General features: G+C 66.9%; 48 protein-coding genes and 1 tRNA gene (2 of these 49 only partly in view). 11 read left to right on the forward strand and 38 right to left on the reverse strand.

Annotated features, from left to right (window positions below):
• The 25 genes from GGR45_RS10595 to GGR45_RS10715 form a co-directional block, all read right to left on the reverse strand.
• Nucleotides 1–979, reverse strand: the 5' portion of a protein-coding gene (locus tag GGR45_RS10595) for an aminotransferase class V-fold PLP-dependent enzyme (RefSeq protein ID WP_175312554.1). The gene continues 227 nt to the left of window position 1, outside the view; only the first 979 of its 1,206 coding nucleotides appear in the window; it begins with the start codon at nt 977–979; its stop codon lies beyond the left edge, outside the window.
• Nucleotides 976–2,055 carry a SufB/SufD family protein gene (locus GGR45_RS10600; RefSeq protein ID WP_175312553.1) on the reverse strand — a complete coding sequence of 360 codons (1,080 nt, stop codon included), beginning with the start codon at nt 2,053–2,055 and terminating at the stop codon, nt 976–978. The genes GGR45_RS10595 and GGR45_RS10600 overlap by 4 nt, the downstream gene beginning before the upstream one ends.
• Complete coding sequence (gene sufC / locus GGR45_RS10605; RefSeq protein ID WP_175312552.1) at nt 2,052–2,804, reverse strand: Fe-S cluster assembly ATPase SufC; 753 nt, start codon at nt 2,802–2,804, stop codon at nt 2,052–2,054. The genes GGR45_RS10600 and sufC overlap by 4 nt, the downstream gene beginning before the upstream one ends.
• 12 nt (nt 2,805–2,816) lie before the next feature.
• Nucleotides 2,817–3,107 (reverse strand): hypothetical protein, encoded by a 291-nt coding sequence (locus GGR45_RS10610; protein ID WP_175312551.1) that lies wholly within the window; start codon nt 3,105–3,107, stop codon nt 2,817–2,819.
• The gene (gene sufB, locus GGR45_RS10615; protein ID WP_175312550.1) at nt 3,104–4,567 is read right to left on the reverse strand and encodes a Fe-S cluster assembly protein SufB; all 1,464 of its coding nucleotides are present in this window, start codon (nt 4,565–4,567) and stop codon (nt 3,104–3,106) included. Before sufB ends, GGR45_RS10610 begins: the two co-directional genes overlap by 4 nt.
• Nucleotides 4,567–5,022 carry an SUF system Fe-S cluster assembly regulator gene (locus GGR45_RS10620; protein WP_175312549.1) on the reverse strand — a complete coding sequence of 152 codons (456 nt, stop codon included), beginning with the start codon at nt 5,020–5,022 and terminating at the stop codon, nt 4,567–4,569. The genes sufB and GGR45_RS10620 overlap by 1 nt, the downstream gene beginning before the upstream one ends.
• Before the next feature lie 311 nt (nt 5,023–5,333).
• Nucleotides 5,334–6,380, reverse strand: coding sequence for a Glu/Leu/Phe/Val dehydrogenase family protein (locus GGR45_RS10625; RefSeq protein ID WP_175312548.1), 1,047 nt, complete (start codon nt 6,378–6,380; stop codon nt 5,334–5,336).
• Between the two features lie 132 nt (nt 6,381–6,512).
• Nucleotides 6,513–6,589: transfer RNA gene (locus GGR45_RS10630), tRNA-His, on the reverse strand.
• 48 nt (nt 6,590–6,637) lie between these two features.
• Entirely contained in the window at nt 6,638–7,360 is a 723-nt protein-coding gene (locus tag GGR45_RS10635) for a type II secretion system protein N (RefSeq protein WP_175312547.1), read from the reverse strand.
• Entirely contained in the window at nt 7,360–7,833 is a 474-nt protein-coding gene (gspM, locus tag GGR45_RS10640; RefSeq protein ID WP_175312546.1) for a type II secretion system protein GspM, read from the reverse strand. The genes GGR45_RS10635 and gspM overlap by 1 nt, the downstream gene beginning before the upstream one ends.
• Nucleotides 7,830–8,912 (reverse strand): type II secretion system protein GspL, encoded by a 1,083-nt coding sequence (gene gspL, locus GGR45_RS10645; RefSeq protein ID WP_175312545.1) that lies wholly within the window; start codon nt 8,910–8,912, stop codon nt 7,830–7,832. Before gspL ends, gspM begins: the two co-directional genes overlap by 4 nt.
• The gene (gene gspK / locus GGR45_RS10650; RefSeq protein ID WP_175312544.1) at nt 8,912–9,901 is read right to left on the reverse strand and encodes a type II secretion system minor pseudopilin GspK; all 990 of its coding nucleotides are present in this window, start codon (nt 9,899–9,901) and stop codon (nt 8,912–8,914) included. The genes gspL and gspK overlap by 1 nt, the downstream gene beginning before the upstream one ends.
• A complete protein-coding gene (gspJ, locus tag GGR45_RS10655; protein ID WP_175312543.1) occupies nt 9,894–10,529 on the reverse strand; it encodes a type II secretion system minor pseudopilin GspJ in 636 nt (211 codons plus the stop codon). Before gspJ ends, gspK begins: the two co-directional genes overlap by 8 nt.
• Nucleotides 10,530–10,669: 140 nt before the next feature.
• Nucleotides 10,670–11,122 (reverse strand): type II secretion system minor pseudopilin GspI, encoded by a 453-nt coding sequence (gene gspI / locus GGR45_RS10660; protein WP_285138883.1) that lies wholly within the window; start codon nt 11,120–11,122, stop codon nt 10,670–10,672.
• 61 nt (nt 11,123–11,183) lie between these two features.
• Nucleotides 11,184–11,684, reverse strand: coding sequence for a GspH/FimT family pseudopilin (locus GGR45_RS10665; RefSeq protein ID WP_425505875.1), 501 nt, complete (start codon nt 11,682–11,684; stop codon nt 11,184–11,186).
• An 86-nt stretch (nt 11,685–11,770) separates the two neighbouring features.
• Complete coding sequence (gspG, locus tag GGR45_RS10670; RefSeq protein ID WP_175312541.1) at nt 11,771–12,226, reverse strand: type II secretion system major pseudopilin GspG; 456 nt, start codon at nt 12,224–12,226, stop codon at nt 11,771–11,773.
• A gap of 16 nt (nt 12,227–12,242) precedes the next feature.
• The gene (gspF, locus tag GGR45_RS10675) at nt 12,243–13,466 is read right to left on the reverse strand and encodes a type II secretion system inner membrane protein GspF (protein ID WP_175312611.1); all 1,224 of its coding nucleotides are present in this window, start codon (nt 13,464–13,466) and stop codon (nt 12,243–12,245) included.
• Nucleotides 13,467–13,856: 390 nt separating this feature from the next.
• Nucleotides 13,857–15,332, reverse strand: coding sequence for a type II secretion system ATPase GspE (gspE, locus tag GGR45_RS10680; RefSeq protein WP_415640677.1), 1,476 nt, complete (start codon nt 15,330–15,332; stop codon nt 13,857–13,859).
• A gap of 121 nt (nt 15,333–15,453) precedes the next feature.
• On the reverse strand, nt 15,454–17,673 hold the full coding sequence (gspD, locus tag GGR45_RS10685; protein WP_175312540.1) for a type II secretion system secretin GspD: 2,220 nt from the start codon (nt 17,671–17,673) through the stop codon (nt 15,454–15,456).
• Nucleotides 17,670–18,512, reverse strand: a complete 843-nt coding sequence (locus GGR45_RS10690) for a type II secretion system protein N (RefSeq protein ID WP_175312539.1) — start codon at nt 18,510–18,512, stop codon at nt 17,670–17,672. The genes gspD and GGR45_RS10690 overlap by 4 nt, the downstream gene beginning before the upstream one ends.
• A 299-nt stretch (nt 18,513–18,811) precedes the next feature.
• Nucleotides 18,812–21,652 carry a TonB-dependent receptor domain-containing protein gene (locus GGR45_RS10695; RefSeq protein ID WP_175312538.1) on the reverse strand — a complete coding sequence of 947 codons (2,841 nt, stop codon included), beginning with the start codon at nt 21,650–21,652 and terminating at the stop codon, nt 18,812–18,814.
• Nucleotides 21,653–21,763: 111 nt separating this feature from the next.
• On the reverse strand, nt 21,764–23,410 hold the full coding sequence (locus tag GGR45_RS10700; protein ID WP_175312537.1) for a hypothetical protein: 1,647 nt from the start codon (nt 23,408–23,410) through the stop codon (nt 21,764–21,766).
• 357 nt (nt 23,411–23,767) lie between these two features.
• Nucleotides 23,768–23,929: a hypothetical protein gene (locus GGR45_RS10705; RefSeq protein ID WP_175312536.1), complete on the reverse strand. Its 162-nt coding sequence runs from the start codon at nt 23,927–23,929 to the stop codon at nt 23,768–23,770.
• Between the two features lie 56 nt (nt 23,930–23,985).
• Nucleotides 23,986–25,038, reverse strand: coding sequence for a zinc-dependent alcohol dehydrogenase (locus GGR45_RS19915; protein ID WP_175312535.1), 1,053 nt, complete (start codon nt 25,036–25,038; stop codon nt 23,986–23,988).
• Nucleotides 25,035–26,054: a patatin-like phospholipase family protein gene (locus GGR45_RS10715; RefSeq protein ID WP_175312534.1), complete on the reverse strand. Its 1,020-nt coding sequence runs from the start codon at nt 26,052–26,054 to the stop codon at nt 25,035–25,037. The genes GGR45_RS19915 and GGR45_RS10715 overlap by 4 nt, the downstream gene beginning before the upstream one ends.
• Before the next feature lie 186 nt (nt 26,055–26,240).
• Here GGR45_RS10715 and GGR45_RS10720 point away from each other — a divergent pair, with 186 nt between their 5' ends.
• The 5 genes from GGR45_RS10720 to GGR45_RS10740 all read left to right on the forward strand — a co-directional run bounded on the left by GGR45_RS10720 (nt 26,241) and on the right by GGR45_RS10740 (nt 34,476).
• Nucleotides 26,241–27,749: an MFS transporter gene (locus GGR45_RS10720; protein ID WP_175312533.1), complete on the forward strand. Its 1,509-nt coding sequence runs from the start codon at nt 26,241–26,243 to the stop codon at nt 27,747–27,749.
• A 98-nt stretch (nt 27,750–27,847) separates the two neighbouring features.
• Nucleotides 27,848–30,070, forward strand: coding sequence for a hypothetical protein (locus GGR45_RS10725; protein ID WP_175312532.1), 2,223 nt, complete (start codon nt 27,848–27,850; stop codon nt 30,068–30,070).
• 2 nt (nt 30,071–30,072) lie between these two features.
• A complete protein-coding gene (locus GGR45_RS10730; protein WP_175312531.1) occupies nt 30,073–30,810 on the forward strand; it encodes an SDR family oxidoreductase in 738 nt (245 codons plus the stop codon).
• Between the two features lie 401 nt (nt 30,811–31,211).
• Nucleotides 31,212–34,151 (forward strand): PAS domain-containing protein, encoded by a 2,940-nt coding sequence (locus tag GGR45_RS10735; protein ID WP_175312530.1) that lies wholly within the window; start codon nt 31,212–31,214, stop codon nt 34,149–34,151.
• Nucleotides 34,114–34,476, forward strand: a complete 363-nt coding sequence (locus GGR45_RS10740) for a response regulator (RefSeq protein ID WP_246358164.1) — start codon at nt 34,114–34,116, stop codon at nt 34,474–34,476. Before GGR45_RS10735 ends, GGR45_RS10740 begins: the two co-directional genes overlap by 38 nt.
• Nucleotides 34,477–34,728: 252 nt before the next feature.
• Here the strand turns inward: GGR45_RS10740 and GGR45_RS10745 are convergent, their stop codons facing one another.
• Complete coding sequence (locus GGR45_RS10745) at nt 34,729–35,844, reverse strand: hypothetical protein (protein ID WP_175312529.1); 1,116 nt, start codon at nt 35,842–35,844, stop codon at nt 34,729–34,731.
• 156 nt (nt 35,845–36,000) lie between these two features.
• Here GGR45_RS10745 and GGR45_RS10750 point away from each other — a divergent pair, with 156 nt between their 5' ends.
• A complete protein-coding gene (locus tag GGR45_RS10750; RefSeq protein WP_175312528.1) occupies nt 36,001–36,957 on the forward strand; it encodes a ferritin-like domain-containing protein in 957 nt (318 codons plus the stop codon).
• On the opposite strand, the gene GGR45_RS10755 is transcribed toward GGR45_RS10750, so the two are convergent.
• Genes GGR45_RS10755 through GGR45_RS10775 form a run of 5 tightly spaced genes read right to left on the reverse strand, consistent with a single transcriptional unit; the run spans nt 36,897 to nt 42,420 of the window.
• On the reverse strand, nt 36,897–37,493 hold the full coding sequence (locus GGR45_RS10755) for a 4'-phosphopantetheinyl transferase superfamily protein (protein WP_175312527.1): 597 nt from the start codon (nt 37,491–37,493) through the stop codon (nt 36,897–36,899). The two genes, GGR45_RS10750 and GGR45_RS10755, sit on opposite strands and share 61 nt — an antisense overlap.
• Nucleotides 37,477–38,250 (reverse strand): Crp/Fnr family transcriptional regulator, encoded by a 774-nt coding sequence (locus GGR45_RS10760; protein WP_175312526.1) that lies wholly within the window; start codon nt 38,248–38,250, stop codon nt 37,477–37,479. The genes GGR45_RS10755 and GGR45_RS10760 overlap by 17 nt, the downstream gene beginning before the upstream one ends.
• Nucleotides 38,251–38,252: 2 nt before the next feature.
• Nucleotides 38,253–40,475: a GumC family protein gene (locus GGR45_RS10765; RefSeq protein WP_175312525.1), complete on the reverse strand. Its 2,223-nt coding sequence runs from the start codon at nt 40,473–40,475 to the stop codon at nt 38,253–38,255.
• Nucleotides 40,476–40,492: 17 nt separating this feature from the next.
• A complete protein-coding gene (locus tag GGR45_RS10770) occupies nt 40,493–41,821 on the reverse strand; it encodes an outer membrane beta-barrel protein (protein ID WP_175312524.1) in 1,329 nt (442 codons plus the stop codon).
• Entirely contained in the window at nt 41,818–42,420 is a 603-nt protein-coding gene (locus GGR45_RS10775; protein WP_246358165.1) for a polysaccharide biosynthesis/export family protein, read from the reverse strand. The genes GGR45_RS10770 and GGR45_RS10775 overlap by 4 nt, the downstream gene beginning before the upstream one ends.
• Before the next feature lie 342 nt (nt 42,421–42,762).
• On the opposite strand from GGR45_RS10775, the gene GGR45_RS10780 reads away from it, so the two are divergent.
• Nucleotides 42,763–43,401: a sugar transferase gene (locus GGR45_RS10780; protein WP_175312523.1), complete on the forward strand. Its 639-nt coding sequence runs from the start codon at nt 42,763–42,765 to the stop codon at nt 43,399–43,401.
• Here GGR45_RS10780 and GGR45_RS10785 read toward each other — a convergent pair.
• The 4 genes from GGR45_RS10785 to GGR45_RS10800 are packed head-to-tail and all read right to left on the reverse strand — an operon-like array spanning nt 43,398 to nt 48,256.
• Nucleotides 43,398–44,582 (reverse strand): glycosyltransferase family 4 protein, encoded by a 1,185-nt coding sequence (locus GGR45_RS10785; RefSeq protein WP_175312522.1) that lies wholly within the window; start codon nt 44,580–44,582, stop codon nt 43,398–43,400. The two genes, GGR45_RS10780 and GGR45_RS10785, sit on opposite strands and share 4 nt — an antisense overlap.
• Complete coding sequence (locus GGR45_RS10790; protein ID WP_175312521.1) at nt 44,579–45,754, reverse strand: glycosyltransferase family 4 protein; 1,176 nt, start codon at nt 45,752–45,754, stop codon at nt 44,579–44,581. Before GGR45_RS10790 ends, GGR45_RS10785 begins: the two co-directional genes overlap by 4 nt.
• A gap of 4 nt (nt 45,755–45,758) precedes the next feature.
• Entirely contained in the window at nt 45,759–46,757 is a 999-nt protein-coding gene (locus GGR45_RS10795; RefSeq protein ID WP_175312520.1) for an endo-1,3-alpha-glucanase family glycosylhydrolase, read from the reverse strand.
• Entirely contained in the window at nt 46,754–48,256 is a 1,503-nt protein-coding gene (locus GGR45_RS10800) for a DUF6418 domain-containing protein (RefSeq protein WP_183988978.1), read from the reverse strand. Before GGR45_RS10800 ends, GGR45_RS10795 begins: the two co-directional genes overlap by 4 nt.
• A 98-nt stretch (nt 48,257–48,354) precedes the next feature.
• Here GGR45_RS10800 and GGR45_RS10805 point away from each other — a divergent pair, with 98 nt between their 5' ends.
• A complete protein-coding gene (locus GGR45_RS10805; RefSeq protein WP_175312518.1) occupies nt 48,355–49,797 on the forward strand; it encodes an oligosaccharide flippase family protein in 1,443 nt (480 codons plus the stop codon).
• On the opposite strand, the gene GGR45_RS10810 is transcribed toward GGR45_RS10805, so the two are convergent.
• Nucleotides 49,784–50,479 (reverse strand): small ribosomal subunit Rsm22 family protein, encoded by a 696-nt coding sequence (locus GGR45_RS10810; RefSeq protein WP_175312517.1) that lies wholly within the window; start codon nt 50,477–50,479, stop codon nt 49,784–49,786. The two genes, GGR45_RS10805 and GGR45_RS10810, sit on opposite strands and share 14 nt — an antisense overlap.
• Before the next feature lie 3 nt (nt 50,480–50,482).
• The gene (locus GGR45_RS10815) at nt 50,483–51,667 is read right to left on the reverse strand and encodes an acyltransferase family protein (RefSeq protein ID WP_175312516.1); all 1,185 of its coding nucleotides are present in this window, start codon (nt 51,665–51,667) and stop codon (nt 50,483–50,485) included.
• Between the two features lie 106 nt (nt 51,668–51,773).
• Between GGR45_RS10815 and GGR45_RS10820 the strand changes: the two genes are divergently transcribed.
• On the forward strand, nt 51,774–52,898 hold the full coding sequence (locus tag GGR45_RS10820) for a glycosyltransferase (protein ID WP_175312515.1): 1,125 nt from the start codon (nt 51,774–51,776) through the stop codon (nt 52,896–52,898).
• Nucleotides 52,891–54,153: a glycosyltransferase gene (locus GGR45_RS10825; protein ID WP_175312514.1), complete on the forward strand. Its 1,263-nt coding sequence runs from the start codon at nt 52,891–52,893 to the stop codon at nt 54,151–54,153. The genes GGR45_RS10820 and GGR45_RS10825 overlap by 8 nt, the downstream gene beginning before the upstream one ends.
• Here the strand turns inward: GGR45_RS10825 and GGR45_RS10830 are convergent.
• Nucleotides 54,113–55,294 carry a glycosyltransferase family 4 protein gene (locus tag GGR45_RS10830; RefSeq protein WP_175312513.1) on the reverse strand — a complete coding sequence of 394 codons (1,182 nt, stop codon included), beginning with the start codon at nt 55,292–55,294 and terminating at the stop codon, nt 54,113–54,115. The genes GGR45_RS10825 and GGR45_RS10830 overlap by 41 nt on opposite strands.
• Before the next feature lie 82 nt (nt 55,295–55,376).
• Here GGR45_RS10830 and GGR45_RS10835 point away from each other — a divergent pair, with 82 nt between their 5' ends.
• On the forward strand, nt 55,377–57,671 hold the 5' portion of the coding sequence (locus tag GGR45_RS10835) for a non-ribosomal peptide synthetase (protein ID WP_175312512.1). Its footprint extends 315 nt past the window's final position; only the first 2,295 of its 2,610 coding nucleotides appear in the window; the start codon lies at nt 55,377–55,379; its stop codon lies beyond the right edge, outside the window.

Here is a 57,671-nt window from a genome sequence, read left to right on the forward strand (position 1 = left end):
CCGAGTCTTCCGGCCCCAGCAGCCGCACCGTGTTGATCGCCGACAGCCCCTCGCGCGCCTGCGCCACCAGCGCCGCCTCATGCGCATGGATCGCGTCCAACCCGATGGCCGACACATAGTCGATCGCGGCGTGCAGCCCCAACGCACCGACAATATGCGGCGTCCCCGCCTCGAACCGGCCGGGCGGCGGGGCATAGGTCGTCTTCTCGAAGCTCACCCGGTCGATCATCGATCCGCCCCCCTGATAGGGCGGCATGGCGTCGAGCAGCTCGGGCCGCGCCCACAGCACGCCGATGCCGGTCGGGCCATAGAGCTTGTGGCCAGAGAAGACATAGAAGTCGCAGTCCAGCGCCTTCACATCGACCGCGATGCGCGGCACCGCCTGGCACCCGTCGAGCAGGATCTTCGCACCGACCTCATGCGCCAGGTCGGCCGCGCGCCGCCCGTCGAGCACCGAGCCCAGCACGTTCGACACATGGCCCAGCGACACCAGCTTGTGCGCGGGCGTCAACATCCGCGCCATCGCGTCCAGATCGATGCGGTGGTCCGCCGTCAGCGGCAGCACGTCGATCGCGACGCCCAGCCGCTCGGCGACCATCTGCCACGGCACGATGTTGGAGTGGTGCTCCAGCATTGAGAGCAGGATGCGATCGCCTGCTTTCAACTGGGTCGCGGCCCAGCATTGCGCGACGAGGTTGATCCCCTCGGTCGCGCCACGCGTGAAGACGATCTCGTTCGCCGACCCCGCACCGATGAACCGCGCCGTAGCCTCGCGCGCCTTCTCATAGGCGACGGTCATGTCGGCCGAACGCTGATAGACGCCGCGATGCACCGTGGCATAGCTGGTGTCATAGGCGCGCGTGATCGCGTCGATCACGGCTTGCGGCTTCTGCGCGGTCGCGGCGGTGTCGAGATAGGCCCAGCCGTCCGGGATCGCCGGAAAATCCGCCACCCGGTCGAGAGGCGCGGCGCTCGTCAAAGCGCCGCCTCCAGCCAGGCGTCGGCATCCGCCGCAAAGGCTTCGCGCACCACCTCGTTGCCGATCCGGTCGATCGCATCCGCCACGAAGGCGCGGGTCAGCAGCGCCTGCGCGCGCGGCTTCGGAATGCCACGGCTCTGCATGTAGAACAGCGCCTTGGCATCCAGCTCGCCCACCGTTGCGCCATGTGCACACTTCACGTCGTCGGCGAAAATTTCCAGCTCGGGCTTCAGATTCACCGTCGCCGTCCGCTGGAGCAACAGACCGCGCAAGCTCTGTTCGCCATCGGTCTTCTGCGCATCACGCGCCACTTCGACGCGCGCGGCGAGACTCGCCTGGCTGCGATCGGCGGCGACCGCGCGCCACAGCTGATGGCTCTGGCCGTTCAGCGCGGCATGGCGCAAGGCCACGGCGCACTCCTGCTTCAATTCACCCTTGGTCAGCAGCGCGCCGCCGAACTCGGCATAGGCGCCGTCGCCGGTCTGGGTGATCCCGCCGTCGATCCGCGCGCCCATGTTCCCGGCGGCCAGGAAGGTCGCGGTCAGGCTCGCGCCCTCGCCCAGCTCGGCTTCCTCGCGCAGCGACACGAAGCCGTCGTCCTGCAACAGACGCACCGCGCGCATCAGCCGCGCCGACGCCGCCAGCTTTACTCGGGTCAGCCGGTTGGTCCAGCCGCGCCCGACATAGGTCTCATAGACCTGCGCCGCCGAATCCTCGGCCAGCACGATCTCGGCGGGCAGATGATTGGCCGCACCGCTGGCGACATGGACGATCTGCACCGGATCGGCGACGGCGTCGCGGTCCAGCCGCAGCGACCAGCCACGGCCCAGCGCCTGGCGCCCGAGCGGGTGGTCGCTCGCGTCGATCTGAGTCAGCTGGACCGGACCGAGATGGCTGGCGCTTTCATCCAGCACGCCGTCCACGAACAACAACCGTGCGCCCGGCAGATCGAGAAAGCGATCCGCCCCCGCGACCGGCACCGCCCGCTCGCTCTCCGCCGCGCGCCGCAGCGCGTCGATATCGGCCCAGCGCCACGCCTCTTCGCGCGTCGAAGGGAGTTCCAGCGTGGTCGTCACGCCGCCGCTCCCTCGACGCCCGCATAGCCTTCCCGCTCCAGTTCGAGCGCGAGTTCGGGGCCGCCCGAGCGCACGATGCGGCCATCCGCCAGCACATGCACCCGGTCGGGCTGCACATAGTCGAGCAGCCGCTGATAGTGGGTGATCAGCAACACCGCCTTGTCGGGGGCGCGCATGATCCGGTTGATGCCGTCGCCGACGATGCGCAACGCGTCGATGTCGAGGCCCGAGTCCGTTTCATCAAGGATCGCGAACTTGGGGTTCAGGATGCCCATCTGGACCATCTCGTTGCGCTTCTTTTCGCCGCCCGAGAAGCCGACATTGACCGGACGCTTGAGCATGTCTTGGTTCAGCCCCAGCCCATCGGCCTGCGCGCGGGCGAGCTTCAGGAACTCGGCCCCCGACAGCGGCTTTTCGTCGCGCTGCCCGCGCTGCGCGTTCAGGCTCTCGCGCAGGAACTGGACGTTGGACACGCCGGGGATTTCGACCGGATACTGGAAGCCCAGGAACAGGCCCGCCGCAGCGCGCTCGTTCGGCTCCAGCTCGAGCAGGTCGACGCCATCGAACGTCACCGAACCCTCGGTCACTTCATACCCCGGACGCCCGCCCAGCACATAGCCTAGCGTCGACTTGCCCGCGCCGTTCGGTCCCATGATCGCATGGACTTCGCCCGCGTTGACCTCGAGCGTCAGGCCCTTGAGGATCGGCTTGCCGTCAATCTCGGCGTGGAGGTTTTCAATTTTCAGCATCGCATCCAACATCTAAATTTGATCATGACCGCGCAAATCGCGAACTACGTCGACAACCTTCAAACCTATCAGGGCACCTACGACCCCGAAGAGCAAAAACAATGGAGTCAAGAGCACAGCCATCAACCCCAACCCACCCGCGCCAATATAGAAGAACAAAATTGACCCGACGGGCGCAATAAATACGGCGATCATTAAAACTACTACACGCGGCAGTCTTATTGTAATATCCAGAAAAACTGCTAAAATCAGCGCAATTACCACCGCAGGAACAAACAGCGGCAAAAGCAGGATGTACGTCACCCAACGCTTCCTTCCAGCGAAATCCCCAACAGCTTCTGCGCCTCGACCGCGAATTCCATCGGCAACTGCTGCAAGACTTCACGCGCAAAACCGTTGACGATCAGCGCGACCGCCGCTTCCTGGTCCAGCCCGCGGCTCATCGCGTAGAAGAGCTGGTCCTCGCTGATCTTGCTGGTCGTCGCCTCATGCTCGATCTGCGCGCTTGGGTTTTTCACCTCGATATAGGGCACGGTGTGCGCGCCGCACTGGTCGCCCAGGAGCAGGCTGTCGCATTGGGTGAAGTTGCGGACATTCTCGGCGGTCGCGGCCACACGGACCAGTCCGCGATAGGTGTTGTCCGAGCGCCCGGCCGAAATCCCCTTCGACACGATGGTCGAGCGGGTATTCTTGCCGAGATGGATCATCTTGGTGCCGGTATCGGCCTGCTGGCGGTTGTTGGTGACCGCGACCGAGTAGAACTCGCCCACCGAGCCATCGCCCGCCAGCACGCAGCTTGGGTATTTCCACGTCACCGCCGAGCCGGTTTCGACCTGGGTCCACGACACCTTGCTGTTCTTGCCCTGGCACAGCGCGCGCTTGGTGACGAAGTTGTAGATGCCGCCGACGCCATTCTCGTCGCCCGGATACCAGTTCTGGACGGTCGAATATTTGATCTCGGCATCGTCCAGCGCGACCAGCTCGACCACCGCGGCGTGCAACTGGTTCTCGTCGCGCATCGGCGCGGTGCAGCCTTCGAGATAGGAGACATAGGCCCCCTTGTCCGCGACGATCAGCGTACGCTCGAACTGGCCCGTATTCTCCGCGTTGATGCGGAAATAGGTCGACAGCTCCATCGGGCAGCGAACGCCCTCGGGAATGTAGACGAAGGTGCCATCCGAGAAGACCGCCGAGTTGAGCGTCGCGAAGTAATTGTCACGCTGCGGCACGACCTTGCCCAGCCACTTGCGGACCAGATCGGGATATTCCTTGATCGCCTCGGAGATCGAACGGAAGATCACCCCCGCCGCTTCCAGCTCCTTGCGGAAGGTGGTCGCGACCGAGACGCTGTCGAACACCGCGTCGACCGCGACCTTGCGCGCGCCCTCGACGCCCGCCAGCACTTCCTGCTCGGCGATCGGGATGCCCAGCTTTTCATAGGTCCGACGGATTTCGGGATCGAGCTCGTCCAGCGACGCGATCGTCTTCTTCTGCTTGGGCTCCGCGTAGTAATACGCGTCCTGATAGTCGATCGGCGGGATATTCAGCTTGGCCCAGTCGGGCGTCTCCAGCGTCTGCCACAGGCGGAATGCCTTGAGCCGCCAGTCGAGCATCCATTCGGGCTCGCCCTTCTTGGCCGAGATATAGCGGACCGTATCTTCGCTCAGCCCCTTGGGCGCGAAGTCCTGCTCGATGTCGGTGGCGAAGCCCCACTCATACTTCTTGTTGGCGGCGGCGAGCGCCTCTGCATTCTTCGTGGCCATCAGGCGAATACCCCCGGACGCGAGGACGCGCCCATCACTTGCGATTTAACAGGATCGGCGGCGAGCGTCGCGAGCGTCACCCCGGAAAAGGCGGCGCGTACCGCCTGATTGACGACATGCCAATGCGGTCGGACGCGACATTGCATTTCCAGGCCGCATTCATGCGCAGCGCCATCGACACAGGCGGTCAACGCGATCGGGCCGTCCACCGCCTCGACGATATCGGCCAGGCTGATCGTGTCAGCGTCACGGGCGAGGCGGATGCCGCCGCCGGTCCCGCGTGTGCTCTCGATCAGGCCAGCGCCCGCCAGACGACTGACCAGCTTCTGCGCGGTCGGCAAAGGCACGCCTGTCTGCCCGGCCAGCAAGGTCGCATTACTCCGCCCGCCCGCACCTTCGCGCGCGGCGGCGGTCATCATCACGACCGCATAATCGGCTAGGCTGGAAAGGCGCATGATCTCCAATCGGACGAATTTGATCCGATTGGCAAATGGGCGCGGGGGGCCGGTTCGTCAACCGCGAATGCGCATGGGATTTTCGATGGGTGTGAGTGAGGGGGCGATGCTCTCCCACTTCTTACTTCTTAAGCCCCTCCCGCAGGCGGGTTTCAGGTCGGTCATGCCCCCGGCATGACCTAAACGATGCGGGGCATCGTTTACCTGAAACTGGGTTTGGGGAGGGCATGGTGTCTCACCGAGCCTGTCGCCCGTGGCCTTGCCCATCCCCTCCCGTCTACGGGAGGGGCGTGGGACTCAGCAGCGTTGAGTCAGCGCCCGATCAGCCCCTGCGCGATCTCGTCCGCCACGTCCGACGCGGGATGGCCGGTTTCGGCCGAGCGCTGCCACACCTGCTCCAAACGCTCGGGGATCTTGGCGATGCGCGCCATGACCTCGGCTTCGTCGCCCTGACCCAGATATTCCAGGCCGACATTGATGATGCCGCCCGCATTGATGACGTAATCGGGCGCATAGAGGATGCCCGCTTCCGCCACACGCGCGCCGTCCTCGCGGGTGGCGAGCTGATTATTGGCGCCGCCCGCGACGACCTTGGCCTTCAGCCGCTGGATCGAATCGGCGTTCAGCACCGCGCCCAGCGCATTGGGGCTGACCAGATCGACATCGGAGAACAGGATCTCGTCGGCCGAGGCGACGCTCGCGCCCAGTTCCGCCGCCATCGCTTCCGCCCGCGCCTGGTTCACATCGGCGATGGTCAGTACCGCGCCATCCTTGGCGAGCAGCTTGGCCAGCCCGCCGCCGACCGAGCCGACGCCCTGGATCGCGACGCGCACGCCCTTCATATCGGTCGCACCCAAGCCGCGCTTGGCGGCCGCCTTGACGCCCAGATAGACACCGTGCGCGGTGTAGGGGCCGGGGTCGCCGCCGGCCGCACCGCTCGCCACCGGCAGGCCGGAGACATAGCGGGTCTGGGTCGCAATGACCTTCATCCGCTCCTCGGACATGCCGACATCCTCGGCCGTCACGTACCGGCCGCCGAGCGACTCGACCGCGCGGCCGAACGCCTCCAACTGCGCGGTGGTGATGACGTCACCCGGCTTCGCCGCGAGCACCACGCCCTTGCCGCCGCCGAGCGCCAGACCCGCCATCGCGTTCTTGTAGCTCATGCCGCGCGACAGGCGCAGCGCGTCGGTGATCGCCAGCGCGGGCGTGCCGTAGTTCCAGAAGCGCGCGCCACCCGCCGCCGGGCCGAGATGCGTCGAGTGCACGGCGATGACCGCCTGCAGACCCGAAGCGGGATCGGTGAACAGATGCACGCCTTCATGCGCGTCGAAATCGGGAAAGCCCCAGTTCGTCATGCTCGTCCTTCGGTCCGACAGATGCGGAACCGGACCGAGTCTGCCGACCCGGCCACCCCATCGATGATGGATAGCGGGAGGACACGGGCGTGAAAAGGGCCGGTGCCGTGGCCAGGAAATGGCCGGAAATAATGGGGCGACCGACGGGACTTGAACCCGCAACTTCCGGCATCACAAGCCGGCGCTCTAACCAATTGAACTACGGTCGCCGCGAAGGCTTGCGCCCCTAAACGGGATCACCCGCACTCGTCAAGCGGTCAAAAGCGCCCTTCCGCCGAAAGTCGGTATCCGCCGCCCGTCGCCGCCACAAAGCCCAGCTGCTCCAGCTTCGCCGCCGCCGCCGGATCGCTTGGGCTCAGGACCAGGTCGGCGGTGTATCGGCCATCCGGTCGGATGCGCAGATTGACCGCCTCCGTGCCCCCCTGCCCCGTCATCGGCAGCAGGAGCGCGCCCGCCTCGCACCGCGCGGTGCCCATCATGCTGGGGGGCAGTGGCAGCCCCCCCGCCTCGCCCACCACGGTCGCACGGACACGGCCCCCTGCTTCCTCGCACACGCCGTCACGAAAACGAACGGTCACGTCCTCCAGCGCCAAGGTGGTGACGGGAAGCGGCGCGAAGAGTGTGGCGGCGGGCAGGCTGGCGGTGACGCTTTCCATCCCTATTGCATGGCGGCTGACCGACGCCGCCCCCACAATCGGCCGGCCATCGGCACCCGCTCCCTCGAATGCCAGCCGCGCCCGCCCGACGAGCAAGGCGAGTGGCGACAGCGAAACGCGCAGATCGCCGAGCGCGACGTCTCCGAACCGCGCCTCGATCATGCTGCCACCCCAGATGGTGCCGCCGACCCGCCGGGCGCTCAATCCCTCGTCGGCCAGCCCGGTCATGCCCAGCACCAACCGCATCGGCAGGAAGACGATCAGCGCGACGACCAGCATCGCGAGGAACAGCACCGATGGCCGCGTGGTCAACCGCAACCGCATCACGATACCCGCGTCCGCATGAGGAGCGCCACGCCCACCGTCCGGTCGCCATTGTCGGTCAGCGTCGCCTGTTCGACCAGCACCCCGCCCCGCTCCAGCCGCGCCAGCCACGGCGTCAGCGCGGCGGGGCGGGCCGAGGCGATCTGCGCGCGCACCCGGCCGGGGCCGTCCTCGGTCAGCGCGGACAGGGTAAAGCCCGCCTGCTCCGCCGACAGCCGCACCGTATCGGCCAGCGTCCCCGAAAGGGCGGGCGGACGACGGCGACGCTGGTTCAGCTCGGCGGCGATGGCTTGCGCCTGGCCCAGCCGGATCACCGCATCGGCGTGCCGCTCGCGCGCGCTCGACAGGCCGTCACCCAGCGGGCGCAGGATACCGCCCCACAGGATCGTCACGACCAGCAGCGCCCCCATGACGAGCAGGAGCCGCTTTTCGCGGGCCGAGCGCCCATCGAACCAGAGTTTGAGCGCCTTCATCGTGCGCGCACCGTGAATTCTCCCGTAATCCGTCCGTTCGCCGCGACGAAGGTACTGGGCTGGACGGCAAAGCCCTCCGTCTCGATCGCACGCTTCAGATCGGTGGCCAGCGCCTCGCGGTCGACCGCCACGCCCAGCCGGATGTCGCCGTTCGGCTGGAAATCCATTGCGGTCAGCTCGGTACCCGGCACGGCGCGCACCGCCGCAAAGACCGCCGCCGCCGTCCGGCTGAACCCCTGACCCGGGCCGCGGAGCGCCGACAGCCGCTCGGTCAGTTGCCGATCCGCATCGACCAACGTCTCGCCGCGCGGCAGGGCGGTCCGGGCGACCTGTTCGATCTTCGCTTCGGTCGCGTCGGCGGCGAAGCTGTATTTGGTCCATCGCACGAACTCGATCGCCAGCGTGGCGACGACGATGGCAAGACCCAGCCAGCTCAGCCGTCGCACCAGCCGCCAGTCGATCGCAAAGCCCCGCCGCCGCGCGAACGGCCCCTGCCGCAGGTCGAGGGCGGGGGCGGCGACGGCGGCGCCCAACACCGCCTCGATGCCGTCGGCGTCCAACTCGGCGAGCGGCTCGTCGCCCGCAACGATCTCGGTAAAGCCCGGCTCGTCGGCAAAGCCCGACGCGCGTCCGCGCACCACGCCCTGCCCCGCCAGATCACCCCGAACATAGCCCGTATCGGGACGCGGCAGAAGGAGCGGCGCAGGCACGACCGCGACAGGGTCTACCCCCGCCGCGCCCAGCCGGGTGAGCCACCCCGCCATCGCGCCGCGATTGACGATGCCGATGGCACGGCTCCCGGCCTCATCTTCGCCGACCGCGACATGCAGTTCGTCCATCGGCGCGGCGCTGACCTCGGCGGCGAGCAGGCGCGCGGCGGCGGCCGCCTGGGCGGTGGACCGGGCGGGTATCTCGGCCCAGTGCAGCGACACCGCATCGGCCGGGGCGATCGCGATGACCTCGCCATCCCCATGCGGCAGGCCCTCACCCGCCGCCGCGACGCGGCTATCCTCGATCCGCATCCAGCGATAATCGCCCCCGTCGCCCGGCGGCAGGAACAGGAGGTTGGTCGCACTCATCACTCTTCCCCCCAAACCCGCGCCACCAGTCGCGGCGGCTGTCGCGTGGCATCCACCAGCGCACGTTCCTGAATCCGGACGCTGCCCAAGCCGACATCGATGCGCAAGTTGAACCAGCGAGTCGTCGTCGCCACGCCGCCGCCACCGCTCGCCCCCGGTATCTGCGCCCAAAAGGCGCTGGCGTCCGCATAGCCTTGCGGCGGGCGGCGCAAAAGGGCTTGCCCGATGGCGGCAGGCGAAATCGTGTCGATCTGCGCCATGGCGACCAGGGGCGCCTGTTCGGGTTCCAGCGTGTTGATGTTGACGATGGTCGGCTTCGCCTCGGGCAGGGTGCAGAGCCAGGGGCGCAGTTGCGCAAAGATCTCGGGTGTGACTCCGCTGACCATGCGCAATTCGCTGACATCGGCCATCAACGCGCCGCCGGTGCGATAGGGGGGATCACGGGCCAGATAGACGGGGTCCTCCGCCCCGCCGCCCTGCGGGTTCTGATCGCTGTCGATCCAGTCGGAGGCGGCGGTCGCGACCTGCTGCGCGACCTGACCGGGGATGCCCAGCAACCGCATCAGCTTGGCGAAATGCGCGGCCTCGACCGCGTTGCCGATCAGCACCCCCTGCTGACCGGGCAAGCCTTGCGCAAGCCCATTGAGATTGAAGCAATTGCCCCCGTCCGTCACCCGCGCGACCGCGCTGCCCCCGCCCGCGACATCGCCCAGCGGCAGGGCGAAGGGCCGGTCGCTCCACCCGCCCAGCAGCGACACCTTACCCTGGGAACGCTCCAGCAGATCGCCAATGCGGATGATCGCCAAAGCCTCGGCCGCATAGGCAAAGCCGCGCGCCTGCTCGATCGCCACGGCATTGCCGCCCAGCCGGGTCGACAGGCGCAGCTTTTCCAGCGCGGTCGCGGCCAGCACGGCGATGACGGCGACCAGGATCAGCACGGTCAACAGCGCCGCACCGCGCTCCCCCGCTGGCGGCCTGGGTCTAGCCATTGGGCGTCGGTGTCGGGCTGGGCGTGGGGCCGGGTTGGGGCATGACGGTCGTGTCGACATAGCCGGTGCCGACCAGAAACAACTGGCGAAAGATCATGCCGTCATCACGCACGATCGTCACCTCGGCGGCCTGCGGCAAGGCGACGCCCGGCTGCCCCTGCCACTGGTCGAGCCACGCCCCGTTGAAGCGATAGCGCAGGTGCAGTTCACGCACATGGTCCATCAGCGCAGCAGGCTCCATGGCGGCGGCCCCGTCGAGCAGCGGCCAGGCGACCCGCTCCAGCACGTCACCGTTCAGGCGATAGGCGACCTTTTGCACCGAAGGCCGCGCGGCATTGTCGAGATTGCTCCAGCCACCGCGCACCAATCGCATCGCATCCGGCCCCGCGACCATGGCGGGCGTCAGCACGCCACCCTCGTCGCGCGTCGGCCGGTCGACCGCCTGCGCGAGATCGGCCGACAGGATCGCGGTCGTCCGGCTGACGGCCGAGATCGCATCGAGCTTCTGCCCCGTTACGGCTTGCGCGCGGACACTCAACGAAAGGATCGCGACAGCCGCAGCGGCGAGCATCGCAAAGATGAGCAGCGCCACCATGACTTCGACCAGGGTGAAGCCGCCCTGCCCCATTCCCCTCTTTGTTCCCCCGCGCAGGCGGGGGTCCAGTTCTTGTCCGGTCGGCGATGACGGATCGCATTTACTCGCGCGACCCGCCCTACAATGGACCGCCCCCCCGCCTGCACGGGGGAACAAGGGAGTACCCAGGTTTTTCACGACGCCGCGACCCCGACCGGCGGCGCGGCCATGGGCGGGCGCACCATCGTCATCCGCCCGGCGATGCTGCCCCCCGCATTCGCCACTGCCACGTCGATCCGCACCACCCGCGCATCGCCCGTACCACTGACGATCCGGGTCCAGGTCCAGCTGCGCCCGCCATTCACCTCCGTGCCCGTCGTGCGGCCGAGCGCCGGGGCCTGCGGATCGGTGACGGCGGCAATGGCGACGTTGCGCGCGACCATCTGCGCGACCAGCGTCTCGTCCAGGATCGCAGCGCCCCGGATCGTGGCACTCTCCAGCCGGACGAGCGCCATTGCCGCGAGACTGAATACGGCGAGTGCCACCATGATCTCGATCAGGGTGAAGCCATCCTCCCCGGCACGGGGAGGGGGACCATCCGCAGGATGGTGGAGGGGGAGCGTCGAAAGGGAAGCCCGAGGAGGCACGCCTCCTCCGTCAGGGCTTCGCTCTGCCACCTCCCCTTGCAGGGGAGGAATGGGGGACGCTTCACCCATCGACGCGCACCGTGCCGTCCGCGCCGATCCGCACGATGCTGCTTGCGCGGTCGCGGGTCAGGCGCAGCTCGACGGGGCGGTCGGCCAGGCCGGTCACGTCGAAGGTGATCCGCACCCGCCCGCTCGCGTCGGGGATCGTCGCCTGGGTGCCATCCTCCCATTGCGCCACGCGTAGAGGCTTGGCGGTCATCGGGCTCCATGCGCCGTCTGCACGCCGGTCGAACCCATAGCCGCCGCGCGTGACCCAGATGCTGACCGGCGACGCCTCGACCACCGCGACGTCATGCGCGGCGCGGACCCGCGCGGCGAACCGCAAAGCCTCATCGGTCACGCGGCCGCGACGGTCGGGCAGCGACCAGACGGCGATGGCGGAGGCCAGGCCGATGACGGTGATGACCACCATCAGTTCGACCAAGGTGAAGCCGTTTGCCCGTACACTTCGACTTCGCTCCGTGCCAACGACGGACGGGATCAGGCCCCCCGCCCCGTTCAGCCTGAGCGAAGTCGAAGGCCACGCCTCGACTTCACCAGGCAGGCCGCGCCCGCCGCCGTTCCCGGCATCCAGGCGGGCATACGAGCTCACTTATCCCAGTTGCCGATATCCGCGTTGATCCCCTCGCCGCCTTCCTTGCCATCGGCGCCATAGGTCCAGACATCCGCCTCGCCATGCTGGCCGGGGGACGCATAGAGATAGGGGCGGCCCCAGGGATCGTCGGGCAGCTTCTTGAGATACCCACCCTTTTGATAGCGCGACGGATCGGCCAGTCCGGCGGGCATCGAGACCAGCGCCGGAAGCCCCTGCGCCGTGGTCGGGAAGGTCAGGTTCTGGAGCTTGTACAGCTCCAGCCCGCCTTCGATCTGCGCGATGTCGGCCTTGGCCTTCTGCACCCGCGCAGTATCGCCAGAGGGCAGCACGTTCAGCGCGACGATCGTCGCCAGCAGACCGATGATGACGATGACGACCATCAATTCGACCAGCGTGAAGCCGCCCTCGCCGCGTTTGCGACGGATCGACCTTGGGGTTTGGGTACGCATAACCTGTCCTCTCGACTTATTGACCCGCCAGCGTGTTGAGCTGGAGGATGGGCAGCAGGATGGATAGCACGATCGTCGCGACCACGCCGCCCATCACGACGATGATCGCGGGCTCCAGCAGCGACAGCGCGGTGGCGGTGAAGCGGTCGAACTCGCGCTCGAGATAATCGGCGGCGCGCTCCAGCATCTCGTCCAGCCGCCCCGCCGCCTCGCCGCTCGCCGCCAGATAGGTGAGCAGGGGCGGGAAGACTCCGGCGCGCCGCATCGCCGCCGACAGGCTCCCGCCGCCCCGGATCGCATCCACGATCGCGTCGGAGGCCACACGCAGGCGACGGTTGTGGATGGTTCCCGCCGTCAGCGTCAGCCCCTCAAGCAGCGGCAACCGGCTCGCCACCATCGTCCCCAGCGTCCGCGCCATCCGCGCGGCATGCAGGTCGCGCAACAACCGGCCAAGCAGCGGCAGCTTGAGGAGCCAGGTGTCGAAGGACAGCCGGATCGCCGGCACCTTCAACGCGCGCCAGAAACCGACGCCCGCGATGGCGGCGATCCCGGCCATCAGCCACCACCAGCCGACCAGGAGGTCGGACACCCCGATCACCATACGGGTCAGGAAGGGCAGTTCCTGCCCGACCGTATCGAACTGCTCGACCACCTGCGGCACGACGAACATCATCAGCGCGGTGACGACGCCCATCGCAACGACCGCCAGGATGGTGGGATAGGCGAGTGCGGTGATCAGCTTGCCGCGAATCTCCGCTTGTCGCTCCAGCAGTGCGGCGAGCCGTTCGAGGATCGTCGGCAACGTCCCCGAACTCTCCCCCGCCGCGACCATCGCGCGGTAAAGCGGCGGGAAGCTCTTGGGCTCGCGCGCCATGGCGTCCGCCAAGCGTCGGCCTTCGGTGACGCCCTGATGCACCGTCGCGACGATCGCGCGCACCCGCTCCTGCTCGGTCTGGCGGGTGATGGTGCGCAAGCTCTCCTCCAGCGGCGAGACGCGGTTGAGCGTGGCGAGCTGGCGGGTGAACAGCGTCAGCTGCTTGACCGACATGCGCGCACGGCCGAGCTTCAGCCCGAAGAGCGGGCGGCGTTCGGCCGTGTCGCCGCTGCCCGGCTTGACCGAGACGACATAGAGCCGCTGCTTCTCCAGCGCCGCGCGCGCGGCATCGGCGGTTTCGGCCGGGATGAAGCCGCGCTTTTCGGCGCCCTTGGTATCGATGGCGACATAGTCGAACCCGGCCATGTCAGCGGGCGCTCCCATGGGCCTGTTCCCCCGCGAAGGCGGGGGTCCAGTGACTGCGAGGCGTGTCGGATCGCCATTCTCTCTCACGCGAAGCCGCGAAGCCGCGAAGAAGAAAGTCATGCTCGCGCAGAGGCGCAGAGGACGCAGAGGTGTCTCGTGCGCGGCAGCGCATTGCTTTTGCAATCGGCCGAAAAATACGGGCCGCTGGCGCGGCTAGGACGACGCCTCTGCGCTCTCTGCGCCTCCGCGCGAATCCATTCTTTCTCCGCGTCTCCGCGTCTCCGCGTGAACCGATGACATGCTCACCCCCAGCGTCGGCCCCGATACGACCAAGGCACTGGCCCCCCGCCTTCGCGAGGGAAGGGGAAATGAGGAGCGTGCGCACCCCCCTCACCCCGCGTCGTAGTCGCGGCGGGACACGCGGATGGCTTCCTCTGCCGTGGTCACGCCGTCCAGCACCAGTGCCCGCGCCGCCGCCGCGAGCGGTTGCTGCCGGGCGAAAGCGTGCGCCGCGATCGCCTGTTCGTCGCCGCCTTCGTTGACCAGCCGCCGGATCGTGTCGTCGACGCGCACCGCCTCATACACCCCGGTCCGGCCCTTATAGCCGGAGCCGTTGCACTGCGGGCATCCGACCGCCTCGTACACCGTCGCCTTGTTCTCGATACCGAGCAGCGGGGCGACGGTCTGCTTGGCCTTTACCGGCCGCTTGCACGCCGGGCACAGCCGCCGCACCAGCCGCTGCGCAATGACGGCGCGCAAGGTGGAGGCGAGCAGGAACGGCTCGACCTTCATATCGCGCATCCGGGTGATCGCACCGACCGCATCGTTGGTGTGGACGGTCGACAGCACCAAATGCCCTGTCAGCGAGGCCTGCACCGCAATCTCGGCGGTTTCGCGGTCGCGGATTTCGCCGACCATCACCACATCGGGGTCCTGGCGCAGGATCGCGCGCAGGCCCGCTGCAAAGGTCAGCCCGACCTTGGCATTGACCTGGGTCTGACCCACGCCCTCGACCGCATATTCGACCGGATCCTCGACGGTCAGGATGTTGCGGCTGCCATCGTTCAGCAGGCGCAGCGCCGCATAGAGGCTGGTCGTCTTGCCCGAGCCGGTCGGCCCGGTGACGAGGATGATGCCGTTGGGTTCGCTGAGCGCCTCGCGCAGCAGCGCGTACATGGCCGGGTTCATGCCCAGCGCGTCGAGGTCGATGCCGGCATTCTCCTTGTCGAGAATACGCAGCACCACCCGTTCCCCGGCCCGGCTGGGCAGGGTCGAGACACGCACGTCGAGCAGCTTGCCACCCAGCGTCAGCGCCATGCGCCCGTCCTGCGGCACGCGCCGCTCGGCGATGTCGAGCCGGGCCATGACCTTGATCCGGCTGACCACGACCGGCGCGACATGCGGCGGCATCCTGAGCGTTTCGCGCAGCACGCCGTCGATACGCATCCTGACGACGAGGCCGGTTTCGTACGGTTCGATATGAATGTCCGACACGCCGTTGCGCGCGGCGTCGGCAATGATGCCGTTGATGAGCCGGATGGCGGGCGCATCGTCGGCGGTGTCGAGCAGATCCTCGGCGGTCGGGATGCCGTCGGCCAGCATGTCCAGCTCGTCGCCCATGCCCACTGCCGCGATCGCCGTCGCCTGACCGTCCATGGCATAGGCGTCGGACAGCAACCGATCGAAGGCGGGGGCCTCGACACGGGTGACGGCGAAGGGGCGGCCGATATGGCGGCGCAGTTCGATCAGCGCGCGCGGGTCCGCGCCCTCGCGCAGTGCGATAGTCAAGGGGTCCGCAGTCTGGACGACCGTGCCGAACTTGCGTGCGAAGCCGTAGGGAATGGTCAGGGGGGCGACCAGTTCCAGCGTTTCGTCGGGCGTGGGGAGCGGGAGAGCGGAGTGCCCTCCCCCATCCCCTCCCGCTTGCGGGAGGGGGGTGCCCAGCGGCAGGGGGACGGTGTCCCCCGTGGTTATGGGGTGCTCGTCGTCAGTCACGGCGCTTGATCGGTTGGACCGACTTGGCGACGGGGACGGCGATGCGCGGATCCTCGATATTGCCGGGCATCGGCGCGTGCGGGATGGGCGGCGCGGCGTTCATGTAATCGCGCACCAACTCGTCGATCGACGGCTCGACGCCGGGCTGCGCATAGCCCTGAAGCTGGCGGAGATAGCCATAACGCTGTTCGGTGACGCGGCGGCTGTCCTCGGGCGTGCGCAGGATGGTCGGGCGGATGAAGACCATCAGGTTCGTCTTGGATCGGCTGCGCGCCTTGGACCGGAACAGCGCGCCCAGCCCGGGAATGTCGCCCAGCAGCGGGATCTTCTCGATCGTCCGCCGCTCATTGTCATCGAGCAATCCCCCGATGACCGTGATCTGGCCGTCGTCCGGCGTGAAGACATTCTCGAACGCGCGTTTGTTGAGGATCAACTCGCTATTGTTGCTCGACACCGGCCCGGCAATCGAGCTGACCTCCAGCCGGACATAGAGTTTGAGCGAGCCGCCCGCATTGACCTGTGGCTTCACGTCCAGCTGGATACCGACATTCTGGCGCTGCACGGTACGGAAGGCATTGTCGAAATTGTTCGACAGCGCCTGGCCCGTCGTGACCGGAATTTCCTGCCCGACCAAGCTGTGCGCCTGCTGGTTGTCCAGCGTGATGATGTGCGGGACCTGAAGCAGGTTGGACGTGGTGTCGCTCTTCACCGCGTTGATGATCGCGCCGAACACCGTGTCGCCGATCTGCCCGCCCCAGCCGGCAAAACCGCCGGTCGTGCCCAGGATCGACTGTACCGCCGACTGGGTCAGCTGGTTGAACGAGGCGTTGGGGACATTGGTCTCGGTGCGAGTCCCGTCCGGGGCGGTGACGATCGTCTTGGTGCCGCCGATCGTCTGCGCCCCCACCGCGCCCGCGATCTGGAGGATGTTGGGCGCGGTATTGCCATAGGTCGACGCCGCGAACGCCCCGCCCGACAGGCTGCCCAGCAGGAACTGCGCGCCGAGCCGCCGCGCGGTCTGATCGGAGACCTCGGCGACGATCGCCTCGATCAGCACCTGTTCGCGGCGCACGTCGAGCTGGCGGATCACCTCGCCGATCTGGCGCTGGATATCGGCCGGTCCGGCGATGACGATGGCGTTGGCGCCGACGAAGCGTGTGACGACCGCCGCCGTCCGCCCCCCTTGCGTGCTGATGGCCGGCGGCTGGCCGTTCTGGCCACCCGCGCCCGGGGCGTTCGCCGCCTGAGGCTGGGCAACCGGCTGGATACGCTGCGCGATCGAGGTTCCTGCCGCCGATCCCGTCTGATTGTTGGTCTGGCTGAAGCTGCCGCGCGACAGCGTCGTTTCCTGGACCGGGTCGGGCGTCTGGCCGACGAGCTGCTGGAGCACGGGCAGCAACTGCTCGGCATCGGCGTTTTCCAGGAAGACGACGCGGATTTCGGTACCGCTCTTGGCCTTGTTGTCCAAGTCGATCGCGATCTGGGCGAAGCGCGCGACGCTCGATGGATCGCCGCGCAGCGCGATCGAGTTGGAGCTGTCGATCGCGACGACCGACACGCCGGTCGTCCCTTGCGCAGGCGCGCCGCCCTGCGCCCCGCCGCCGCCCGCCAGCGTCTGGAGCGCGGTCGCGATCTCGCGCGCGCCCGCATTCTTCAGCGCGATGACGCGGGTCGAGGCATTGTCGGCGTCGATCCGGCGCACGACCTCGCGGATCCGTCGGATATTGTCGGCGAAGTCCACGACGACCAGGCTGTTGCCCGCGCGGTTGGCCGTCACCGACCCTTGTGCGCTGACCAGCGGGCGTACGGTCTCCAGCGCACTGTTCGCGTCGATCGCGCGCAGGCGGATGATCTCGGTGACATAGGAATTGCGGTTTGCGCCGCCCAGACCGATCCGGCTGGGCTGCGACGCCGCATTGTCGATCGGCTGCACGCGGAACGCCCCGCCCGCACTCGGCACCGCGACCAGTCCATTGGAGCGCAGGGTCGACAGGAAAATCTCGAAATATTCCGACTTGGACAGCGGCCGGTCGGTGACGACCGTCACCTTGCCGTTGACCCTGCTGTCGATGATGAAGGTCCGCCCCGTCACTTTCGCCGCATCGGCGATGAAGGCGCGGATATCGGCATCGCGGACGTTGAGCGTGGTCTGCGCCTGCGCGCCCGCCGCCAGGGCGAGCGCCAGAACCGAACCGAGGACGAGCTTCTTCATGGCCGTGGTGCCGCAATCTGAAGGGAGAGCGGCAGCGTCTGATCGCCCCGCTCGACCGTGATGGAAAGAGAACCGCCCTGTGCGAAATCCGCCGTCAGCCGGTCAAGGTCGCCCGGCCCCGTCACCGGGCGTCCGCTGATGGCGGTGACGACATCGCCCTCACGCAGGCCCGCCGCGCGGAACGCCACGCCCGAGCCCATAGGCCGGACGACCAGCCCCGAGACGCGGCCGCCGTCGAGCCGGGGGATGAAGCCGATATCGCTGCGCAACTGCGCGATGCCGACACCGCCTTGCGGCGGCACCGATCCGGGGACCTGCACGGACGGCGCGCCAGGCGCCGGTGCCCCTGCGGTGGCGGGCGGGGCATCCGACTGGTCGAGATAGAGATCCTCGGTCGCACCGCCGCGATCGATGGTGATGTGGTCGAACGCCACCGCCTTCAGCGTGACGCCCGGCTGGATTTCCTCGCCGACCGAAACCGATCGCTGCACCCCGTCCGGCCCGGCCAGGATCGCCGATCCGCGCCCCGACGCTTCGTCGAGCCGCGTGCCGTAAAGGGTCAGTTGAAGCGTGGTCACGGCGGCGGGTGCGGCCTGTTGCCCCTGCAAACGGAAAAAGGGATCGAACCCCTCCAGGATCGCCGCCGGCGAGCCCGCGACAGCGGGCGCGAGCGGGCGCCACTCGCCCAGCGGCGAGACGGGGGTGACGATCACCCATAGCAGCCGCGCGCCCTGGACGGCGAGAACCGCCATCAGCGCCAGCTCGGCCACCGAATAGACATTCACGACCGGCAGGCGCCGCAACCAGCGACGTCCGCGCGCGTCGAGCCTCAACCGCATGAAACTCACCCCGTCCGCATTTTCGGGCCTTAGGCATGGCATGTTACAGCCCTGCGTCAAACCCCCGAAACATGTTTGTCATGTCGGTTTCACATGGACCGCCGGATACGGGATTGACCAATGATGCATGGATGGCGGGCGATCGCCCCTCGCTCGGCTTGAACGGAAATGGAGTTCGGTGCGTCATTGCGAAGCGTGCGCCGTGCCGTCCACACTCCGCCCAGGCTGAGCGAAAGCCAAAAAGGAAAAGGGCCGCCACCGGATCACCGGACGGCGGCCCTTTCCTGACCCCACTGGAATCAGAAGGTCGTGCTGATCCCCAACGAGAAGACCCGACCCTGATTATACCGGTTCAGATAGACGAACCGGCCGTTCCCGAAATCCTGCCGTTCGTTATACCGCGTGCGCGTCAGGTTGCGGGCCTCGGCCTTCAGCTCGAACTTGCCGCCCGCCAGCTCGAAGCCCTGACGTGCCACCAGGTCGAGGCGGATGCCCGGCACCTCGATGATGTCGGGCTGGAAGCCGGTGCCCGACAGGTTGGACGGACCGCGATTGGTCACGCGATTGCTGGCATAGTTGAACAGCAAGGTGATCTGCGACAGCGCGGCGGTGTCCTCGACGCCGAGTTGCAGATTGACCAGATGGTCCGACTGGCCGGTCAGCGACGCGCCGTCGCGGAACAGCAGCCGCGCCGGACCGAAGCCCGAGGCGCAGCCCGCCAAGCCCGGCGACCCTTGCGCCGCCGCCGGGTTGGGCACGCAGCTGGCGTCCGCGTTGATCTGCGACTTGGTGTAGGTGTAGTTCGCAATCGCGACGAGGCGGCGCGTGGCGAAGAAATCACCGCCCAGACCCGCCAGCGGCACATATTTCTGCAACTCGACTTCGGCACCATAAAGCGTCGCCGAGGGCAGATAGGTGAAGCCCGTCTGCAACCGGTCATCCGCGCCGGTATAAAAGCCGACCTGCTCGATCGGGTTCTTGATCCGCTTGTAGAAGCCCGCCAGCGTGAAGCGCTGGTCGCGCGCATAGAACCATTCGTAGCGCGCCTCCAGATTCCACAGCTCGCTGTCACGCAGGTTGGGATTACCGAAGAACAGGCGATCCGAGTCTGGATCGCGGAACTGCTGCGGAGCGAGTTCGCGGAACTGCGGGCGCGAGATGGTCTTGGCCCCGCTCGCGCGCAGCTGCATGTCGGCGGCGAAGTTCCAGGTCAGCGTACCTGCGGGGAGGAAGTAGTTGTTCTTCAGCCGCGTGGTGGCGCTCTGCACCGGCGTCACCGTCTCGATCGCCGTTTCGTAGCGCAAACCGGCTACCGCGCGCAGGCCGGCTGCCACTTCGGCCTCCGCCTGCACATAACCGGCATGGACGTTCAGCTTGGCGTCGTAGGCATAGGCGCCCGCCTGGGTCGAGAATTGCAGCTGGAGCGTACACGCCCCCTGCCCGCGCAACGGACAGGCATTGTTGATGACGTCCGGGCTCAGCAGATAATCGGGCCGATAGAGATTGTAGGGGAAGCCCGGCGCGGTGCCCGCGCCGTCGCTGGTCTGGTAGTTGAACTGGATACGGCTCGAATAGCGGTCGGTGCCCTGGTAGAAATAGCCGGTGCTCAGCGTGATCGGGCGCTCGCCGTCGATCTTGTAGGAAAGGTCCGCCTGGCCGGTCCACAGATTCTCGTTCAACTCCGAGAAGATGATCGAAGCGAAGGGCGTGAAGCGCTGCGTCACCTGATAGGCACCGTTGCACTGGAACCCGCCCGCACCGTTCGCGCCGTCATAGCTGATGGGCAGGCCATTGCTGGTCCGGGCCGAACACAGATAGTCGAACTGGCGCTCATAGGGCGCATTGCGCTTGGAGTTGGCAAAGGCGCCGCGCGCATCGAACTTCAGGGCGTCGGTCAGCTTGAACTCGCCGACCAGCTGGCTCTCGATCAGCTGGCGCTCGAACCAGTTGGTATTCTGCTGGAAGCGCAGGCCGCTGGCGTTGTTATAGACTTCCGCCGCCGATCCCCGACCCTGCTTCAGCGTGTCGTGGATATAGACGTTGGTCCAGCGCACCGTATTGTCGCCGAACTCATAGCCCAGCCCGACCAGCGCATTGGCGACGATGCGGTTGTCGGTCAGCAGCGTGCGGTAATCGTTGCGCAGCGTACCGTCGGGCGACACCGAGTCCTGCTGGATCGCCGAGCGGGTGCGGAAGGTGTTGGACAGGCTGAGCGAGGAGATCACGCCCAGACGGTCGCTGCCGATGTCGAACACCGAACCGGCGGACAGCTCGCCCGACAGATTGGCGGGCAGATGATTGTTGCGCTGCAGCAGCGTGGTCGAGGCGTTGGACAGCTGCCCCACCTGCGCGGCGGGAACCAGCCCCGAACCCTTGCCCGCCTGGACGTCGCGCACGAACTGCGGCACGCCGCGCGTACCGTCGTCAAAGCCCAGCCAGTCGGCATCGCCGCCCGCATAGGTATAGCCCAGCTCGCTGGTCGTCGTGTCGTCGGCCGCGACCGTAAAGCCGCCCGAGATGAAGTTCTTCGCCGGAATGGCCTTGGTCGTCAGGTTGATGACGCCGCCACCGAACTCGCCCGGATAATTGACCGAATAGGTCTTTTGCACCAGCGCCGAGCCGACGATGGTGGTCGGGAAGATGTCGAGCGGGACCGACCGGCGCAGCGGCTCGGGGCTGGGCAGCGGCGAGCCGTTGAGCAGCGACGAGGAATAACGATCGCCCAGACCGCGGACATAGACGAAGCCGCCGCCAACGACCGACAGGCCGGTGACGCGGGTCAGCGCCCCCGCGATATCGCCTTCGCCCGTGCGCGCGATGTCGGCGGCGGACAGGACCGAGACGATCTGCGGCGTGGCGCGGATCGTGTTGGGGATGTTGCGGCCGACCACGACGATCTCGTTGCCCGCCGTGGCGTCGACACCGGGCGCGGAGATTTCGACCGGCTCGTCTGCCGACTGGCCGTCCTGCCCGGTCGGGGTCTGGCTCTGCGGGGTCGCCTGCCCGTCCGGGCTGGTCGCGGTGGTGCTGGTTTGCGCCGGAGCAGGCGTCGCCCCGCCCGTGGCTTGCGCGAGCAGGGCCGGCGCGACGAGCTGGGAGGTCAGCAGAAGGAGAGAGGCATAAGCGAGGCGTCGCTGCATGGCCGGGTCATCCCGTATCAGATTTTATGGAGGAAAGCCGGGGCGGCGATGATCGCCACCCCGGCCTGCCGAGAGCGCCCGACAAGGTCCGGGCGCATGGTCAGCGGGACCTTAGCGGCCGTTGCAGCTGAAATAGATCGAGGTGAAGACCGGCGGCCCCACGTCCTGCAGATCGGCGTTGGCGCCCCGGATCGTGGTGCGATCCGCGCCCGAACCGGCACCTGCAACCAGATTGACGCAGGCCACGTTCTGCTGGGTCGCCTTAACGATGCCGTTGATGAAGGTCATGTCGGCACCGCCGCGCAGACGGATCGCAGCGGGTGCGAGCGCGGTCTGGACGAAAGTGAAGTTGGCATAGCGGCCGAAGGTGCGCGGCAGCAGGTCCTCGGCGTTGTTCGAGTCGATCTCGGTCGAGAAGCTGTCCGCGGTCGCGCCGATAGCGCGCTGCGCCGCGATCAGGAACTGCATGAAGCCGCGATAGCCATTGTCGATGTCGAAGCCGTCATCGTCCGCGCCGGTGATCGCGATATACTTCAGGTTCGACGTGCCGCCGAAGATCTCGATGCCGTCATCGGCCGAATTGTGGCTCTGGATATGATCCAGAACGGTGCCCGAACCCGTACCGCCCAGCGTCAGGCCCTGCAGTTCGTTACCGTCCGAGATGGCGATGCCCGAGTAGCGGATCTGGACATAGGACAGCTGACCCGACGAGTCGGCCTGGTTCGCACCGCCATAGAAACGGCCGGTCACACCCTCGATCGCCAGCTGGCAGCTGGTCGAGGAACCAGCGGCGTTGTTCGGGCCGGTGCCGGTGGCGCAGACCGCGGTCGGCGCGCGGCCGAGCAGGATGATGCCGCCCCACTGGCCCTGGGTCGCGTCGGACACGCCGTTGCTGACCAGATTCTGCTGCGAGGTGAAGACGATCGGCGCATCGCGGGTGCCCACGGCCGAGATCTTCGAACCGCGATTGACCAGCAGCAGGTCATTGGTCGCCTCCGACGAGTCGGCCGCGATCACCACGCCCGGCGCGATGGTCAGCGTGACGCCGGCGCCGCCGGTCGAACCCAGATCGGTGCCCACTTCGGTCTGACCACGCAGGCGATACACGACGCCTGCGATCTTCGGCAGCGTCACATTCTGGGTGGTCGTGATCGTGTTGTCGATGCGGCAGAAGCGATAGGACGGCGCCGACGCACCGCTCGGCGTGACCGTGCCGTCATCGATCGTGCCGGTCGGGCAGACCGAGGTGGCGGCGGCATAGGTGCCGATCGACGGCACCGCGCTGCACCGCGCGCCCGAACCACCGAATTCGGCCGAGGTCGAGTTGCAGGTCCAGCCCTGGAAGGCGGTGTCCGAGGGGCCGTTCAGCGCGCCGACATAGTTGGTCGAGGTGAAGAAGCCGTTGATGATCGACGGATCGGCGGCGGTGGTCAACGACGTGCTGCTGGCCGGATAGATGCCATTCAGCGCCGCGCCGGTGCCATTGACGTTGTTGTTGCTGCCCGCATTGACGATCGCCAGCTGTTCGTCGGCAGTGATCGATACGCCGTTGACGGTGGTGACTGCTGCGAACTGCGCGGCGGTGATGTTCGCGGTCGGCGTAGCCGTGGGCGACGGGGCCGGCGTCGGCTGGGGCTGCACGATCACCACGCTGCCCGCCCCCGGCGAAGCGACGCTGTCGGCACCGCCGCACGCACTGAGGGCCGCGCAGGCCGAGCTGGTCATGAGAATGAGGCCGAAGCGCTTGAAGCTGCCCATCGCCGAAAAACTCCCGATCTTATCGTTGCTAAGCCGGGCGAAAGCCGCCCGGTGACCGACTCAAGACAAGTCCCCCTGTCGATCCCGGTCCGGGCGTTAGGCGCGTCTCATGACGCCAAGATGCATTTTGGGAGAAACTTCCGTGACAGTGATGCGTCGATTTTGTGACAATCGCGCCCGGCATTTCGGGTCAACGCGCTGCCAGCGGCTTTATTTTGCCCGTCGCGCAGGAAGGCGCAGCTTTTGCGGCCAAAGCACGTTAGGGGGCCTGCGAGGTCGAGCTTCCGCACGTCCTCGGCGCCCCGTTCAGGCATGTGTCACTACGGATTGAACGGGGCGTCCCTCTCCCCTCTGTATTCAGGTCAGCGAGGATTTGCGCTTCGGGGCGTCCTGCCCCTCGGTGCTGGACCGACCGCGATCGAGCGTGTCGCTGGGGCGGCGGGCATCGCCGTCGCGTTGGTGCTCGGTCGACAGATTGGGGTCGCGGGTTTCGGTCGTCCGCTTGATCGGGTCGGTCATGGTCATTCTCCTGAGAAGGCCAATGCGCGGCGGGTCGGGAGCGTTCCGGCCGGACGTCACACCTCCAGCCCGACGAAGATCGCCTGGGTCCGGCGACGATCCTGCGCGGTCTCGAACGCCTCGTTGATCCGGTCGAGCGGGAAACGGTGGGTGATGAGTTGCTGCGTCTTCAACACGCCCCGGGTCAGCAGGTCGAGCACTTCCAGCTGCTCGGCATGGATGTCGTGAAAGGCGAAGCTGGCGCTGGGGATCAGGGTGATTTCCGACATCTGGATACGTTGCCATTCCAGCGGGATCGCAATCGGTCCGTCATCAAAGCCGCCGACGATGACGACCTTACCGCCCCTGCGCACCAGCCGCGTCGCAAGCGGCAGCGTGTCGGGCATCGACGTGCCGCCGGCGCATTCGAACACGATATCGGCGCCACGATCATCGCTCATCGCACGGATCGCCGCTTCGATGTCTTCCTCGTCCGCATGGACTATGCGGTCCGCGCCCAGCCGCTCCGCCAGCGCCAGCGCATGGGGCAGCTTGTCGACAATCATCACCTTCGCACCGCTCGCCTTGGCCAGCATCAGCTGACCGAGCCCGATCGGCCCCGCCCCGATGATCGCGACCCGCGCGCCGATGGTCAGGCCGGAGAGATGCTGTGCATGAAGCGCCACCGCATAGGTATCGAGCAGCGAGGCATCGTCATAGCCCACGCTGTCGGGAAGCGGATGGAACTTGTGCTGCGGCCCGACGACATATTCGGCATAGGCGCGCGCGACGCTGGCGCGCCGGGTAGGATAGAGGTCGGGGCAGCGATTATACTGCTGAACCCGGCACCATTCGCAATGGCCGCAGCCCAGCACCGATTCGATCAGCACCCGGTCGCCCACCGCGACCCGATCGACCGCCGGACCGACCTCGACCACCTCACCGGCCAGTTCGTGGCCCATGATGCAGCAATGCAGTTCTTCCTCGGCCTTTTCCCAGTGGCGCAGATCGGTTCCACATATCCCCGCCATCCGAACCCGCGCCTTGACCCAGTCGTCGGCGGCAAGCTGCGGCTCCTCCACCTCGGTAATTTCGAAGCGTCCATCGGCGGTCTTGCGCGCGGCTTTCACGGGCGTTCTCCCTGGGGAATGGCGACGAGGTTCAGTCCGGCCCGGCCAAGCGGAATCGTGCCGTCACGAAGACCGGACAACAGCGCGTCCCCATCACGCACGCCCGCATCCCAACGCTGCCGCACCGAGGCGGCGGAGAAATCCATCGCCTTGCCAGCCACCTCGCGATGCTGTGTCGCATAGGTCAGGTGCGCCAGCGTCACGGCCCGATCGCTGAGCGCAGGATCGCAGCCATATCGGTGTTGCCAGCTTTCGATGATCCGGCGCGATTGCGCGGCCAGGGCGAGATCCTGAATCCGCGCGATCAGGCTTCCGATGGTCGCGTCATGCGGCCCCGCGAGCGGGAGCAGATCGATCGCAATGCACAGCAGCGGCCGATGATCAGCCTGTTCCAGAACCGGATCGAGCGGAAGATTGGCGGCAAGTCCGCCATCTACGAACAGCGTGCCATCGATCGCGATCGGCGGGAAGGCGGGCGCCATGGCGCCGCTGGCGCGGATATGTTCGACCCCGATCCTGTCTTTGTGCGTATCGAACAACCGCCCCGCACCGCTATCCAGCGCGACCGCCTGGATCGTGTAGCGGATCGTGCCCTGGTTCAGCCGGTCGAAGTCGATCAACCGGGCCAGCGTGCGCGCCAGTGGCGCCGTGTCGTACAGGCCCGGCGTCTCGCGCGTCGCCAGCGCGGTGCCGATCGGCGCGAACATCCCGGCCCGTCCGGCCAGCAATGTCGCCAGCGCCTCGCCGCTGCGCCGCCAGGTCTCGGCACTTTCGCCATAGTAGAGCGATGCCGCCCCGACCGCCGGTCGCCAGAATTCGCGCAAGCGCGTCAGCCGATCCTCGGGCGCATTGCCCGCCATGATCGCGCCATTGGCGGCCCCGATCGACGTTCCCACGATCCATTCGGGCGTCAGGCCCGCTTTGTGCAGCGCCTGATACACGCCGGCTTGATAGGCCCCCAGTGCATTGCCCCCGGCCAGGACGAACACGATCCGGCAATCCGATACATCGGTCATGCGCGGCCGCCCGTCATCGGGAACGAGGTTTTGGAAGGTCGGACATCATCCATCGACGGATCAACCCATCACCGATGCGAAAGTGTCGCGCCGACGCCAATCATTCCCATAAACTCAATGACATAGATCAAGGCAACGACGTCGCAAGCGCAACCGCCCGCGCACGCAGGACGTTCACCCGGTCCCATGACCCTGTTGCCTCAGACCGAGCTGACCGCTGCCGATCGGGAACATGGCCTGCGCCTGCTCATCATCGAGGCACTGTTTTCCGGCGGGGCGGCGGCGTTGACCAGTGGCGTGATCCTGACCGCCTTCGCGCTGCATCTCGGCGCATCCAATGTGATGGTCGGAATCCTCGCGGCCATGCCGTTTCTGGCACAATTGCTACAGCTGCCCGCCATCCAGCTGGTCGAGCGCTGGCGACGGCGCAAGCAGATTGCGGTCTTCGCCAGCCTGATCGGGCGGACGATGCTGGCGATCATGGCCGCGCTCGCCTTTTTCAGCGGAACGACCGCGCTGCTGATCTTCCTCGCCGCACAGATGCTGCTCTGCGGCTTGGGGGCGATCGGGGGGTGCGCATGGAATGCGTGGATGCGTGATCTCGCGCCCGAGGAACGGCTGGGCGAGGTCTTTTCCCGGCGGACCATATGGTTGACGGTCATCAGCCTGGTGCTGGGTCTGGCCGCCGCACTCGCGCTCGACTGGACTCGCGCAGGATCGGCGGCGCGCAACGGGGTGTTCGCCGCGATGTTCGCTTGCGGTTGCGTGACCGGCCTCATCAGCGCGCGGATCGTCGCGATGATGCCCGAGCCGGTGATGCCGCCCGCTGCCGGACGCCTCGAGCTTCGCGCGCTGCTTAGCCAGCCGCTCGGCGATGCCAATTTCCGGCGGCTGCTGGTCTTCGTCGCCAGCTGGCAATTCGCGATCAATCTGGCGACGCCCTTCTTCACCGTCTTCATCGTCCGCCGGCTGCATTTCGCGGTCAGCTTCGTGCTGCTGCTCAGCGTCGCGAGTCAGATCGCCAATATCCTGGCGCTGCGACTTTGGGGCCGCTTGAGCGACAAGTTCGCCAACAAATCGGTCCTCGCCGTCTGCGCGCCTGCCTATATCCTTGCCATCGTCGCGATGATTGGCGCGTCGCAGCTGGGCGACCGGACGATGGTGAAGCTGTGGCTGGTCGGCCTGCATCTGATCATGGGCGCGACGATCGCCGGGGTGACGCTGGCCAGCACCAATATCGCGCTGAAGCTGTCGCCCAGGGGGTCGGCCACCGCCTATGTCGCCACCAATGCGATCACCACCGCGCTGGCTGCCGGGATCGCGCCGATCCTGGGCGGACTGCTCGCGCAATTCTTCGCCGCGCGCCAGTTCGAGCTGGTCGCGCGCTGGAGCAGCCCGGGCGGCGTGTTGACTTTGCCTGTCCTGCTGACCGCCTGGGACTTCTATTTCCTGATCGCCGGGCTGATCGGTACCTATGCGATCCACCGCCTGTCGCTCGTCCGCGAGACCGGCGAGATCGAGCGGCGGGCGATGGTCGGCCAGGTGCTGAACGAGACGCGGCGGTCGATCCGCAACATCTCCTCGGTAGCGGGGTTGCGCGCGGCAACCGATCTGCCCGGTGCGCTGCTGCGCGATGCGCAGACGCGAATCCGGCTGAAACGCGCACAGCAGGCCCGGACACGACCAATGCGCTGACACAGGTTATCAAGCCGCTGGCTTCCCATGACTTCCCCGGAACCACGGCCCGCCCAGCCCATTGTCCGAACATCCTGTCACCCTGTCGGAGTGGTCACATGCCCCGAACGGCGACTGCGGAGGCCCCGCCGCCTATCAGCCCTCACCTTCTGGAATTGCGCGACATGCTGCGCGCCGATCCCAAGCCGCTGGCGAAGTTCGAGATCGGCGAGCTGACCGTCGCGCTGCACCGGACGACGGATTCGGTCTTCGCCATCATCCGGCGCGGACGCAGCGGCGGGCTGGCGGTTCGCGCGGCATTTATCCCCACCTCGTTCGACTGCCATGCCCAACGCCCCGAACAGGGCGAGGCCGCCCGGTTGCGCTTGACCAGCGCGATGGGCGAGCATGTCATCACCTGCCTCGCCGACCGCCTTGCGGTGGAACGAGTTCGGATCATCACCCGCTTCACCCCCGATCGGCCGACGATCCTGCCCTTCGCCCCACGCGATCTCTATCCGCTGGGGGCCGGCGACGATCCCTCGCGTGCGGACGGCAAGGTCGAGGCATCGCAGCGCGGGCTTAATACCGGCCTGCTCTATTTCCGCATCGACGAACCGGGGTTCGGCAATGTCCTCTATGTTCAGAACCTGACCGCCTCGAACGATTATTATCGCGCGACCCACACCGTCCCGCGCGAGGCGGTGGGCGGGGCGTGGCCCGAGATCGGCTATGCCCTGCCCGTCCCCGACGCCAAGGCCGATCCCGCAGAGGTCGCACTGGAGGCCGGACGACAAGTAACACTGTCCGACGCGATCCTCGTCTTCCGGCACCAGGCCCCGCCGCACGAACGCGAATCGGCGCGCCAGTTCGTTCAGATGCTGGGCAACGCCTATGATCTATTCGAGCCGCCACCGGTCGCCTATCGCGACTGGATCGACCGCGCCGAGCGGACGCTGCGCGATCTGGAACAGGCGCCCGCCGCGACGATACGACATTACGGCCACCTCTATATCCATCCTTATACCGGCGCCGAATATCCCGACATCATGGTGCAGATGTCGGTCGTCGCCGCGCTCCACCAATGGAGCCGCTGGCTGGGCGAGCCGGTGCCGCTCGAAGCCCGGCTGAAGGCCGGACTCTGGAAATTCTATGACGAAAAACTGCGCACGCTTCGCCGTTACCTGCCCAATGTCGGCAAGGACAAACAGGCCGATGCGGTCGACAGCTGGTATCTCTATCACCCGCTGCTCAACCTGGGCACGCTGGCGCTCGACGGCGACGAGGAGGCGCGGGCGCTGTTCCTGAAGGCGATCGATTACGGCGTGAAGGCCGCGCGGCATTTCGACTATCGCTGGCCGATCCAATATGACGTGACCGACTTCTCGATCATCGAGAAGGAAGCGCCCGTCGACGGGCGCGGCCAGACCGATGTCGGCGGCGTTTATGCCTGGGTCATGCTCCAGGCGTTCGAACTGACCGACGACCGCACCTATCTGGACGAGGCGCGCGCGGCGATCGATGCCGCCATCGGCCTGCGCTTCGACATCAATTACCAGGCCAATCTGACCGCCTGGGGTGCCGCGGCCTGTATGCGGCTGTGGCGGATCACCAATCGCGACGTCTATCGCGAGCAAAGCTATGTCTATCTGGCCAGCTTCCTGCACAACGCGGTCTTGTGGGACAGCCGGATCGGCCATGCCGAAGCCTATGAGACGTTCATGGCCGTCACCTGCCTCCAGGACGCGCCATACATGGCGATGTACGAATGTTTCGACAGCTTCGTCGCGTTCGAACAATATCTGAATGACAGTGGCCCCGATCTGGAGCCCGAGGCCCGGATTCTGATCGGCGAATATTGTCGCTACGCCCTGTCGCGCGCCTGGTTCTATTACCCCGACGCACTGCCGCCCGAGGCGATCGCCACGGAACAGCGCGATGCCAATGGCCATGTCGACAAGGGCCTCTCCTTCCCGCTGGAAGATCTCTATCCCGACGGTCAGCCCGCCGGGCAGGTGGGGCAGGAAGTCTATGGCGCGGGTGCGGCCTTCATCTTCGCCTCGCGCGCCTTCCACCCTGTCGAGGGGGCGCCCTTCCGCCTCTACTGCGACATGCTGGTCCGCGCGGTCGAGCGGATCGGCGACCGCGCACTGGCGATCCGGCTCGACGGCGGAGAGGCGCGCACCGCCAATCTGCGACTCGTCCGGCTGAAGCGCCGCAAGCTGACCGACAGTGTCATCGCCACAGCCGATGGAACGGAAATCCTGCCCGATGCGACCACGGCCGAGCGCGTCGATTACCGCGTTCCCGCGCAGGGCCGGCTCATTCTTACATGGGAATAGTCATGACCGAGAACCGCACCGCCTCCTTGTCCGGCAAGCGTATCCTGCTGACCGGCGGCACCACCGGCATCGGCCGCGCCACCCTGAAGGCGCTCGCGGCGGAAGGCGCGCACATCCTGACCTTCGGGCGGCATCAGGAAACGCTGGACGAAGCATTGTCGGATATCGACGGCACGGTAAAAGGGATCGTCGCGGATGCCGCCACCGCGGAGGGGATCGAGCAGGTCTTTGCCCAGGTCGACGATCAGCTCGGCGGGATCGACATCCTCGTCGCCTGCGCCGCGCTGGGGGCTCAGCCCATCCATGAGATGGCGGATGCCGACTGGCGCTATGTCATCGACGCCAATCTGACCGGCTATCTCGCCTGCGCGCGCGCCGCGATCCTGCGCATGGAAAAACGGGGCGGCGGCCATCTGCTGTTCGTCGGATCGATCAGTACGGAGATCAAGGCGGCGGGCGAAAGCGTCTATGCCGCGACCAAGGCGGGTATCCACGCCTTTGCCGAAACCCTGCGCAAGGAAGTGGCGGACAAGGGCATCCGGGTCGGCGTGATCCAGCCCGGCTCGGTCGATACCGAAATGCAGGAGTGCAGCGAGGAGGAAAAACGGGCCGCCATCGCCGAAGGCCGGATGCTGCCCGCCGAGCATGTGGCGGACGCCATCCTGTTCATGCTTACCCGATCGGCCAATTGCGACATCGTCAACCTGCGGATCGAGCCGCTGCTCCAGACGACGGGGTAACCGGCAGTCGACGTCACATGGTCAGGCGCGCCGAGCAAGCCCCCCTGGCTTGCATCGGGGGACGCCCCGATCAGGGACGAGGCGGTCGATCCGGTTCCACCGACCGATCCCGGGGAACGGCGCCGCAAATGCCAACGCCCTGACCTATAAAGGAACCGAATGGTCGGACCGCGCGTGGCCGATAGCAAGGGGGAATCATCTTTTGATAAAATCATGACCCAATTGCCCCGCCACGGGGAAACATCCTCCTTCCTGTTAATTTCGATCAGCCATTTTAATCTTCTTTTCGATTGCCGCGACGGACAGATTGGCTCCCGTATTTCTTTGTCGATCGGGGGACATAGGGTGTTATCGAAGGGATCGAGCACCATTGCGCTTCCTTCGGGGAGGGCATGGCATTCATGACCATCGCTGCTGCCCGCCCATGGCTGCCGTTCCATAGTGAAGCCGGGCAACGGATCAGGGATCATGATTGGAGTACGACGCCACTTGGTCTACTCGACCAGTGGCCGATCGCGTTGCGCCAGGCTGTTCGTATGATCCTCGATCATCCCCTGCCGATGGCCGTCGGTTGGACCCGCGATTACATCACCATCTACAATGATGCGTATCGCGAGATGCTGCGCGGCAAGCCCGAGGCGCTTGGTCTCCCGCTGCTCGAAGTCTGGTCAGAAACCAGTGAGACGGCCGCGCCGCTGTTCGACGATGTATTCGCCGGACTGTCGCACCGCTTTACGGACGCGCGCTTCATGGTCCTGCGAGGCGGGCAGGCTGAGGAGGCGTTCTTCAATTATTCCTTGAGCCCGCTGCGCGATGACGCCGGCGACGTACAAGGCATTCTGATCACCAGCTTCGAAACGACGGCGAAAGTTCACGCCACCGCAAAGCAGATCGGTGCGGAGAAGGTGCTACGTGCAAATGGGGAAAGACAGAGCCTATTGCTGCAATTGAGCGACGCCCTTCGCATCAAGAGCGATGCTCAGGAGATGATCGAAGCCGCCGCCCGGATGCTGGGCCATCAGCTTGGCGCGTCGCGTATCGTGTTTGCCGAGTTCGATGAGACGAATGGCGTCGCCAATGTCTTTTTCGGGTGGTTTGCCGATGGAGCCATGCCCTTCCCCGCCGTCATACAGCTTGAGGAATATCGGGGCGCGATTGTCGAAGAGCTTCTCGCAGGCCGCACGGTTCGGATCGATGACATCGGCCCTCCGTTCCTGCAGCCCGACCATGAAGCGATCGCGAAGCTGGGCGTCAAGGCACTGCTCAGCGTGCCGGTGCTCCTCCGTGACAGGATGGTGGTGAACATCAGCGTTCATCAGCACACGCCCCGTCACTGGACGGACGAAGACGCCGCGCTGGTCAAAGAGGTGGTCGAGCGGCTTTGGGCCAATCTAGTGCGGTTTCGTGCGGAACGGGCGCTTCGTGACAGCCAGGATTTGCACCATTTCCTCCTGTCTTTGTCGGACACCCTTGGCCGGCTGGTCGACGTGGCCGACATCGCGGAGATCGCTGTTCATCGCCTCTGCGATCGGCTGGACGTCAACCGGGTACGATATGGCGAGATTGAAGGCGACACGATGAACGTCCGGCATGAATGTGTGCGCGGCGTTCCACCGGCGCCCCGCGCGCTCTCGCTTGCGCCATTCGGCTCCGCTTTCCTGGAACGGTATCGGGCCGGCGCGCTCATCCAGGTGAATGACGTGGCCGCCGAGACCAGATTGCCGGAAATGGGGCGGACGGCACTGAAGGACATGCAGGTGGCCGCATTCTGCGACGTCGTGCTGTTCGAGGAGGAGAAGCGAACCGGCCTGCTCGTCGTGCAAAGCGCCACACCGCGAAATTGGACGTCGTTGGAGGTGGAACTCATCCGCAATAGCGCCGAACGGATACGTTCGGCCTTGAAGCGTGCCCAGGCGGAGGCGGCGCTTCGCGAAGGCGAGGAGCGTTTTCGGCAGTTCGGCGAGGCATCACAGGACGTCATCTGGATACGGGATGCCGAGACGCTGCAATGGCAATACCTGACCCCGGCGTTCGAGAAGATCTATGGATTGGACTGGGCCGAAGCGCTTGCCGGTGATAATTACCATAGTTGGCTGGACCTGATCGTTCCCGAGGATCGGCAACTGGCGTCCGAAATGACCCGCCGCGTCCGCCACGGCGAGTCCGTCGCCTTTGAATATCGTATCAGGCGGCCGATCGACGGCACGATTCGCTGGCTGCGCAATACGGACTTCCCGATTACCGACGCCGAGGGCAACGTGCGGCTGATCGGCGGGATCAGTCACGACCTGACTCAGCTGCGAAACGCGCAGTCCCGGCTGGAGGAAGTGGTCGAGAACATCCCGCAACTCGTCTGGCGTGCCGATGATCCGGGCCGTTGGACCTGGGCCAGCCCGCAATGGACCAAGTTCACCGGACAGACGGAGGAGGATAGTCGCGATTGGGGTTGGCTTGATCCCATCCATCCCGACGATCGCGCGCCGGCTCGTGCCGCCTGGGGGCGCGCTGAAGCCGAAGGACAATTTACGGCGGAGTACCGTATCCGCGAGAAGTCGACGGGCTCTTACCGCTGGTTCCAAACCCGCGCGACGCCACTGCGTGACGAACACGACGTAATCCGGGAATGGTTCGGCACATCGACGGACATTGACGACATTCGCCGGTTGCAGGGGCGTCAACAGGTGCTCGTCGAAGAGCTGCAGCACCGCACCTTCAACCTCATGGGCATGGTTCGATCCACCGCCGACAGAACCATCCGTTCCAGCGTCAACCTCCCCGACTTCAGGGCCAAATTCCGCAACCGCATCGATGCGCTCGCGCGGGTTCAACGCCTGTTGTCGCGGCTGGAAGACGATGGTCGCGTGACCTTTGCCGATCTGATCCATGCCGAGCTCGACGCCATCGGGTTCACGCAGGCCGGTGAGCAACGGGTAACGCTTGACGGACCTGACGACGTCCCGCTCAGGTCCAGCACGGTTCAGATTTTCGCCATGGCCTTGCATGAGCTGACGACCAATGCGGTCAAATACGGTGCGCTCCGCCAGGGGGGAGGTCATCTGCATGTGCGGTGGTGGGTGGAGGCGGACGAACAACAGCAACGTTGGCTGCACGTCGATTGGCACGAAAGCGGCGTCACCATGCCGCAGGAAGGTGCCGCCCCCACGGGCACAGGCCAAGGCCGAGCGCTGATTGAGAAAGCACTTCCTTATCAATTACATGCCAAGACTACCTACGTTATGGCGGCGGATGGCGTTCGCTGCTCTATAGCGTTGCCGATCTCGAACCGAGGTCAAGCGGAGACGCATGATGCCGCTCACCAATCGCCGGATCCTCGTGGTTGAGGACGAATATATGTTGGCGCAGGATATGCTCTTGGAACTGCAAGACGCTGGTGCGGTCGTGATTGGTCCCGAACCATCCGTGGCCCGCGCGCTGATGCGCATCAACGAGGAAACCACGATCGACGCCGTGGTTCTCGACGTGAATCTGGGCGGAGAACAAGCCTTTCCGGTCGCCGACGCGCTCGTGGCCAAGCGCATTCCGTTCGTATTCGCGAGCGGATATGACGACGATGCGATGACGAGCCGATATCCGGACGCCGTGAATTGCGCAAAGCCCTTCAGCTTCCGTACCCTCATGCGTTCGCTTGAAGCCGTACTTCCCTAAGCTCACGTCGCCTCAAAGCACAACGATCGACCGTTATGGGAGCCGGGGGCTCCCGACCAGAAGTTCAGGATCTTTGCGCCCTGCTTGCGAAAGAAACGCCACCGGTCCTAGCCCCCCCGCCCCCGCGCCGACGGCCGCCTCGGCACGAGACGCCCGCTGCGAAGTCGATCCCCGTGAGGGTGGAAAGCGACGGCGATGGGATCCCGGAGCCGGGCTTGGTGGACCAGCCCTGAGTACTAACGCTGACCGGGATCAGGCCCCCGTCATCCCGATATAGCGGATCACGCTGTCGGTACCGCTGTTGCGGACGCGCAGCGAACCGATCCGCTCGCCGCTGGCCGAGCGGACGATCAGGTTGATGTCATAATCGGTGCAATATTCGAGCTGGACGAGATCGTTCATCGGATTACCGGGAATCGTGTCCCAAACCTCGCCCGTGACCCGCAGTCCGGTGCAGCGGATCGCCCGCAGAAACTGACCATTGCGTCGTCCGCGAAGCGTGATGTTACGCAAGTTCACGTTGCGGCAATGGGTCAGATAGGCAGTCGGCCCTTCCTGCGTCGCTGCGCCGAAATCCAGATCGGCATTGGCGATGGTGATGTCGGTGATCTCGCATCCCTGGGCGACGCCTTCATTCTGCATCATCAGCGGGCAACCGGTCGGACCCTGGGTGATCCGCCCCTTGACCCCGCTGACCCGGATGTTGCGGATGACCGCCTTGCCGGTGGTCGCGCTGGTGAAGAATTTGATGCAGGAAAAGGCGGCACTGTCGAGCGTCATGCTGGTCAGGGTGATCCGCTCCATGACCGCATCGATCGATTCATGGTTTTCCGAGGTGAAGGACAGCGCATCGTCGCCACTGCGCACGGTGATGTTCGATCCGCTGACCCGCGCACAGGCCCCGAAGAAATGAAGGCCGTCCGCGCCCGGACGATTGACGCCCGAGAAGAGTTGCAGGCCGTTGAGATGGCCGCCGGTCGAATTCTTGATCTCCATTCCGAACCCGGTCAGCGGTCCGGCGGTCTTGACGCCGATGACGGTGAAGCCGTCGGTCGCCACGATGCCCAGACCCTTGCGCGTCGCCCCTGCCGGGTCGGAAGCGCCCCCGGTAAAGGCGCCGCCCGCGCCGATGATCGTGACGTTGGACAGCCGCTGTCCCGAACGATTGGTCAGGCAGTAATGCGTGCCGACGGCGGGACCATGGTCGTTATAGACATCGCCGGCAACCAGGATGCGCGCGTTGCTGGCATAGCCCAGCCCGGTCGCCAGCAGGCGATGCCCGCCCGGCGGAATCGTATAGGCGCTGCGAGCCTTGGCCGCAGCGTCGAGCGCGGCTTGCAAGGGGGCGGTCATGTCGGTCGGGGCCATAGGTGCGGTCATGCTTCGCGGTTAAAAGCCACGCTGGTAAACGTTCCATGACCGCGCTGTCTCAAACCAGCATTCCTGCATCATTTGATGTACTTATCGCCCATTTCGGCCGGCGTTAACACGGCATCAAGGGATCTGGCGAAAAAGGTTCGGGCCATGCAGAACCTGACCTATTTTGATGATCCTGATCGCCTTGATCGGCGACGCGTCCTTCGGCTGATCGCCGGGCTGTCGAGTGGAGCGCTGCTCGCGGGATGCGGCGGTGGCGGCGCCGGCGGCGGTGACGATCCGGTCGCCAGTCCGCCGGTCGCTGCCCCGCCCAGCGCAGCCCAGCCCGCGCCGGTCGCGTCGCCCGCGCATCCGTTGAACTTGCCGCTGACGCTCGCCTATCTGGGCGGGCAATATTTCTCCTATGCCGCTCGAGGAACGTCCCTGCCCGGCGTGCTGACCGGCGGCGGCGCAAGCGCCGTGACCGGCGCACGGCGGCTCGACTTCAGCGATTCGTCAGTCGCGCGGCTGGCGGCGGACATGGCCGACGACAAGGCGGCGCATATCACGGCGCTTCGGGGCCAGATCGGCGCCACGGCTCCCGCCCAGCCCGCGATCGACCTGTCGGCATCCGCCGGTGGTCCCTTTTCGCTTGCGGCCCAGCGCGCCGGGATCGTCAGCACGGGCCAGTCCTTTGATCCTTATGCCGATGAGACGCATTTCCTGATCGGCGCGCTGCTCCTCGAAAATGCGGTGGCCGCGACCTATCGTCGGTTGCTGATGGTCGAACAGGACGCGGCGAGCGGCGTCATCGTGGCGGGCCATCTGGCCGACTCCATCTATCATGGCGGAGTGATCCGCGCGCTGCTTGCCGACCGGGCCGCCGCGACGCCCGACGTCGATGCCATGCTGACCCGGATCGGTACGATGCTGGCCGCGCTCGACGGGACAGCCGGCAGCGACCAGATTCTGCCCGGCGGCGACGCGAACAGTTCCAATTTGCTGGATGCGGAGGGGCGGCCCATTCCCTTTACCCGCACCGACCGACAGGTGCTGAGCGCGCTCTACCTGTCCAGCGCCGGACCCGGCGGGTTCCTGCCCCAGGGGGTGCCCGGCATCGCATGATGCGCCACGGCGCACAGCGTCTCACCCTGGCGGTACAGGGCAAAATTCCAGCCGTCGCTGGGCCAGGGCGTGTCCAGCATGATCCGCCCGGCCTGACCGTGAAAGGCGATCCGGTCGAGCGGCAGGGCCAGCCCGACGCCCAGCGCCTTGCCATAGGCCTCTCGCAACACCCAGCGACAGGCCAGTTCGATCACCGGGTCGGCGGCCGCGATGACCAGCCGACGCTCGCTGTCCGCCAGCCAGGGGTCGCCGACCTGCGCGTTCAGGGTCACGCGCGACACCGTCTCGACGTCCAGCCCGATACGCCCGCATCGCGCCCAGGCCGCGGCGTGGCATCCCGAGGCGCTGCTGCGGCTGACCACGGTGACCCGTCCTGCCATACGCACCGCCGCCGCATCGCGGTCGGCGGCGGATGGCGCGAACAGCAGGACACGCCCTTCGCCCAGATCGGCCGCTCTCGCCTCACCGAACGGGATCGTCGCCAGATCGCGCAGGCAGTCCGCCAGCGCGCCGGCGCGATCATGCCGAACCGGCATGGCTCGTCGGGTCGATCCGGTCGGCCAGCAGCGCCAGGCGGGGAAAATCCTGGATCGTCGCCACGCCGCCCCGGATCAGCGCCAGTTCCTCACGCCGCATCTGCGACACGATCCGGTTGATATGGACCAGGCTCAACCCCAATAGTTCGCCCAGCGTGTCCTGGGTCAGCGGCATGGGAAAGGTGCCGCTGTGGACAAAGCCGATCAACGACAGCCGGTGGTGCAACTCCAGCAACAGATGCGCGGTTCGCTGGAGCGCGCTCTGGCAGCCCAGGCGGACGACATGGTCGAGCAACGCCGTTTCCTCGCACCGGTCGATCGCGGCCAGCGCGCGGACGATGCCGGGATATTCGCGCGGCTCGGTGCGGACCGCCTGGACCAGCCGGGCGATGCCGATGGTGCGCACCGGAGTCAGCGCGATGACAGGGTTCAGCGCGAGCGGCCGCCGATCCCCTCGATCGCCCATCATGTCGCCCGGCAGCAAGACGCCCAGCATCTGGCGACGGCCGTCGGGCAGGATGCGGGGACGACAGGCCCAGCCGCCGACGATCAGCCGGGGGTGCGGACTGCCGTCGTCACGTGGGCAGATGCCGGTGCCTGCCGCATGGCTCTTGGGCGCTTCGGCCAGCGACAGGACCAATTCGGCCTCATGGGGCGCGAGCGTGGCGAAGTTGCGGAGGCGATGCAGCAGCAATTCGCTGGTGATCGCACGCGGGGCGGGCGCAGGCCGATGACTGCTCAAAGCGAGGCTGCCCATGGTCAATTCGCATAATAAGCGTGATAGGACCCCATGAACTGCGCCGGATCGCCATAACCGGAGCGCGACAGCGCATGTAGGTCGACCCGGCTGAGCGCCACCCCGGTCATCTTGACCCCCAGCGTCTGGAGCAGGTGGACCGCCATCTCGACCGCCGCATCGGGCGTCTTGCGCCAGCGGACGAGCAGTACCGTCGAATCCGCCTTCTTGGCGACCAACCGCCCATCGACCACCGGCAACACCGGCGAGGCGTCGAAGATCACGACATCGAACCGCGCCTTCAGATCCTCGATCAGCGCATCGAAGCCGCTACCGCCCAGCGCCGCCGCGCCGCCCAGCCCGGCCCGGACCATGGGCAGGATAGTCAGCGGCGAGTCCGAATCGCGGATCAGCGCTTCGTCCAGCCGCGCTTCGCCCTCCAGCACCTGTTGCAGCCCGACCGCCGGACGCAGGCCCAGTGCGCTGGCGATGCTGGGGCGGCGCATATCGGCATCGACCAGCACGACGCTGACCCCGCTCATCGCGACGATCCGCGCCAGCCCGATCGCGGCGGTCGTCTTGCCCTCATTGGGCAGTGCCGAGGTCAGCGCGATCGTGCGTACGGTTCCCGCCGCGGCCGATTGCAGGACCGAGGCGGCGAGATTGCGATATCCCTCCGCATAGGCCGAGCCGCTATGGTCCACCAGCGCGCTGATCGGGTCGCTGCCGCCGATATGGCGCACTGCCGAGTTCAGCGTCGGCAGCCCCGCCAGATAGGGAAGCTGTAGCCGACCCTCGACATCCTCCAGCGTGCGAATGCCGCGATCGGTGCCCTGCCGCATGAAGACGACGCCCAGGCCCGTCGCCACCGCCAGCAGCGCACCGACCAGCATGTTGATCGGCCGGTTGGGCGAGCTGGGATGCACGGGCAGCGCGGCGAGGCTGGCGATGCGCGCGTCCGAGCGGGTCGAGGCGGCCTGTGCGCCGATCTCGTTCAGCCGGGTCAGCAATAGCGCATAGCTTTGATGCGCGGTGTCCGAGCGGAGCTGAAGCCCGCCCAGCGCGATCGAGGCGACGTTGTTGCCCACCACCTGCGACCGCGCCCCCGACGCACTGCCCGCCAGCGAGGCGGTCCGGCGGGCGGCGACGTCACGCTGCGCCTCGAGATTGGAGATGGTGCGCTTGATTTCCCCCTCGATCTGCGAGTCGATATCGGCGACCTGGCGCTGCGCGGCGGCAAGCGGGGGATATTTGGGACCGTATTTGCCGCCGAGATCGGCGACCTGCGCGCTGACGACCGCGCGTTGGCTGCGCAATTGCTGGATCACCGGCGAGCCGAGCGCCTCGCCCAGATCGTCGCCCTTGGACCCGCGTGCGAGCTGCTGGCGTGCGGTCTGGAGCCGGGCGGTCGCCTCCGCCTCTCCGGCGCGGGCGAGCGCGACCTGTCCGTCGAGCGAGGACAGCTGCTGCTCGGCGATGGTGCCGCCCTGCACGCTCATCAGATTATGCGCGACCTTATAGCGGCCGAGTTCGCCGTCGGCCTCTTCCACCTCGCGCCGTGCTTCGGCCAGTTGCCCGCGCAGCAGCGCGGCGGCGGCATCCGCTCCCTCGCGCTTCACCGCGCCCGACTGGGCGACGAATTCCCGGGCATAGCTGTTGACGATCGCGGTCGCGAGCTGACGGTCGGGATGCTCGAAGGACAGGCTGAGCATGAAGGTCTGGGCGTTGCGATGCACCTCGATCCCGCTCGCCAGCCGGTCGATCGCCGCCTCGCGCCGCGCCGATGCGGGCACGGGCGCCGGCGTGCGTTCCAGGCCCGGGATACGATCGCGGATCGACGGGATATGGACCAGCGCGCGGAACCGTGTCTCCTCGGCCAGTCCGAGCCGGTCAACGACCAGTCCGGCCAGCGTCCGGCTCTTGAGCAGCTCGACCTGCGTGTCGACGCTCGAGTCGGCGGCGGGATCGCTGAGCGCGCTGGTCCGCTCGGACCCGATCTGCGCGGGCTGGGGTGCGATGACCAGCGTCGCGGTCGCGGTGTAACGCGGCGTCTGCAACCAGGTATAGGCCGCGACCAGCACCATGATGCCGCCGGCGACGGCCAGGAACAGGGTCAGGTGTCGCCGATAGGCCTTGATGAGGTCCATGACCCCGTTCTGGGGCGGTGGCGCCCGGTCGACATAGGCGGGCATCGGACGAGCGCCCTCGAAGGGTGCGCTATCGTAACGAATCGGCAGGCTAGCCATCGTCGATTCTCCCGTTTCTACTGTTGAAGAGTCAGCGTCAGTGAGACGCGATGATCGTCAAAATTGGTTATGCCCGTCGCGCAGGTGCAGTCGCGCGCTAGGTAGCGATAGCCGAGCCGCGCATTCCAATGGTTGCGCGACAAATAGGTCAGCCCGGCATCGGCATAGGGTAACGAATCACGCCGGGGGATGCCGCGATAGGTATCGCGGAAATAGCCGCCCTCCACAGAGGCGATGAGGTAGCGGCGCAGTTCGTGATCCGAGCGCAGCGAACCGCCACGGTGCAGGAAGCCGCCGGTGCCCGGCACGCCACTGTCCTGGATGCTGCTCTCGGCGGTCGCGGTCAGCGTCCAGAGCCGGGTGGGGAAATAGAACAATTTGCCCAGCGCCCCCACGCCCGACAGTGGGCGAATGCCGGGGCGGTCGAAATCCTGGCGGATATAGCCGACGCGCACATCGCCGCGCATCAGGTCGGTGACCTGGAAACTGGATCCGATATAGACGCCGTACCCCTTGGAGTCGCGCGTGCCGCCGGGCGCCAGGCGGAAATCGACCTTGTTCAGGCTGGCCGCACCGTAAATCGAGACGGCGGGGTTGAGCGCGCGTTCGACGCGGACCAGAGCCTGATAGCGGGTCCGGTCGCGGTCGCGGGTGAACAATGTGCCGCCGCCCCGAGCAGGTGCGTCGCGAAAGTGCAGGTCGATGACATCGGCGCGCAAGATGACGCGGGTGTTCGCCTGTTCGATCGTCGCACCGGCATAGCCGTTCAGGGCGTTGTATTCGAGCGGTTTGGCGGCGTCGATCGGTGAGTCCGCGGCGAAGCGCGGGTTGATGAAGCTGCCATAGCTCGCGCCCGCCGTCAGGCTGCTGAGCGCGCCGACCGCGACGCTGCCTTCCAGCCCGGCCATGCCCTCTTCGGTATTTTCGCTGGTATAGGTGGCATAACGGCGCAAATCGCCCCGCGCATAGGCGGCGACGCGATAGGGTCCACCGCTGGTGCGCACCGTCACCTCCGGCCGGACGACCAGCGCGACATCGCTCCGCCGATCGTCATTGTGGGCGAACAGATTGGAGGTGAAGAGCCCACCGACCGACACCGCCGGAAACACGTCGAACGCGCCCATGGACACCCCTTGCGCGGTAAAGGCGGGCAAGGTGCGGTCAGTGACGGCCAGGTCGCGGTCGCGCGTGAAGACGGAGCGGGCTTGGGTCAGCGGCGGTTCGGGCGGGACCTGGACGGTCGGCACGTCCTGCAGCAATTGCGCCCCCAGTGGCGCGCTCCCAGCCCCGGCGATCATGAGCAGCGCCAGGCGTGACAGCGGCCGGGGCGCGCCGCCCAAGATCAAAACCAGCGTTCCTTGATGCGGATGGTATCCCCCGGCGACACCAGGGTCGTGGCGGTCACGGGCTCCGCGACCTCCTCATTCTGCCCGGCATGTTTGATGAAGACCTGCTTGGTCTTGGCGCGATAGGTATACCCCCCCGCCTGCGCCACCGCGCCCAATATGGTCAGACCGTTGGCAAAGGGATATTGGCCGGGTTTGTTGACCTCGCCCAGAATATAGAAGGGCCGGGTCGACAGGACTTCGACGGCGACGCGCGGATCCTTGATATAGCCGTCGGCCAGTTTGGCGACGATGCGGTCCTGCAACTGGGTGGAGGTCAGGCCGCGGACATCGACCTCGCCGATCAGCGGCATGGCGATCAGTCCGGAGCCTGCAATGGTGAACTCGCCGCCCAACGCCGGGTCGCCGAACACCACCACGCGTACCCGGTCGCCACCCGACAAGACATAATTATAGATGGGGAGCCCCGTCGCAGCTTCGCCCGCGGCCGCCATCCGCCCCGGCACCGCTTCCTGCCCCGACGCCACCGCCGGCAAGGCGGTCGCCAGGAACAAGGTCATCAGACGGGTCGCCATCGTTCGCGATACGCCACTGGGCATAGGTCCTCCCTTGGCAGTTGCCTGCCTGTTTTCATTCCCGACAATCGGCCTTTCGACTGGACAGTCCCGCTTTTCCTCCGGCGGACGCCCGCATTCCTACAGTTGCAGCGCCTCAAGAGGCTGCAATCGTCTTCATAGTTACGATTCGTTAACCATGATGATCTGGGAATTGCTGCATTGCACTAACCTAATATACAGTTTTGCTAAAAGATTGATTCAAAATTGTCTTTTGATGCATTTCGATCGGGAGGCGCGATCCGGGGTACGAAAACCCATCAAATGATCGTCGGAAAGGACGACCGGGTTCGTTGTCGCGCTGGTTTCCCAGAGCGAGGTTCAACGATGATCGTCTCCCCTTCCCCCCTTTCTCATCCCGAGCTGTTGCAGACGGCTGACAAGGTGCTGGCGTTCCTGCTGCTGATCCTGTTGTCGCCGCTGATGCTGATCATCGCGACGCTGATCGCGCTGGAAAGCCGGGGCGGCTCGGCGATCTATGGCCATCGACGCTATGGCAAGGATGGCCGGACTTTCCTGTGCTACAAATTCCGATCGATGGCGCTGGACGCCGATGCGCGGCTGGCCCGGCTGCTCTCCAGCGATCCCGCCGCCCGCGCCGAATGGGCGCGCGACCACAAGCTGCGCCATGATCCGCGCGTCACCCGGATCGGCCGCTTCATCCGTCGCACCAGCCTGGACGAGCTGCCGCAGCTGTTCAACATCCTGCGGGGCGAGATGAGCCTGGTCGGCCCGCGCCCGATCGTCGCGGCCGAGGTGCGCCGCTATGGCCGTCGCTTCGTCGATTACTGCTCGGTACGGCCGGGCATGACCGGCATCTGGCAGATCAGCGGGCGCAACGATGTCGGCTATCGGCGCCGGATTGCGATGGATTGCTTGATGGCGCGTCGGATGTCGCCGCGTCTGTATGCCGAAGTGCTGATCGGCACTGCGCGCTCGGTCATGACGCGCAAGGGGGCCTATTAAAGGATGTTGGCGTAAACCTGGGCAAAGGCCCGCGCCACCGCCTCGGGCGTGGTGCGGGTTACCACCCGGTCGCGACCTTGGGGTGGGCCGGGCCGCCCCGCCTCCAACAGCGCCCGCATCCGTTGCGCCAGCGCCTCGACATCGCCCGGTGGCACCAGCCAGGCATCATCGGCGATGATCTCGGCAATGCCGCCGCTGCGCGCGCCGATGACGGGGACATGCGCCTGATACGCCTCCAGCACGGTCCGCCCAAGCGGCTCGGCCCACAGCGACGGCGCGACCAAACAGTCGATTTGGTCGAACAAGGCCTTGGGCTTCTGAAAGCCGATAAACGCGACCGGCAGCCCTTCGGCCAGCGCTTCATAGGGTGCCAGATCGCTCAGCGCCGCGCCCGCGATCAGCAGGCGCCAGCCGGTCGGCGGCAATAGCCGCGCCGCCTTCAACAGCGTATCGACGCCCTTTTCCGGGCTGATCCGGCCGAGATACCCGAAGGTAACAGGCCCATCGAGCGGCGGCTTGGCATAGCCTGCCCCCACCCCCTCTACCGCTGCGGTGTTCCAGATGACGCGCCGCCGATCGCTCGGCACATGGTCGAAAAAGCCATAGCGCAGATGCCGTGCCAGGACCTCCTCGCCGACCGCCGTCACCGCCGTCACCAGGCGCTGATCGAACTGCTTGGCAAAGGTCAGTACCCGGCATTTCAGATGCCGGCCCACACAGGGTCCGCTTTCCCGGTACATCGAACTGGCGGCACAGAGCAGGTCGAAGTCGCGCAGCGTATGGACGATCGGAATTCCCCGCGCGCGCGCCGCGTGCCAGACCCGGGTGGAGATATCGACCATCGAATGGGTGTGCACGACGTCCGGGCGGAACCGATCGAGCACGTCGCCAAAACGGCGTTCGATCTCGAAATTGGCCTGTTGCTTGAACTTGGCCCATTCCCGCCGGCGCTGGCTATGGGCGGGCCAGTCCTCCAGCCAAAAGTCGTTGCCGTGCGGCATCCGAAAGACGGTGACGCCGTTCCGTTCCTGCTCGATCGCCTCGCCGGGGGTCAGGCAGGCGGCGGCCACGTCCCAACCGTCGGCCGCTTGCGCCTCGGCGAGCATGGAGACCGATCGCTCCGCCCCGCCAACGATATGCGGGGGATAAAGGCTCGACAGATGCAGGATGCGCGGGCTCATGCCAGGACCTCGGCATAGAGCGCGTCATAGGCGTCGAGCATCCGCTGCGGCGTCACCACCGACAGGACGGCGTCGAATGCGGTGGCAGGCGGCAAGGCGGCGCGCCCGGCCTCCATCACCGTCCGCATCCGGGCGGCCAATGCCTCGGCGTCGCCCGGCGGGACCAACCATTCCTCACCGACCGCACCGACGAGATCGCCGATCGCGCCCAGCCGTGATCCGATGACGGGCACGCCCTGCGCGAAAGCCTCGACCACCGTCAGCCCGAACGGCTCGCGCCAGATCGACGGCACGACGAGCAGATCGATCTCGCGCAGAAACGCCTCGGGATCGGTAAAGCCCAGAAATTCGACCGGCATACCCTCCGCCAGCGCACGGTAGGCAGCATCGCCTTCCTGTGCGCGGCCCGCCACCTGCAACCGCCAGCCGGTCTCGGGAAGAAGACGACAGGCGGCAAGCAGCGTCTCAATTCCCTTTTCAGGAACCAGCCGCCCGAGAAAACCGAAGATAAAGTCGCCCGTCCGATCGGAGCGCTGCCGCGCGGGCGGCACATCGACCCCGTTCCAGATCACCTTTGCGCGTGTTTCCTGAAACAGACCAAAGCGGCGATGCTCATCGAGTACCGGTTGCGACACCGCCGCGACCGCGTCGATCCGCTTGGCGAAGCGCGCCTTCCACGCGCCGGTGATCCGGCACGAGGCATGGCGTTCCTCGCACGAGCGGCCACCCCGGAACATCGATGCCCGCGAGCAGATCAAGTCGTAATCATGCAGAGTATGGACGCTGCGGGCGCCGCTGTCCGCGATCGCCGACCAAATCATCGGCGGCAGCTCGACCATGGAGTGGGTGTGGACGATGTCGGGGCGGAACTGCGCGACCGCGCGCGCCACATCGGCGGCGCCGCGATAATTGACCATCTGCCCCAGCTTGTTGGCGGTGCGCATCGCGCGCGGCGCGGCGAACACCTCCTCCATCCAGACGAGATTGCGGCTGCGCTGCGGCAGGACGGTGACGCCGTGCCGCTCGCCGGGCGCTTGCGCCTCGCGCGACAGATAGGCCGCGCCCACCTGATATCCGCGCGTAACCTGTGCCTCGGCGAGCATGGCCACGACCTTCTCCGCGCCGCCGACGACATGCGGGGGATAGACCGAGCTGACGTGAAGGATTCGCATCGGATCAGGCCCCCATGAAACGGCGCGCCGCTTGGGCGGTCAGCGTGAGGTAGCGATCGCCATACTCGGTCGACGGTTCGATCTCGGAGCCCTCATGCCATTCATTGAAGCTGGTCACGAGCACCCAGTCGGCATCGTGGCGGATCGCGGCGTCCCAGAGCGTGCGATAGGTCGCGCCGTCATACCGTGCGACCGTCGGGCGCGGAGCAGGGCGGCCGGGCACGCGGCTGTCATCGAAGCCGGGAATGACGGTGGCGCAGAACAGCTTGGTCCCGCTCATGCGTCGCCACACCGGATAGGTCCGGTCGGCCCATGCCTTCATCTGGACCGGCGTCATGCCCTTCAGATAGGGGGCAAGGACATAGACATGGATGCCGTCCATGAACGGTGCCCAGGCGGCGAAGTCGCGTGTCTCGCGCGGAGAGACGTCGCCGATCAGGAACGTGCCCTCCGCCGCGTTCCGCCAGTCGCGTGCGGGCAGGTCGCGCAGCGCTTGCAGATACAGGAACAGCACGGGTTGCGCTTTGACCCGAAGCCAGGCGGGATGCGTGCCATAGGTACGGGTCAGATAGGCGATGTCGCGCGCCGCACCGCCCGCTCCGTCCTTTTGCTGTTCGAGATAGACGGTGACGCGAAGGCCCGCGGCGCGCGCCGCATCCAGGATGGCGGGCAGCGCCTTGTCCTCGAACGAATCGACACCCCACCAGCTGACGATCAGCGCGGTGATCCCCGCCGCCTTGGCTTGCGAGACATGGGTGCGGATCACGTCCGCATCATGGCTGTCATACAGGCCAAGCAGGGGATGGTTGAGCGTCGGGCTTTGCCGGGGCGCTTCGCCCTGCGGACCCTGCCAATGGAACCAGCGCCCGCTCGTCTTCGGGTTGCCGTACCAGGGGTAATAGAAGGCCAGCACCTGACGCGGATACCGCCTTGGCACCCCCCATGCGGGCGCGGCCGCCAGCGCCAGCCCGCCGCCGACGATGCCGCGACGCGTCCAGTTCACGCCGCGCGTCTCGCCGCGAAGAGCGCCGCCCGCATCCGGTCCCAACCGACCAGGATCTGCGCCCGGTTGACCGCCAGCAGGATGATCTCGACCGTGACGAACAAGAGCAGTCGGTTGATCTGCCCCGGCGCGGCGATGCTCCACAGCGATGCCTGTTGCGCCGAGAAATAGACCTGGAGGAACGTCCAGACCGCAAAGAACAGGCTCAAGGGGAAGGCGGAGGCGAAGGCACGTCGCAGATAAAGCGCCGCAAAGGCGATCACGACGCCCAGAAACGCCATGATGGCCGCGACCCCGACATAGCCGAACATGACCAGCGCCGTCGCCTCGGTGCCCATGGTCAACTGCACCCAGCCGCCATTCTTGCGGAAGCTTTGCGCCAGCTTGGAGGGAGCGTAATGCTGGATGAAATAATAGGTCTCGACCCCGTTGGTGAAGGCGGAGGCGGGCGGCGACTTGTCACCCAACGTGTCGAGATTGCGCTGGACCAGATGGGCATCCCAATGCGTGACCCGGCGCGCGTCGCGGCTGGCGACGAACCACAGCTCGCCCTGCCCCGCGATCCGCTCGCCGACGAGCGTCACGGTGCGGTCGAGCGGCAGACGGCCATAACCCGAATAGATGTACAATGTCGCGCCCAGCGCCGCGCAGAGCAGTGCCGCGACCGGCACCGCCAGGCGCAGCATCGTGCCCGCCAGCCGCCCCTGCCGCGCGAGAAGCAGCGGCATGGCGAAAAAGGCGACCTCGGCCAGGATGGTGAAGAACTTGTCGCCGAACAGGAAATAGAGCGCGGTCAGGGCAAGGAAGGTCAGGATCGCCGCCGTCTTGAGCAGCGGCTGGTATCGCGGCGCAAAGGCGATTGCACCCAGCATCGCGGCGAACAGGAACTTGTTGTCCAGCAGGACCAGGACCAGCCCGCTGCTATATTCGCGACGGTAGAGGAAACGGTCGACGCCTGCGAGCAGCGGAAATCCGCTCTGCATCCCGTGCAACAACGCCAACCCACCCAGCGCCATGCACAGCGCCACCACCGGCCAGCCCAGCCACGCCACCACCTGGTCGAGCAGGGGGGAGCGTGCATAGGCGAGGAACAGCCGCTCGAACCGGCGAAAGACCAGCGCGAAGACGAGGAAGAACAGCGCGGTGAAGGCGACGAAGGACGCGCTGGCATCACCCGGCGCGCCCAGGCGGTTGACCTCGGGCATATAGGCCCCGGCCTCTATGACGAGCAGCGACACGAGCGTCGCGCCACGCGTAATGACCAGTGGCAGGAGCAGGATCAGCCCCGCCGCGCTGATCCGCGCGACCAGCAGCAGCAAGGCCCCGAACAGCAATAGCGACGAGAGGGAGAACAAGACGCTGGGCAATGCGGCGGCCAGCGCCCAGTTCAGCGCAAGCGCGGCGGTCAGCGCGACGATTGCCCCGAACGGCCACCGCAACGGCGCCGGTTCATCGCGATACCTCGGCGCGGTCGCGCCACCCTGTCCCGAGATGCCCATGCCACCGGCCTAGCGCCACGGCCCACCCCCGGATGCGTCAAATGAGGCAGGCCGCAAGGCCGCGTCATGGTCAGGCGGCCCGACCGTGGGAGTTCGCCGTGCTTGCCAAGAACATGCTCTCGATGTCGGGGCTCAGCCTCTATCGCAACGCCGTCCAGTTCGGGATGAACATCGCCATCGCCGCCTTCGTGCTGCCCGGCGATTATGGCCTGATCGTCTTCACCACGCCCTTTCTGGTGTTGATCGCGATGCTGACCGACCTGGGCATGACCAGCGCGATCACCCGTGCGCCGACCCTGTCGCGGGACGAGGCGGGGGCGGCGATGGGAGCGATGATGACCGGCGGCGCGGTGTGCGCGGCGCTGCTCGTCGCGGGGGCCTGGCCGCTGGAGCGGGCGATCGGGATGGCGGGGCTGGCCCCGGTGATGGCGGCGATGGCGGGAGTCGTGCTGCTTTCGATCTCGGCCGCCACGCCGCGTGCGCTGATGGAGCGCGAGTTGCGCTATGCCCGGATCGCTCGGATCGAGGCTGTCGCCATCGCGGTGGCCGCCCTGGCGGGGCTGGCCGCCGCCTGGGGCGGCGCGGGGGTATGGGCACTGGTGCTCTACAATCTGCTGGTCCAGGCAATGCGGCTGGCCGCGTTCGGGTGGACGATGCGCGGCGTTCTGCGGCCCAATGCCCGTTTTGGCCAACTGGCGGGCCTGCTCTCGTTCGGCGGCTGGGTGCTGGCGAACAACATCCTCAATTTCCTGGCCCGCAACAGCGACAATCTGTTGATCGGCGCGTGGCTGGGCTCCGCGGCGGTCGGGGTCTACGGCCTGGCCTATCAGTTCATGCTCGCGCCGCTGATGGCCATCACCTGGCCGACCAGCGGCATATTGCTGTCGACGCTGCGCGGCGAGGATCCGCATGGCGCGCGGGCGCAAGCCATGGTGGAGGGTGTGCTATCCGCCACCGCGCTGATCGTCACGCCCGCCATGATCTATCTCACCTTCGGCCTCGCCTTTCCGGTGGACAATCTGTTGTCGGGGCATTGGGCGGCGGTGCCCGCGATCGTCGCGTGGCTCGCGCCTGCGGGTGCGCTGCAGGCGATCGCTTCCTATAACGGCGCGTTGCTGATGGTTGCGGGCCGCGCGCGCGCGCAGTTCATGTTGAGCGTGGCCAACACGATCGTGCTGGTCGCGACCTTTGTGCTGGCGCTGCCGCATGGGCTGATGGTGCTGGTCCAGGCCTATACGGTGATGATCACGGTGATGAGCCTGGCCTTTCTGGCGATGACCGTCATGCTGACCGGCCTCAATGTCATGCGACTGGCCAGCGCGCTGGCCCCGGCACTGCTCGCGACGGGGGCGGGCGTCGCGGCGGTGGCGTTTTCTACGGGCCTGCGCCCGGCAAGCTGGACGGAATGGATCGCGGCGACCGCCCTATACGGCACGGCTGTACTCGCCTGCTATGCCCTGCTTCACCTGCATGTCCGGCGCACGCTGGCCGCGCTGCTTGCGCGCGGGGCGGCGCCGGACGCAGCGGTTACAGGAACGTAGCCGGCAGGAAGCGGCCGCCCGCGAACAGGACCTGCGTCTTGGCCGCGCGCACCACGCCGACGCCGTAATCGACCCGGTCGGCCTGTAACCGGGCATGGATCGCCCCCACCGTATCCTGTTCGCCGTCCCGCTCGGCATCATCCAGGATGAGCGCGAAGTCGTGCGGCAGATCGTCCAGCATCGCCAGCACGCCTCCGCGCGAATGGCGGGGCGTGCCGCGCGGACCGTCGCACAGCACGACGTCGAAGCGCCGCCCGGCGCGCGCCGCCGACCAGTCATAGGTCGTCACCTCGCGCTTGCCGACCGTTCGGCTCGCCAGCGGCGTGACCAGCACCTCATGCGTCACCTGCGCTGCGATCCGCTCGCCCCAATCGGGGTCGTTCTCCAGCGTCAGGACCTCGCCGACCAGACCGCGTCGTTGCAGCATCGCCCATAACAGGCTGCTCTGCCCGGCCCCGACATCCAGAACGGAGGTCGGGCGGAAATCGGCCCCGATGCGCAGGATCAGATAGAGCAGACTGTAATTGGCCGCGCCACCGGTCGGAAAGAAGCGATCCTCCTCGCCCAGCAGCTTGAGTTCGCGCAGGAACAGGTCACGATAGATCGCCTCCAGCCCTGGTTCGGGGGCGAAGGCGTCGGCTCGTCCCGTCCAATGGCGAAGGCGGTGGCGCAGGCTTTGCATCGTTCACTCTCCGGAATGCACCGCGACCCTTCGCGGCAAGGACGGGGACCCGCGCACGACCCGGCGCGCGAGATGGGCGGTCATCGGCCGCTCGATCCAGCGATGGACGGCAAAGGCCAGAACCAGGGCGACGACGACCATGAAGCCGACGAGCTGCCACCCCTGGGCCATGCGCACGAAGACCAGCTTCTGCGCCAGCTTCTCGGTCAGGATCAGGGCGAAGGGATGGACGAGATACAGCGAATAGGACGCATCGCCGACCAGCGCGGCAGGCAGCATCGCGCGCGGCATCCCCGGCTCCGGCCCCAGCACCGCCGCAGCCAGCAGCATCGCGATCGGGAATCCGGCGCAGAGCACCCGCGGCCAGTCATTGGCGACGGTGACGCCCGCCGCGCCGTCGAAAATATGAAAGGGATCGGCGAACAGCATCGCGGCCCCGACCGCCGCCAGCAGGATCCGGCCGATCGGCGGCAGCGTGACTCCCCGCCCCGTCAACGCCCCGACCGCCAGCCCCAGCCCGAAATCCAAAATGATCGGCCGCGTCCAGAACCACAACGCCGAAGGCCCCGGCACGATCGTCCCGATCCCGACCAAGGCGAGCAGCAGGCCTCCGACCGTCGCCAGCGCCGCCCTGCGCGGCAAGACAACCACCAGCGCGAACAGCGCGTAGAAGAACATCTCGTAATTCAGCGTCCAGCCCAGGTCGAAGACGGGAAACAGTCGCTCATCGCCATAGGTATCCGCCGGAAAAAACGCATAGGAGGCCAGGATCGCCCCGGCATCCGGGAACGGGTCGCCCCCCTTCATCGTCGCCGCGGCGAGCAGGGCGAGGAACAGCGTCGTGACCAGCCAGTAGAGCGGCACGATTCGCACCAGCCGCCGCCGCAGGAACTCCGCACGCGCGTTCCGTTGCCCGAACAGGCGGGCCGAGGCATGGACCATGATGAACCCGGACAGGATAAAGAACAGGTCCACCCCCGCCCCCCATGGCAGCAGCGTGGAGCGCGCGAAATAGCCGCCCGCCGCGGTCACAATTCCCGCCGCCGCGCTCTGGCCATGGCCGATCACCACCATCAGCGCTGCGGCCCCGCGCAACGCCTGGACGGTCCAGAGCGTACGCGTCGCCGGTGCCGCGCCGACGGGCCGAACCGCCGCCTTTATCGCTCCTACGCCGCCCTTTTCGATCATGCCGCATCCGACCACGGCAACGGCCCGCCAATCATGTCAAATGATGGGGTTGCCGACACTCGCCGTGGCTAGGCCACGGACATCACCGGCTTTTCGGAGAGGGCAGATGAGGATTCTTCACATCGCCGAATCCGCGCAGGGCGGCGTCGGCACCTATCTGACCGAAATTCTGTCGGATCAGGCACGACGCTATGGCGGCGACCGGGTCCGTGCGCTCGTCCCCGCACAACATGCCGCGCATTTGAGCGGAGTCGACCGGCGGCTGCTGATCCCCTGGCGACGAAAGCATCGCTCGGTACGTGGCATGATGTCGCTCGCCGGGGCGATCGCGCGCGCGGTGGACGACGTCAGGCCGACCATCGTCCATGCCCATTCCAGCTTTGCGGGGGCCGTGCTGCGGCTGATGTACGGGTCGTGGCGGCGCGCAACGTTCCGTATCGTCTATTGCCCGCATGGCTGGGCGTTCGATCGCCGCTCCTCAGCGTGGAAGCGGCGGCTGATCGAAGGGGTCGAGCGCCTCCTGGCGCCTGCCGCCGACCGCATCGTCCTGATCTCCGACCATGAACGGCGCGAAGGGGCGCGGATCGGTATCGATCCCGCCGCGCTGACCCTGGTATTGAACGGCATCACCGACCTGCACAGCGAACGCCCCGCCCGCTGGCAGGACGATCGGGTGCGGGTGCTGTTCGTCGGGCGGCTGGACACGCAAAAGGGGTTCGACACGCTGCTCGACGCGGTGGAGCCCATTCAGGACCATGTCGCGGTGCGTGTCATTGGCAAGGCGGTTGCCGGCCCCGCCACCACGCCGCGCAAACGCAGTCCGCAGATCGAATATCTCGGCTGGCGATCGCTGTCCGAGGTCGCGACCGAAATTGCCGCCGCCGATGTCGTCGTGGTCCCCTCGCGCTGGGAAGGCTTCGGCCTCGTCGCGCTGGAGGCGATGTGCGGCGGCTGCGCGGTCGTCGCGTCCGATGTGGGCGGGCTTCGCGAGATCGTGGTGGATGGAGAAACCGGCTATCTCGTCCCCCCCGATCGCCCCGAACGGCTGATGCATGCGCTTGCCCGCCACGACCGTGCCACCTGGCAGGCGATGGGGGCCGCCGGGCGGGCACGCTATGAGACCATGTTCACCGCGCAGCGGATGAATGCCGAATTGGCGGCGCTTTATGCCGAATTGTCTCCGGTCGCGCGGGAAGAGCGCATGGCGACACCGCTCGTCGCCCATGCGTAACGGCCGCATCGTCCTGCTGTCCGACTATATCGGCGGCGAGGGACCGGGCAGTGGCGGGGCGGGCCATGCCGCGCTCGACAGCTACCGCGCGCTGCGCGCGGCCGGGGCCGACGTCCATGCCATCGCCGGGTTTGGCGAACGCCCCGAGGTCGAGCCCGAACGCTTCCACGGCCTGGGCGGCGCGGACCTGCGCGGCGCAGGCACCGGCGCGATGCTGCGGGCGATCTACAATCCCGACGCCCAAGCGGCGGTGTCGCGGGAACTGGCGGGTCTGGACACCGATACGACGCTGATCGTCCTGCACCAATGGACCCGGTACCTGTCGCCCGCGGCCCTGCGCATCGCCAGCCGCTTTCCGACAATGATCTACATGCACGACTATTTCTGGGTTTGCCCGAACGGCATCTATTACGACTTCACAGCGGGCAAGCCGTGCGACCGGCGGCCGATGCGACGGCATTGCCTGACCAGCGACTGCGACCGCCAGGGCCGCTTGCCCAAGCTCGGCCGCCTCGCCCGGCATGCGGTGCGCCATGCCACCACCGCCAGCCGGCCGAGCCGCCGCCTGTTCCTGCACCTGTCCGAACATGCACAGCGGACCATCATGCCGCTGCTCCCCGATCAGCGGCATGCGGTGCTGCACAATCCCCTGTCGCTGCCCGAAGCCGAACCGCAACCTGCTCCGCCGCCAAGCTACGACATCGGCTATTTCGGGCGGCTGGAAGCGGACAAGGGCGTCGGGCTATTGGTCGAGGCGCTGCGGGAAACGGGGCGCACCGGGCTGTTCGTCGGCCAGGGGTCGCTCGAGCCGCTGCTCGCCGCGACGCCCGGCATTACCCACCGCCCCTGGGCGCCGCGCGAGGCGATGGCGGCGGCGATGCGATCCTGCGGCGTGGTCGTCCTGCCTTCGCTGTGGAACGAGACCTGGGGGCTGATCGTGCCGGAGGCGATGGCGGCGGGGGTGCCGGTGCTGGTGTCGTCGCGCGCCGGTTCGTCCGAACTGGTAGGGCGCTTCGGCGGGGGACATATCTTCGACCCGGGCCAGCCCGGCAGCCTGGCGACCATGCTCGCGCAGATGGCGGCGGAACCCCCTTCGCCGACGCGGCAACATGCCGCGCTGCGCCGGTTCCTGTCGCCCGAACGTCATGCCGCACGCATATTGGGGCTTGCGGAAAGCCATTTCGGGCTGACCATGCGCGACGGCGACCAGCCGGTCAGGGCGTCAGCACCTTGGTCAATATCCCGGCCAGCCTGACCCCCGCCGCCGCCCAGGTGAAATGGCCGCCACGGGCGCGACCTGCGGCGATCTTGGCCGCGCGCACCTGTCGGTCGCGCAGCTTCAGCACGGCGCCGACCCACTCGCCGATATTGTCCATCCCGGCATAGACGACCGCGTCGCGGCAGACCTCCGGAATCGCCCCGGCCGGGGCCGCGACCACCGGGCAGCCGCACAACATTGCCTCGACCGGCGGCAGACCGAAGCCTTCGGTCCGCGACGGATAGAGCAGGCAATGCGCCCCCTCATAGAGCGCGCGCAGGCCGCTATCATCGATCCCGCCCACGAATATCGCGCCCGGCGGCGGATGCAGACCCGCCGCCTCCAGCACCGTGCGCGGCGGGCCGACCACGACCAGCGGCATCGCGGCCAAACGCGGATCGGCAAAAGCGGCGAAGACGGCCGCGACGTTCTTATAGGCCGAGGTGGAACCGAAGATCAGCCCGTAGGACTCATTCGCCAGTCCATATTCGTCCAGCACGCTCCGGTCGGCGGGCACGTCCATGATATGGTCCGCACCGTTATGCACCACCTGCGTCTGCACGGGTGACGCGATGCCGAACGTTGCCAGGCTGTCGCGCGCATAGTCCGACACGGTCAGCACCACCCGGCTCGACCGCGCGCCCCGCGGCACGAGCAGGCGATAGCCCCAGCGCAATTTGGGCGAATAGCTTTCCGGCGACAGCAGGAACTGCGCGTCGTGCACCATCGTCACCTTGGCCGAATGCCAGCCGGGAGCGAGATTGGCGAAGCTGGCCAGCACCCCGCGCCGCGCCGCAAAAGGCAGGATCATCTGTTCCCAGAACTGGCTTGCGCCATATCGTTGCGGCATCGGCGTGATCGCGGCGAAGCGCGGCGCCCAGGTGGGGCGCGCGGGCAGCAGCAGCCGCATGTCCCATCCCGCCGGGGCCGCGCCCGCCACCGCCAGCGCATCCAGTTCGCGCAACAGCCGATCCGCGACCCGGTGCACGCCATTGGTCTTGCCCGCATAGAATTTGCCGTTGAGGAAAAGGCGGGGCCGCTCCGATCGCGAGCCGTGGCGAGAAAGCGCGTCGCGCGGAAGGCTGTGCAGGACCATCACCTCCGGCCTAGCCGCCTCGATCCCTGGCCGATGCATCATTCGACATATCGGGAAGCGGCGGACCGTTGGATGCTGCGGACGACCGGCTCGAACCGGCGGCATTGAGGGAAGGGGATACGACATGCGGTGCGAGCCAGAAACGACCGGCCATGTCGTGAACCGCGCCTGGTGCCCCCTGCCCGACATCGTCGCGCGCCACGCCTGGTGCGATCCCGACGCCCCTGCGGTCGAAGCGCGGGGCCAGCGGCGCAGCTATGGCGAGTTGGCGGCGCGGGTCGACCAGCTGGCGGCGCGGCTGGCCTCCATGCTGACCGACGATCACCCGCTGATCGGCGTCTGCCTGGCGCGCGATGTCGATCTGCCCGCCTGGCTGCTGGCGGTTCTCAAGATCGGCGCGGCCTATCTGCCGATCGATCCCTCGACGCCGCCGACCCGCCTGGCCCATATCATGGAGGATGCGGGGCCTGCGCTGATCGTTGCCAATCGCTGCTATGCCGAGGTCGTCGGCGGTCTGGGCGTGCCGGTGATGATCGCCGAGGACGATAGCGAGCCCGCGATGATGCTCCCCAGCCCGGCGATCACGCCCGCGACGCTGGCCTATGTCATCTTCACGTCCGGATCGACCGGCCGGCCCAAGGGTGTGGAGATCGAGCATAGCGCGCTAGTCGCGCTGCTGACGACCATGGCGGCAAGCCCGGGCTTTCGTGCGGGTGAAAAAATGCTGGGGCTCACGCGGCTCAGCTTCGACCTGTCGGTGCCGGACCTGTTCCTGCCCTTTTTCGTGGGCGGATCGCTGGCGCTGATCGATCTGGAGGATGCGGCCGATCCCGCACGGCTCGCCGCCGCCTTCGCCACGCATCGCCCCGATCTGGCGCAGGCCACGCCGTCCACCTGGCGCGCGCTCGTCGAACATGGTTGGAGCGGCCTGCCGGGCTTGCGCATCCTGGCGGGGGGCGAGGCGCTGACCCGCTCGCTCGCCGACCGGCTGCTGCTGCGATGTGGCGAACTCTGGAACATCTATGGTCCGACCGAAACCACCGTCTGGTCCACCGCCTGCCGCGTGACGCCCAGTCATGACGCCATACCGATCGGCTGGCCGATGAACGGGATCGCGGTGTACGTCACCGACAGCGATCTGACGCCCGTGCCACCGGGGAAAGTGGGCGAGATCGTGATCGGCGGATCGGGCGTCGCGCGTGGCTATCGCAACCGGCCCGAGTTGACCGCCGAGCGCTTCGTGCACATGGCGGACGGGTCGCGGGTGTACCGGACCGGCGATCTGGGCCGGTTCGACGAACGCGGTGCGCTTTATTGCCTGGGGCGGATCGACGATCAGGTGAAGGTCCGCGGGTTTCGCATCGAGCTGGGCGATGTCGAGGCCGCGCTGTCGCTGCATTCCGATGCCGCGTGGAGCGCGGTACGGTTATGGACCGATCCCTCGGGCGAGGCCTTGCTGGTCGGCTATGTCGTGCCGCGCGCCAAATGGCTCGGCCCCCGCGCGGTCAAGGCGTTCCTGGCCGACCACCTGCCCGCCTATATGATCCCCGACCGGATCGTGACGCTGTTGTCCATGCCACTGACTCCCAATGGCAAGATCGACCGCGCGGCCCTGCCCGACCCCTTCGCTGCGGCGCCGGCCGCCATTCCCGTGGAAGCGACCGATGCCATCGACCGGCAGCTGGCGGCGATCTGGAGCGAGTTGCTGAACATCGGTGCGATCGCGGCGGACGATGACTTCTTCGATCTGGGCGGCTATTCGCTGATGACCGTACGGCTGGCCCGCCGGATCGAGGCGGCGTTCGGCGTGCGCCTGGCGCTGATCGACCTGATGCGCCACTCCACCTTGTCCGCCATGGCGGCGCGCATCGCGCTGGGCGACCAGCCCGCCGATCGGGGGATGATGCTGCTCAATCCCGAGGGAACAAGACCGCCGCTCTACTGGCTCGACACCGGGCCGCTGATGCGCAACATCCTGCGCGGCTTGTCCGCCGAGCAGCCGGTGCTGACGCTCAACATCGATCCGCTTGATGAAGACGCGCTGGGCGCAGGGGCGCTGTCGATCCCGGCGGTGGCGGCACGGCTCAAGGAGCATCTCGTGTCGGTGCATCCCATCGGTCCGCTGAGTCTGGGCGGATGGTGCCGTTGGGGCATTGTCGCTTATGAACTGGCCCGGCAACTGGAGGAGGATGGTCGTGCGGTCGACCTGCTCGTCCTGCTCGATGCCGACCGGCCCCGGCGACGCCCGATTCAAAAGGTTCGCACGGGGTTGACCCGTTTGCTCCATGGCAAAGCGACGCCGCCGGGTGATGCGAGCTTCAGCCAAAGGGTCGAGCAGGCGACACACCGCTATGTCGCGGCGCCCTATTCCGGCCGGGTCCTGTCGCTCGAACCCACGGCCCGCCACAACGATACCGGC

It is taken from the genome of Sphingomonas zeae (assembly GCF_014197135.1).
GTDB classification, from domain to species: Bacteria; Pseudomonadota; Alphaproteobacteria; order Sphingomonadales; family Sphingomonadaceae; genus Sphingomonas; species Sphingomonas zeae.

Excerpts from the sequence above, each read along its gene's own strand:
- gspG (WP_175312541.1), bottom strand. The coding sequence starts at position 12,226 with ATGCGTACCCAAACCCCAAGGTCGATCCGTCGCAAACGCGGCGAGGGC.
- GGR45_RS10800 (WP_183988978.1), bottom strand. The coding sequence starts at position 48,256 with ATGGGCATCTCGGGACAGGGTGGCGCGACCGCGCCGAGGTATCGCGAT.
- GGR45_RS10775 (WP_246358165.1), bottom strand. The coding sequence starts at position 42,420 with ATGCCCAGTGGCGTATCGCGAACGATGGCGACCCGTCTGATGACCTTG.
- GGR45_RS10820 (WP_175312515.1), top strand. The coding sequence starts at position 51,774 with ATGAGGATTCTTCACATCGCCGAATCCGCGCAGGGCGGCGTCGGCACC.
- sufB (WP_175312550.1), bottom strand. The coding sequence starts at position 4,567 with ATGGCCACGAAGAATGCAGAGGCGCTCGCCGCCGCCAACAAGAAGTAT.
- GGR45_RS10635 (WP_175312547.1), bottom strand. The coding sequence starts at position 7,360 with ATGCGGTTGCGGTTGACCACGCGGCCATCGGTGCTGTTCCTCGCGATG.
- GGR45_RS10815 (WP_175312516.1), bottom strand. The coding sequence starts at position 51,667 with ATGATCGAAAAGGGCGGCGTAGGAGCGATAAAGGCGGCGGTTCGGCCC.
- GGR45_RS10700 (WP_175312537.1), bottom strand. The coding sequence starts at position 23,410 with ATGGGCAGCTTCAAGCGCTTCGGCCTCATTCTCATGACCAGCTCGGCC.
- gspD (WP_175312540.1), bottom strand. The coding sequence starts at position 17,673 with ATGAAGAAGCTCGTCCTCGGTTCGGTTCTGGCGCTCGCCCTGGCGGCG.
- GGR45_RS10830 (WP_175312513.1), bottom strand. The coding sequence starts at position 55,294 with ATGATGCATCGGCCAGGGATCGAGGCGGCTAGGCCGGAGGTGATGGTC.
- GGR45_RS10760 (WP_175312526.1), bottom strand. The coding sequence starts at position 38,250 with ATGGGCAGCCTCGCTTTGAGCAGTCATCGGCCTGCGCCCGCCCCGCGT.
- GGR45_RS10755 (WP_175312527.1), bottom strand. The coding sequence starts at position 37,493 with ATGCCGGTTCGGCATGATCGCGCCGGCGCGCTGGCGGACTGCCTGCGC.
- GGR45_RS10740 (WP_246358164.1), top strand. The coding sequence starts at position 34,114 with ATGATGCCGCTCACCAATCGCCGGATCCTCGTGGTTGAGGACGAATAT.
- GGR45_RS10745 (WP_175312529.1), bottom strand. The coding sequence starts at position 35,844 with ATGGCCCCGACCGACATGACCGCCCCCTTGCAAGCCGCGCTCGACGCT.
- gspK (WP_175312544.1), bottom strand. The coding sequence starts at position 9,901 with ATGGCTAGACCCAGGCCGCCAGCGGGGGAGCGCGGTGCGGCGCTGTTG.
- GGR45_RS10720 (WP_175312533.1), top strand. The coding sequence starts at position 26,241 with ATGACCCTGTTGCCTCAGACCGAGCTGACCGCTGCCGATCGGGAACAT.
- sufC (WP_175312552.1), bottom strand. The coding sequence starts at position 2,804 with ATGCTGAAAATTGAAAACCTCCACGCCGAGATTGACGGCAAGCCGATC.
- GGR45_RS10715 (WP_175312534.1), bottom strand. The coding sequence starts at position 26,054 with ATGACCGATGTATCGGATTGCCGGATCGTGTTCGTCCTGGCCGGGGGC.
- GGR45_RS10730 (WP_175312531.1), top strand. The coding sequence starts at position 30,073 with ATGACCGAGAACCGCACCGCCTCCTTGTCCGGCAAGCGTATCCTGCTG.
- gspL (WP_175312545.1), bottom strand. The coding sequence starts at position 8,912 with ATGAGTGCGACCAACCTCCTGTTCCTGCCGCCGGGCGACGGGGGCGAT.
- gspF (WP_175312611.1), bottom strand. The coding sequence starts at position 13,466 with ATGGCCGGGTTCGACTATGTCGCCATCGATACCAAGGGCGCCGAAAAG.
- GGR45_RS10780 (WP_175312523.1), top strand. The coding sequence starts at position 42,763 with ATGATCGTCTCCCCTTCCCCCCTTTCTCATCCCGAGCTGTTGCAGACG.
- GGR45_RS10790 (WP_175312521.1), bottom strand. The coding sequence starts at position 45,754 with ATGCGAATCCTTCACGTCAGCTCGGTCTATCCCCCGCATGTCGTCGGC.
- GGR45_RS10620 (WP_175312549.1), bottom strand. The coding sequence starts at position 5,022 with ATGCGCCTTTCCAGCCTAGCCGATTATGCGGTCGTGATGATGACCGCC.
- gspJ (WP_175312543.1), bottom strand. The coding sequence starts at position 10,529 with ATGGGGCAGGGCGGCTTCACCCTGGTCGAAGTCATGGTGGCGCTGCTC.
- GGR45_RS10725 (WP_175312532.1), top strand. The coding sequence starts at position 27,848 with ATGCCCCGAACGGCGACTGCGGAGGCCCCGCCGCCTATCAGCCCTCAC.
- GGR45_RS10750 (WP_175312528.1), top strand. The coding sequence starts at position 36,001 with ATGCAGAACCTGACCTATTTTGATGATCCTGATCGCCTTGATCGGCGA.
- GGR45_RS10810 (WP_175312517.1), bottom strand. The coding sequence starts at position 50,479 with ATGCAAAGCCTGCGCCACCGCCTTCGCCATTGGACGGGACGAGCCGAC.
- GGR45_RS10625 (WP_175312548.1), bottom strand. The coding sequence starts at position 6,380 with ATGACGAACTGGGGCTTTCCCGATTTCGACGCGCATGAAGGCGTGCAT.
- GGR45_RS10825 (WP_175312514.1), top strand. The coding sequence starts at position 52,891 with ATGCGTAACGGCCGCATCGTCCTGCTGTCCGACTATATCGGCGGCGAG.
- GGR45_RS10690 (WP_175312539.1), bottom strand. The coding sequence starts at position 18,512 with ATGCGGTTGAGGCTCGACGCGCGCGGACGTCGCTGGTTGCGGCGCCTG.
- gspM (WP_175312546.1), bottom strand. The coding sequence starts at position 7,833 with ATGAAGGCGCTCAAACTCTGGTTCGATGGGCGCTCGGCCCGCGAAAAG.
- GGR45_RS10695 (WP_175312538.1), bottom strand. The coding sequence starts at position 21,652 with ATGCAGCGACGCCTCGCTTATGCCTCTCTCCTTCTGCTGACCTCCCAG.
- GGR45_RS10765 (WP_175312525.1), bottom strand. The coding sequence starts at position 40,475 with ATGGCTAGCCTGCCGATTCGTTACGATAGCGCACCCTTCGAGGGCGCT.
- GGR45_RS10705 (WP_175312536.1), bottom strand. The coding sequence starts at position 23,929 with ATGACCGACCCGATCAAGCGGACGACCGAAACCCGCGACCCCAATCTG.
- GGR45_RS10735 (WP_175312530.1), top strand. The coding sequence starts at position 31,212 with ATGACCATCGCTGCTGCCCGCCCATGGCTGCCGTTCCATAGTGAAGCC.
- GGR45_RS10785 (WP_175312522.1), bottom strand. The coding sequence starts at position 44,582 with ATGAGCCCGCGCATCCTGCATCTGTCGAGCCTTTATCCCCCGCATATC.